Genomic DNA, 57671 nt, shown 5'->3' on the forward strand with positions numbered 1-57671 from the left:
AAAATCGTTTCTACCTGCTTGAATCCTGCATCTTTGCACATCTGTATATTCTCTTTGATCGTAAAAGGAACGAGGACATTTTCCAGGGCTTCCCGTTTCTGTGCTATCTCATATTCGCTGTACCCCTGCTCTTTTTTATAGGCATAATAGATATCGATCATCTCTTTATCAAGCTTCTTGTCTGCAAAGACCACTTTCTCGGAAAAGATGAAGAGTCCATCCTCTTTTAGACCCTCATAAAGCTTTTTCAGCAGTTCTATACGCTGCAGGGGACGAATGAACTGCAGGGTATAGTTTGCCACAATGATATCTTCTTCTCTGTACGTATAGGTCAGCATATCAGCCAGTTCAAGCTCTATATCTGCACCGAAAGCCTGACATTTCTGGGCGGCCCTGTCCAGCATGGCCTGCGAATTGTCCAGACCCTTGAGCTGCATTTTCACATCCATTTTGCTGTGCAGGTCCAACAGGAACTTTGCGGTAGAAGATCCAAGGTCAAGGACCTTTTTCCCCTCTTCCTGCTCTGCAAGTATCAAAGAGATGATCAGCTTTCGTACCTCATCATAAAAAGGTACCGAACGGCTCAGCATGTCATCAAAGACAGAAGCAACGGCTTCATCAAATTCAAACTTCTTCTCTATGGGTTTATTGAACACTTTATCTTTCATTATCGCTTCTTTACATTTGATATTGTCATTATATTCAAAGAGTATTCTAAATCAGTTGAAGCGTCAAATGTGGAAATCTCATCTTTTTTCATCAAAGTCAAAGCTTTTTCTATTAGAATTATAAATAAGGGATTAGAATTAGGAATATGGAAAAATTAACTATACTTATCGTAGATGATGACAAGACGACCACCTCTATACTGAACCATATGCTGTATGCCTATACGGATAATATACTTACGGCGTCTGATGGGCTAGAGGGGCTCAGGCTTTTTAAAGAACACCGACCGGATATCATTCTCTCAGATATCAACATGCCGCATATGAACGGTCTGGAGATGGCTGAAGCGATAAGAAAGATAGACGAGCATGTCAAAATAGCCATTTTTACGGACTTTGAAAAGCGCGATATTCTTCTGAAAGCGATCGAGCTGGGTGTCAACCAGTTCCTTTCAAAGCCATTTGCCTCCAAGAGTTTTTCCAAGACCATACAGCAGCTCCATAGCGAGGTCATCGAGAAAAGACGGGTCAATCGCGAGGTCCGAAGACAGCAGAACATACTCCATGCCATCAATGAAATGTCCCATAACTTTCTGCAGCAGTCTGACTGGATGAAGGCTCTCTACCAGGAGATGCAGAACCTCAAAGAGGCTTCCCAGATGTCCTGTATCTTCATCTATCAAAATGAACAGGAGAACAATAACCTCTCTGCAGAAAAGCTTTTATATATCAATGACAACAGAGAAGCAAAAAGTAAAAAACGCATCCATTACCGTAAACACCATTTCATGCGATGGAAGAACAAACTGGAGAAAAACCTCTCCATCAATGGGAACAAAGATGATTACGATAAGTCAAAAACGAAACTGCTGGAGCTGTTCAAGATCAATTCGCTTCTTATACTGCCCATCTTTGTAAAAGACCAGTGGTGGGGATTTCTGGGTATCGGAGATGAGCATAAAGAGACACTGGAAGCGACCAATGTTGAAATGCTCGGCACCGCGGCATCGATCATCGGTGCGGCTATCGACAATAGAAACAACCTGAAATCCCTGCAGATGTCCTCTGCCGTCTATGAACATACGATGGACGGTGTCCTGATCACAGACGGTCATAACAAGATCGTACATGTAAACGATGCTTTTGTTGAGATCACCGGTTATACGCTGGACGATGTACAGGGGAAGAACCCCAAGATACTGAAATCAGGGAAGCACGACAGACACTTTTATCAAAAGATCTGGAACCAGCTCTCCCTCAATGGTTACTGGCAGGGAGAGATCACCAACCGTAAGAAGAACGGCGAGATCTATATCGAATGGCTGAGCATCAACGCCATTCAAAATGATCAAGGCCAGATAGAAAACTTTATCGGCATCTTTTCGGATGTCACACACCATCGCAAAGATGCGGACAACCAGGCCTATCTGGCCACACATGATCCTCTTACGGGGCTTTCCAACAGACTCCTGTTCAACGACAGGCTGGAACATGCCATCAACCATGCAGAAAGATTCAACAAATGCATCAGTATCATCTTTTGTGACCTGGACAACTTTAAACCGGTCAACGACACCTATGGCCATACCATGGGGGACGAGATCCTGAAACATATAGGCACTTCTCTCCAGGATATCTTACGAAAAGATGACACCGTCTGCCGTTTCGGTGGCGATGAGTTTGTCATACTGCTTGAAGATCTGGAGAGTTTTGAATATCTTGACGAGATCTTGCAAAGGATCAATCAGCTCACCCATACCCCCTGCGTAATAGAGGGCAATGCGATCTCCATAGGTATGAGTATCGGCGCTTCCATCTACCCCGATGACGGTGAAACACCTGAAGCCTTGATCAAAGCTGCGGATGAAGCTATGTACAGGGCAAAGAACAGCGGGAAGAACCGTATGGAGTACTCGAGGCTGGACAGCACTACTTATTGCCTGAAAAAGATGGAAAGCAGTGCATAGTCGAACAGGTAGCATCCTGATCTTTCTTCAAAAAAGACCTATGCCTCTAACATACTTTTGGCCCTGCCTATATCATCCTGAATCTGTTTCTTCAAGGCATCGAGGCTGTCAAATTTTCTATTGGGACGTATGAAGCCTATGAACTGTAAGGAGAGGGCCTCTTTCACGCTGCCTACCTCTTTTTCTAAAATATGTGTTTCTACCGCGTAAGCGTCATCCGTTGTGACACGTCGACCCAGGAAACTGACAGAGTTCATCCATTTCCCTTGTATACGTGTACGTGTGGCATAGACACCTTCCATCGGGAGCTGATACTCCTGTACGGCCAAATTCAGTGTAGGTACCAACTCTTTTTTACCCAGACCCTGCCCGGATACCACTTCACCCTCGATGTGGTAGGTTCTGCCTAAGAACCGGTTGGCCATCTCTATTTTGCCTTCGCGCAGAAACGTTTTGATCGTACGTGAGTGGATAGCTATGCCATCGCATCTCACTTCATCGACGATCACGACTTCTTTGCTGCTCAATGCCTGCAGCATCTCCGCATTCCCAGCTTTATTTTTGCCAAAATGGAAATCATATCCCACCACGATCATTTCAAGGGCAGGGAAATCCGCAAGAAGTCTTTGTACAAATGCCTCAGGAGTGAGCGATCTGATGACATCAAAGTGGTAGAAACAGCATATTTTCGACGTATAGTGCGACCGTTTAAATCCAGGGGTCAGATAGCCGCCGTTTCGTTCTATGATCACCAGTGCATCGACTTGCGCTGCAAGGACCTGGTGTGCGACATGCATGCCGTCGAACGACCCTATGGCAATACGCTTGATCCCATTGCTATACTGCAAAGCTACTTCTCCCTTTTCACAAAATGATACAGATACTCCTGGTTGCCCTCTTTCCCCTGCACGCGTGAGTGCGCCTGGTATTCGAGGTGCCATCCCAGCTTTTTGGCTTCTGCTTCGAAGGCTTCTTTTCGTCTGGCTATCGCATCCAGGTCCTGCACGACCCCTTTACTGTCGCGCTTGACATCTCTGCCTACTTCAAACTGCGGTTTGTACAGTATCACGATGTCTGTGCCTGCCTGGGCCAGCCTGTCGATATCGTCCATGATCTGCAAAATAGAGATAAAAGAGACATCGCAGGTGATCAGTTCAAAAGGAGCATCACTGTGAAATTCCCTGATATCCGTCTCTTCACACAAGGATACTTTTTCATTGGTACGCAGGGAAACATGCAGCTGTGCCTTGCCCACATCCACACACGTCACGCTATCCGCCCCGTTCTCAAGCACGATCTGCGCGAACCCGCCGGTACTCGAACCGATATCCAGCGCACTTTTACCCTCTATCGCTACAGGGTGTTCTGCCAGAAAGTTCTCCAGCTTTCGTGCCGCACGGCTGACATAGAACTTCTCGTCTTCCACCTCCACCGATGTGTTCTCATCGATCTTGGCCGAAGCCTTTGCCACTTTGCCGTCCACTTTGACCTTGCCTGCCTTGATCGCATCATTGGCACGGTTTCGGCTCTCAAAATAGCCTTCTTCCACCAGATATTTATCCAGCCTCATAGCAGCTCCCTCATTTCCTCTTCGCTCAGGGTCTTCACGCCCAAACTCTCTGCCTTGTCCAGTTTGGACCCTGCATCTTCGCCATAGACCACATAGTCCGTCTTTTTGCTCACAGAACCGCTCACTTTTGCACCCAGTTTTTCAAGCATCTCTTTGATGATGCCCCGGCTGACGGACATAGACCCGGTCAGCACCACCGTTTTGCCTTTGAACGGATTTTCTGCAGCTTCTACTTTCTCTTCCACTGTGGGCTGGATCGTCTCAAAAAGTTTCAGGACGAAATCATGGTTGACACGCATGAACTCTAACACCGAGTTGGCCATCTCTTCACCGATACCGTCTATCGCAACCATCTCTTCAAAGGTTGCATCTACCACACCCAGACCAAATTCCAGGGCCAGTGCCTTGCTTGCCACTTCACCGATATGCTCGATACCCATCGCATTGATCAGGCGGTACAGCGGTACCCCTTTTGTCGCCTGTATCGCATCCAAAAGATTGTTGATACGTTTCTCTTTAAACCCTTCAAGGTGCTCCAGGTCCTCATACCTGATAAAATAGAGATCAAGAATATCTTTGATGATCCCCTCTTTTACCAGCAGTTCAACGATCTTGCTTCCCAGCCCGTCGATATTCATACACCCTTTGCGAGCAAAGTGGATGATAGAGTTGATCACACGGTCGGGGCAGTGAAGATTCTGACATTTGATCAATGCCCCTTCATCAAGCAGTTCGCTTCCGCAGGTCGGGCACTCCGTCGGACGCTTTACCGCTGCTTCTGAACCGTCCCTGCGGTCTTCCAGTACCTTGATGATCTTCGGGATCACATCACCGCTTCGGATGATGATGACACTGTCACCGATATGGATATCTTTACGCTCGATCTCATCAAAGTTATGCAGCGTAGCACGGCTGACCATGGCTCCTTCGATATTGACCGGTTCGATCTCCGCCACCGGGGTAACCACACCCGTACGGCCTACCTGCAGGGTAATGGCATTGATCCTTGTCACCTTCTCGATCGCCGGGAACTTGTAGGCACACATCCATTTGGGGAACTTCACGGTATAGCCGAGCTCCTCCTGCTTATCCACATCATCGACCTTCAGTACCATCCCATCCATCATCATCGGTATCTGATCACGTTTGGCGATCAGCATCTGGTAAAAGGCCTCTATCTCTTCGATACCCTCGCAATCCTGTGCAAAAGGCGGTGCTAAGAATCCTAAAGCGTAGACATACTCCATTTTCTGAGACAGCTTGCGGTGTGTCAGAGAATTCTCTCCCAGCCCCCAGGGATAAAAGACCAATCTGCGCTTCGCCGTGATGGAGCTGTCAAGCTGTCTCAAACTTCCTGCTGCCGCATTGCGCGGATTGGCGAAGAGACTCTCTCCCTGTTCCAAACGCTCTGCATTGATCTTCTCAAAGTCATCTTTTCGGATCACCACTTCACCGCGTATCTCTATCAGACCGTCATAATCGATCGTCAGCGGCACGGAGCGGATCGTCCGGACATTATCTGTCACCTCTTCGCCGATGAAACCATCTCCTCGTGTAATGGCACGGACCAGCTTGCCTCCTTCATAGAGCAGGTTCAGACTTGCCCCGTCGAACTTAGGTTCACAGAAGTACTCACATGCCCCTATGTTCTTCTCGACACGATCCAGCCACGCTTGCATCTCTTCGCTGTCAAAGACATCCTCCATGCTCCACATGCGCCTGATATGCTTCGCCTTGCTGAACTCATCCCGTATTATGCCGCCGACACGTTTGGTCGGTGAATCCTCAGCTGACTGATCGGGATGTGCTGTCTCATAGTCCAGCACTTCATGATACAGCCTGTCATACTCTTCATCGCTGGCAACAGGGTTGTCCTCCACATAGTAGGCATGTGCCCATTTTTTAAGGATCTCTATCTTTTTTTGGTATTGTTCATTTGTCATTTTTTATAGTGTACTTTCTCTTTTTTTCCATCGAACTTTGGAGCCGTATGCAAGATATATAGATCTAAAAAAGCTTTTGCCCTGGCTACATATTCCCTGGCTTTCATCCTGTATGCTGCCGCCGTTCCCGGTATATCTTTTGCCATGAAACCTATGGCCTTCTGCCCTTTTGCTTTGGCCAGGAACAACGCTCTTTCCAGGTGAAATTTTTGAGAAACGATTATATAGTCTTTTAGGTCAAAGATCGCTTCAGCCCTCACCACGGAATCAAGCGTTCTCACTCCCAGAGGATCGATGGAAATATACTTCCCCGGAACCCCTGCTTTGATCAGGTCCTGCTTCATCTTGGTGGTCTCATTATAATACTTGGTGCTGTTATCCCCCGAAACCACGATAGCTTTGACTTTCCCTGCCTTGAACAGTGCTGCTGCTGCGCGTATTCGGTAGATATAGAAGTAGTTTTTCCCGCCGCCCATCATGTATTTTGCGGTACCCAGGACCAAAGCGGCTTTTTTTGCAGGTACGGTTTCAACGCTCCCATAGAGGTCCGGCGCTGCCTGTTCCGCGATGTAACCGTCCAGGATGAACACTCCTGCCATCGCACTCAGCACGATCACGAATGTCCATCTGAAAAAACGGCCCACGGTTTAGAGCATCGCTTTCAACACAGCTAACGCCTGTTTGTGTTCTTTCACATCATGGCAGCGTACGATCGAAGCCCCGTGTTCGACCGCTTTCAAATGTATCGCCAGGGTGCCCGGCAGACGCTCATCGACACCAGAAGGGACGATCTTGTCTATCATCGACTTTCTGCTCGCACCCACCAGCACTTCGCAGCCGAATACCTTGAAATGTGCCATATTTTTAATCAGCGTGAGGTTGTGTTCCAGTGTTTTGCCAAACCCAATGCCCACATCCAAAATGATGTTTTCTCTTCCAAGCCCCCGTGCCTCGCACTTATGGATACGTGCTTCGAAAAAGTCGCTGATCTCGACCATCACATCGTCATACTCGGGGGTTTTTTGCATCGTCTGCGGAGTACCTTTCATATGCATGATGCAAAGCTTTGCGTCATATGTCACCGCCAGGTCGATCAGCCTTTCATCGCTTGCTCCCGTAATGTCATTGATCAGACCGAATCCGCTCTTCAGTGCATACTCCACTACCTCCGGTGCATAACTGTCCACGGAAAAAAGCGCTTTTTCATACAGTGCTTCGGATCTGATGATGTCACAGATCGGCTGGATACGTGCCAGTTCCTCTTCTGCACTCACCGCTTTTGAACCCGGACGCGAGGATACGGCCCCCACATCGATGATATCTGCTCCCTCATCGATCATTTTTTCTATCTGCCTGACGGCATCCTCCGCCTTGAACCTGCTGCCTGCAAAGAAGCTGTCATCGTTGGCGTTGACCACGCCCATGATCCGCGTAGGATAGCTTTTTTCGGAAAGAAACCTTTTCAATTCCGTAGCCACCGTTTTGAGCCCGAACGGCTGTGCCAGCTCTTTTCTGGAGAGCAGCTCCATATGTTTTCTGGTGCCTATGAGTATACAGTCGTAGGTAGGTTTTTCGCAGAGGATCACCCCGCCGGGTACAGCCAGTTCCGCACCTATGCTCAGTGCATCCTGTTTCAGTATGTTGGCCGCAGGTGTCTTGAGATCCTTGATGAAGAAATACAGCAGTTCCATCTTCTTTGCCATGATGCTGACACCGCCGCTCTCCACATCCAGTGCCTTCAGCACTGCTCTTGCATCTGTGATAGGTCCGAGTTTATAGATATGCATAGGTCACTCCTGGGCAAGCAAGTATCAACCACGGCTTGACCGGGTTGACGAGAGTTATTCTTATTTTATCTTTTTTTGCGTGCTAAAAGCTTTAACAACAAAGTGTTCAGCACAAACTGCGGCGGCGAGCCTACATCCAAAGCGATAAAAGCATTGGAGAAGAGGCTGAGTGTTTTTGCATCCAGGTCAAAATTTTGTGAAGCTATCGCTTCCTTGCTGATAGATTCAACCAAATGTTTCATGGCTTTGGCATCGGTACGTTTGTGCGTCTGTACGAATGCATAGACCCCTGCCAGGGAGAGTTGCCCCAGGTTCAACTCCAGGACCTCTTTATTTTTCTGTTCTGAGAGTACCGTGACAGGCAGACGCGAACGGATCGTGTCGAGTATCGTGGCCTTATTCGGAGTGATCAGGATAAACTCTTTTTTCGACGGCGGTTCTTCGATCACTTTTAAAAGCTTGTTCTGGACCACCGGGGAGAATGCATTGGCTGCAAGTATGATCACGGTCGTTTCTTCACTGGCCATATAGGCTTTTTCAATAGCCAGTTTTGCATCGACTACGCTGAAGGTCTCTTTTTCTGTTGCCGTCCTGTGAAGATACGGTGCAGCAGGCTGATTTTCCCCCTCAACTTCCATGTTCTGTGCGATGCTGGGAGAAATGATCTCTACGATAGACTCATCTTGACGGCATTTTTCAAGCGCCAAGAGCGTATTTTCGATCTCACTACTGATAATGACTTGACTAAGGAGCCTCATGATTCTAGGTCTAGATCCCCGAAGAGTGCCGCTGAAAGGGTATTGTCAAACAGTTGAAAAAGCTGTAAAAGCTTGATATCCAGCAATTTGTCCGAACTGCGCAGTGCAAAACTGTTTTGCACCTCTTCATCCATCACCCACAAAAAACTCTCATCATTACGGTAGGCGATCTTGGTATAGGGGTGATCGCCTTTGCCTATATACCAGATATAGTATCCATTGGGGTACGAGATATCCAGCATATCTTCGAGCAGTTGCAGCTCCTGCGTGGACTTCATGAGCCCCAAATTCGGAAAACAGCTATGCAGGGAGAAAAAAGGCAGGAGCGGCCTGTTCTTTTTCAGGTCATTGATGGCGTTCAGGATATAGGTGGCGAACCACTCGTGCGATTCATCGGTAATGATCAGTGCTGTTTTTCCCTCAATGGTCTTTGAGACTGCACTTTTTGCTAAAGGGGCCCACTCGTAGCGATACTCTTCCATCCAGGAAAAAGAAGAGTCTTCTTCCCGTATGTTCTCAAGTGTCCACTTTAGAAATTCTTTCATAGGTCTATTTGTCTAACCCGTAGGCTTCATGAAGTGTGCGTATCGCAAGCTCCCCGTATTTTTCATCGATCACCATGGAGACCTTTATCTCGGAAGTGGAGATCATCTGTATATTGATGCCATTTTGCGCCAATGTCGTAAAGGCAGTGGCCGCTACACCCGAGTGGGACTTCATCCCTACGCCTACGACCGATACCTTGCATACATGCTTGTCAAAGTCCATCCCCTGGATATCATGGTCAAAATCTTCCATCAGTCTTTTGGCATTTTCCAGTTCACTTTCGGGTACAGTAAATCCAAGGTTGGTGGTACCGTCCACTCCCATGTTCTGGATGATCATATCCACATTGATGTTCTCGTTTGCCAGCATCGTGAATATCTCTGCTGCTATGCCCGGTCTGTCTGAAACCCCTCTTAATGTCACACGTGCCTGATTCTTGTCCAGTACGACACCCGATACCAATACTTCTTCCATATGTTTACTCTCCTCTGTTATCAACGTACCTTCGTTGTCTGTAAAACTACTTTTTGCATAGAGCTTTATTTTTAACTTTTTTGCCAATTCCACTGAACGGTTCTGCAGCACCTTTGCCCCCAGCGAAGAGAGCTCGAGCATCTCATCGTATGAGATAGTGTCAAGTTTCTTTGCATTGGGCTCGATACGGGGATCCGTCGTATAGATACCATCCACATCGGAATAGATCTCACACTGGTCCGCGTTAAGGGCACCGGCCAGGGCAACCGCCGAAAGGTCCGAACCTCCGCGTCCGAGTGTCGTCACGGAACCGTCTCTGTTGATCCCCTGAAACCCTGCAACAATGACGATCTTTCCTTCTTTGATCGCCGTATCCATCGCGGTCGGATCGATCGACTCGATACGCGCATAGGTATGTGCGTTGTCCGTGACGATACCCGCCTGGCGTCCTGTCATTGCGACCGCGTCATACCCTTTTGCCTGCAGTGCTATGGAAAGCAGTGCCGCAGTCACTCTTTCTCCGGAGCTCAAAAGCATATCCATCTCTTTTTTTGCAGGGTTTGGTGTAAAGTGCTCCGCATAACTTATCAGTTTATTCGTCTCACCGCTCATCGCAGAGACAACGACCACAATGTCATTCCCTGCTTCTCTTGCTTTTGCGACACGGTTGGCCACATTTTCGATACGGTCCAGATCTCCGACACTGGTACCGCCATACTTCTGTACAATTAACATCTATATCAAACCCTCTTCTATGAAATAATCGATCACTCTACGATAGACTTTACGTTTAAAGTAGGTCACCTTTTTAAACAGCTCTTCATACTCTACGAACTCATATTCCTCAAATTCCGGAATATCATACGCTTTGAGATCGATCCTCGCACTCTCTTTCAAACGTACCAAAAAATATTTTTGGGTCTGTCCGTCATAAGGGTAGGTCTTCCCTCTTGAGTTCTTGGGAAAATCGTAAGAGATCCATTCAGGGAACTCTCCCAGCACTTCTACATGATTGCAGCCGATCTCTTCTAGCAATTCTCTCTTTAAGGCTTCCCGAGGGGTCTCTCCTTCATCGATACCCCCTTGAGGGAATTGCCACGCATTTTTGATATCACTTCGGTGTGCTACAAAAAATTCACACTTGTCCGGATATTTGGAAGAGAGTATTACAGCTGCAACATTGGGCCTATAGCTCTTTTTATTTTGCATACTTTTAACTCGTTTCACTTAGTATTAAAAAGGACGCAGCGAAGCTGAACTTCTGCCTATTGCGTTACTACCTGCACTTGCCAGGAACAAGGGTTCATGAAACCTGTCTCTTGAAGTGCCGGTACTAAATGCTATTTCAACTCTAAAATCATTTAAAGTTTATCTATACATTCCTAAATTTCTGATATGATTCTATCTAAAATGCGGTTACAAACATTTGAAAAAACCTCAAAAAGTGAGAAAACTATTTGCTAATTTACCTTCATATCCCTTACTGCGATTCCAAGTGTCATTACTGCAGTTTTAACACCTATGTGGATAAGTTTGAAACCCAGTCCCGATATATGAAGGCGCTTTATACCCAGTTGGCTTATGAACTTGAGCGTTTTGATGCACGACCCAAAAGTGTAGAAACACTTTTTATAGGCGGCGGGACACCCTCCACCGTTTCCCCTGAACTCTACAGGCCGATCTTTGAACTGCTGCGCCCCTATCTGAAAGAGGATGCCGAGATCACCACCGAAGCCAATCCCAATTCTGCAACCCCGTCCTGGCTGGAAGGGATGAAGGCACTTGGTGTCAACCGTGTCAGTTTCGGGGTCCAGAGCTTCAATGCACAAAAGCTCAAAGCACTCAACCGTGCCCATAATCCGCAACAGGCCAAAGATGCCATACACCATGCCAAAGCGCTCGGGTTCGCACATCTCTCGCTGGATCTGATCTATAATTATCAAGGAGATACCAGGTCGCTCCTTTCAAACGACATCCAGGAGGCCTTTTCCCTGCCCATTGACCATATCTCTGCGTATGAACTGACGATCGAGGACGGTACAAAATTTTCACAGACGCCGGAAGTACGTCAAGAAAATGAAGATCTCGCTTTTTTTGTAGCCGAAGAGATAGAAAAACGCGGATTCAAGGCCTATGAGATCTCCAACTACGGTACCTATCAGAGCAGACACAACAAAGGATACTGGGAACTGAAGGACTACATAGGTGCCGGAGCCGGTGCGGTAGGTTTTTTGAAAGATAAACGTTTTTATCCCCAAACAGATATCGAAGCGTATGTCTCGAACCCGCTGAAGATTACCGAAGAGCCGCTTACAGCGGATGAACTGCTGACAGAAAAGATCTTTTTAGGCTTACGCAGCACTGTCGGTGTAGAGAGATCGCTTCTGACTGAAAAGATGGGTCAAAAAGCCGACCACCTGGTGAAAGAGAAGAAGCTTCACTCAGATGCCACCCGCTACTATAATACAAATTTCTTTCTGAGTGATGAACTTGCACTCTACATTTTAGGATAATTTGATAAAATACAACAATTAATCATCTAAGGTTGCACATGTTTGGCATCGGATTTACCGAATTACTTCTCATTTCTATTGTGGCTATACTCTTTTTGGGCCCGGATAAACTGCCTCAAACAATGATAGAGATCGCCAGATTCATCAAAAGTGTCAAAAAGACCATCAGCGAGGCAAAAAGTTCTCTGGATGAAGAGATGAAGATCGCCGACCTGAAAGAAGAAGCACTCAATTATAAAAAACAACTGGATGAAGCGACCAACGAACTTAAAAATTTTAAAAATGTGGACTTTGATGCTTTTGCAGACCTCACGTATGATGATGACGTTTCAAAAGCATCACCCGAAGCACTTCCGAAAACTTCCAAGCCTGATGAGACAGGCAAAGAAAAAGAAAGTGATGAGAAAGATGTCATTGCCACACAGGTCGAAGCAAAAAACGATACCGTGACCTTTAAAAAACCAAAAAAGAAAACGAAAAAAGAAGCCGCTGATGATGAAACCACAGAAAAACCGAAAGATGATGCCTAATGTTTAGTGAACTCAGACCCCATCTCGTTGAATTAAGAAAAAGACTCGGACTCTCCGTTCTTTCCGTATTTATTGCTTTCATCATTGCATTTTTCTTTCATGAGATCATACTGGAGTGGATCACGGCACCGCTCAATCACGCATTAACAGAGGTTGCAAACCTTTCGGAGAAAGCCGCTGACGGTATGGTTACCACACACCAGGTGGGTGGTGCGTTCTTCGTGGCGCTCAAGGTTTCGTTTTTTGCCGCTCTGCTGGGTGCATTGCCGTTCATTCTCTACCAGCTCTGGCTTTTTGTAGCGCCCGGTTTGTACAGCAATGAAAAAAAGATGGTGCTTCCTTTTGTGATAGGCGGCTCGATCATGTTCCTTGTAGGAGTACTGTTTGCCTACTATATCGTTACGCCGTTTGGATTCCAGTTCCTCATTACGTTCGGTTCTTTTCTCTATACGCCGCTGATCAACATCGAAGATTATGTCGGCTTTTTCACCAAGATCATGATGGGCTTTGGTATCGCATTTGAACTTCCGGTCTTTGCCTACTTCCTCGCGCTCCTTGGACTGGTCACCGACCAGACGCTCAAAGACTTCTTTAAGTACGCTGTCATTATCATCTTTGTCCTTGCGGCGCTGCTGACACCACCGGATGTACTCACCCAGCTTCTGATGGCTATTCCGCTTATTCTGTTGTATGGTCTCTCCATACTCATCGTGCGTGTGGTCAACCCTCACGTACCGGATGAGGAAGAGCTGGACGACAGTGAAGAGACTACGGCTTCTCAAAGTGATAAATAACCCCCTTATATGAAAGAGGAACTGCTTACCAGAAGTTATGACTATGCGCTTCCCGAAGAGCTCATAGCCACCACTCCCGTGTACCCGCGAGACCATGCAAAACTTTTGGTTTATGACAGGAAGACCGATACCGTGACCCACACCACCTTTCAGCACTTATTGGAGTTCGTGCCTCAGGAGTGTGACGTATTTCTCAATGATACGCGTGTGATCAAAGCACGTATCTTTGGATCTAAAAAAGCGATAGATAACCAGGAAGGCGGAAAGGTAGAGCTTCTTTTCAATAAACCGCTGGATGCGCAGCACTATCTCGTACTGATCCGCGGGAAAGTGAAACTGGGCACAGAACTGCTGTTTGACGACGGGCTTACAGCGAAAGTGACAGGATTGAACGATGACGGTTCCCGTGTCGTCACATTTTCGCACCATGGCAAAGTGATACGTTTTGAAGCGCTGATACTTGTACTGGATAAGATAGGGCATATTCCTTTACCGCCGTATATGCAAAGAGAGGACAAGGAAGAGGATGAAACAGATTATCAAACCCTCTTTGCCCAAAAGGCGGGTGCCGTGGCAGCGCCTACCGCTTCACTCCATTTTACACCGGAACTCTTTGCTGCCTTGAAGCAAAAACACAAGACCCATACGCTCACACTCCATGTGGGCGCGGGTACGTTCAAACCGGTAGAAGCGGAAGAGATCCTCGATCACCCTATGCACTCCGAATACTTTGATATCCCGGAAGCCTCGGCAAAAGTACTGGAGAGCGACACACCTCTTTTGGCCATAGGTACCACTGTGACAAGAACCATTGAGTACTATGCACGGACCAAAAAGAGACACGGAGAGTGCGATCTCTTCCTGAACCCCATGAACCCGCCTCAAAGGGTGACGCACCTGCTCACGAACTTTCATTTGCCCAAAAGTACACTGATCATGCTGGTCAGCGCTTTTATTGGAAGAGAAAAAACGTTATACTTATACAAAGAAGCTATAGAGAAAAAATATAGGTTTTTTTCTTATGGCGATGCTATGTTAATACTCTAGAAAGATATGGCCATGACAGTGATTTGGAAATACAGTTTACTACTATCAACGCTATTGTTGTTCAATGGATGCACAAAGCCAGCGCCGAAGCCCTACAGCTATCCGAATTATGAGATCATCAAACCTGAAAAGAGCTGCAAGCCCAACAGAAAGAACATTCAGGACCTGCTATACACCTATCTGGGCAAACCTTATGTATGGGCAGAAGAAGGGCCCCATGCATTCGACTGTTCCGGGCTTGTCTATAACATCTATGGATCGATGGGCATAGAGGTCCCCCGCGTGGCACGTGAGCAGGCCAAAATGGGTAAACACGTGCCTTTCAAGAACCTGCATTACGGAGACCTCATCTTCTTTGGTGCACCCAATCAAAGAAGCAAAACCATCAACCATGTAGGGATCTATCTCGGAGAAGGCTGGTTTGCGCATGCAAGCAGCAAAGACAGAAAGGTCACCATCAGCCATTTTGACAAAGAACCTATCTATGTCAAACGCATGAAAGTGTGCAAACGCTATCTCAGTGAAGATGAACGTGCCAAATACATGCAATGCGATGCACCGCTTGTAAAAATGGAAGCGACCACTTCCCGCTATACGACACCATGGCAGCCAGGAATGCAGCTGCCCAAGAAAGCCGTGCCTGGTTGAGACCATGAAACAGCACCTCTCTCACTTTGTTGTCGTACTGCTTTTGCTCTTGCTGGCGGGATGCAAACCGGACCCCCATCCTGCAAATCCTGACTATACCGTTAAAAAACCTACCGTGAAGTATCAGCCAAGCAAGGAGAATCTTGACAAAATGGTCAAAGAACTTCAGGGACGTCCCTATGTCTGGGCGGAAGAGGGACCTGACCACTTTGACTGCTCGGGCTTTACCTACTATTTGTACGGGAGCATGGGGATAGAGATCCCCCGAGTAGCAAGAGAACAGGCAAAAAATGGCAACGAGATCAAACTGCACGAGCTGGCGTATGGTGACCTGATCTTCTTCGACACAGAAGAAACGCCCAAGGGGAAGATCACCCATGTAGGTCTGTATCTGGGGAACGGCTGGTTTACGCATGCCAGTACCACCAAATATGAGATCGTCTATTCCAATCTGAACACTTCCCCCTATTACAAAAAAAGAGTACGTATCTGTAAAAGATATCTGCCTGAACCTCAAGAGAGGATCGCTAGGAACGATGTTAAACCCTGGAAGGCAAAAAAGGTCAGAAAAGAAGATACGCCTCGTATCATGCCGCGAGCGAAAGAGGCATCTGTTGTAGGAAACTACTATGTGCAGGTGGGATCATTCGAGGGAAAGCCGAAAGCGTCTTTGCTCGCCAAGATCACAAGGGCCGGCTATCATTACAAGGTCATTCAGTTTCCTCACAAGGAAAAACAGATTTCAAAACTGCTTATAGGGCCATACCGTCAAAGAGCGGATGCCGTGGCACTTTTAGAAACGGTCAGGACACATATACAAAAAGATGCTTTTATCGCAGAGATCCGTTAACGGCATAGTCTACAAATGACTCTCTTCACGGATCCTTGAACAGCAGCGCCTGTCAGGCGGCTTCGCTATACCTGTCAATGGAACGACTCAGCCTCTGTATCTCAAACATATATTTCTCTTTATAGTTTGCAAGCTTTTCGTAATTTTTATAAACGAGCTGATGCAGTATCTCTGACACCAGATCATGCATCTCTTCGGCAGCGATCGTTCCTGTCAGTCCTCTCATGTCTATACATAGCATCCTGGCCTGTTCATAACGGTGTTCCTGTATCAATTTCGCAAAGATCTCCCCGCTGTGACCATAGGCCGTATTGAACTCCTTCAAAACTTCAAGGTAGAGCGCCTCGCTGTTGCTGGCACGTTTGATGCCTTTTTCGATATTGATTCCTTCATAGCTGCGTACTTCTTTAGGTTCGACTGCTTTTTCTGCAGGTGCCTCCTCCGGGGATTCATCGGAGAGATACATGGAAAATGCCGTATAGAGCTTGCCTATGTTGAGCGGTTTGGATAAGAAAGCATTGATCCCGCAATTGAACATTTTTTGTATTTCGCTGTCCAGTACCAGAGCGGTAAATGCAACGATGGGCAAACCGTCGAACTTCTTGTCCAGACGTATCATTTGCGTAGCTGCATAGCCATCCATGATAGGCATGTTGATATCCATCAGCACCAGGTCAAATTCGGTCTCTCCTTCCTTTACCTTATCGACCGCTTCCTGTCCATTTCCGGCGACGCTGATGTCCATACCCGAAGGTTGCAAAAGGTTCACCAGCACTTTCTGGTTAATGAGGTTATCGTCTACGATCAATAGGTTTTTCCCGGAAAAGTCTTTAAAACTTTCTTTTGTCACATCTTTTGTCTCGTTGATGTGCGTTCTATGTGTTTTTACGCGTTTGATCTCTTTCTTTTTTTCCTCTTTCTTATCGTCAGGTGTGTTGATATTATATTTCTCTTCCATATCGACAGGTGTTTTGATATTGTAGAGATCTATGATCATTTCAAAGACACGTTCCTGATTGACCGGTTTGAAAAGATGGGTATCTATGACCGGATCCTCAAAACTTTTTTTATCAGACTGAAGGAGTGAATTGAGGGCTATCACCTTAAGATCTTTTTCCATTTTGATCGTATTGAGATATTCGATCAGTCTGACAGAAAAGAGGCTCTCATGCAGCACAACGATATCATAAGAGTTTAAATTAGGCATGTTTTTCATAAACTCCTCTTGGGAAAGCACTTTCACCTCGTGTCTGAAATAGGCGAACTTTTTCTTGATCGCCAAGGCCGAATGATAACTCTTGTCCACAATGAACACTTTCTTCTCTATCAGTACCTTGTCCGGCAGCCTGTACTTTCTCTTATCGGCTCTTTCCGCGATTTCAAAAGGCAAAAAGAGTGTAAAGGTGCTGCCTTTCCCTTCTATGCTCTGTACGGAAAGTTTTCCGCCCATCATATTTACCAGCTCATTGGCTACATAGAGTCCAAGTCTCACATAGGTCTCTGTCTCTTCATCATAATAAGGGACAAACAGGTTTTCCAGTGCTTCGGCATCAAGCCCTCTTCCTATATCGGTGAACTGAAACTGCAGTTCCGCCTGTTCTTCAGAGGTATCGGACATAGAGATCTCCAATCTGACCTCCTCCAGGCCATCCTGGTTCAGCATATGTTCCAGTATACTTTTGAGCGCCTGCCCCAAATGCAGTGAATCCCCGACCAAACGCCGCGGTATATCTTTATCTATATCGAAGATCAGTTCAACAGGACTTCCCGAAAATTCAGAACAGATGGACCCGGACAGTTCATTCAACATATTATTGATATTGAACTCTTCATTGACGATCTCGATCTTTTTTGATTTCAGTCTGAGAAAATCTATCAGGTCATTGGTCACATCCAGAAGTTTATGCTCCATCTGTATTAAACTGTTTTCTTCATTTTGTACTGCGTTGGAGGTTTGACCGATCAGTTGTGTATGCTGTTCAAGTGCCTGCTTTGCGATGGTATGGATATTTTCACTCATTGTGGTCAAAAGGAGATTCTGGTTCTTTTCCATTTCCAATTGTTTGTCAAACATGGCCTGGTGCAACTTCTGCATCTTTTTTGTTTTATAGGAGGAAAAAAACAAAACAGCTATCGTTAATATTCCCAAAGTGAAAAGAGCGATCCATAACCAAAAGGTCTCTGCTGGTGTAGTACTTTGACTTGCATGTGCATACTGCGTCATGCTGAAGCCTATCAAGGCCATACGTATTTTGTTCCAATGCATGCGATATTACCTTATTGTCTATAATTGAATATTCTTCGATACTGACATTTCCCTCTTACAATTCTAGCAAAGGATTTTATTTTTTTACTTATTTATAAATATTAAATTTTATTTCCTATGCTTTTAATATACCGATGGTTGAGTACATAAGTTGGCAAAAGTTTGGGTACAATTCCAGTATGAGATTAGCCAGTATAGATGTAGGACTGAAACGTATAGGTATCGCGATCTGCCTTGACGGGAATATCGTGATGCCGCAGAACGCCATCCTGCGCAAGAACCGTAACCAGGCTGCCAGAGAGGTCAAGGCGTTTTTAGAGGAATGGGAGATCGAAAAACTGATCGTAGGCCTTCCCAGGGATGCAGAGAGTTCCGAAGAGATGGAACGGCGCATCAGACATTTTGTTTCACTGCTTGACCTGGACATAGAAGTCGCCTATCAGGATGAGCAGAGTTCAAGCATCGAGGCCAAAGAACTTACCAGGGGTGTATTCAAACATCAGAAAGACGGGAAGATCGACTCTATTGCGGCAAAGATCATTTTGGAACGCTGGCTGCAGCACTGAGATCAGAGTTTTTTCTTTAACGCCTGAATTCTTTTGTACGCTTTATCGATATGCTCCTCTTTCACTTCTCCGCTTTCGACAAGCGCCGCTATGGTCTCGACCAGTTTTTGGGTACTGACTGTTTTTTGGGGATCCAGCTGATTTCCTATGAGCAACAGGTCATTTCCTGCATGAATGGCCAGTTTCAATGTATCTTTCAATCCATACTTTTGGCTGATCGCACCCATTTGAAGGTCGTCTGTGATGACCACACCGTGATATCCCAGTTTCCATCGCAGCAGTTTGGTAATGGTCTTATAGGAAAGGCTAGCCGGATAGTTCTCGTCTATTCTTTTGTTGAAAACATGGGCGACCATGACACTATCTGCTTTATCCTTTAAAAGCCTGTAGGGTTCCAACTCCGCTTCTTTCCAGAGGTTCGTGACATCCACAAACCCTTTATGGGTATCTCCGACAGAAGAGCCGTGTCCCGGGAAATGCTTCAATGACGTCAACACACCGTTGCCGTGCATCGCATCGATAAAGGTTGCAGCATACTGTGCCACCATCCTGGGCTCTTTTCCGAAAGAGCGCCCTAACCCGTGGATCACATGGTTTTGGCTGTTGATATCGAGGTCGACCACCGGTGCAAGGTCATAATTGATCCCTACGCTTCTGAGTTCCCTGCCCATCTTGGTGTACACTTCTGTGATCTCGCGCTGATCCATATTCCTCACATCAGAAGCTTTGGGGAACTGACCGTAAAAGCCGTATCTGCTTTTCAGCCGCTGCACATTTCCCCCCTCCTGATCTACGGCGATGAGCAGTTTCCCGTCTGCACTGCACGCCTGCAGTGACTGGGTCAGTTTTGCCAACTGCGCTTTGCTGGCAATGTTCTTTGGCTTCTGCTTATCTACAGGGTTGTAGTCAAAGAGGATCACTGCCCCTACATGGTACTGCTGTATATCCCTGCAGATCTGACTTTCCTCAGGTGCCTGCGTACCATGAAACCCCACCATCAGCATTTGGCCTATTTTTTTTTCAAGTGTCAGCTCCTGTGCCGATGCATACGCCAGTCCAAGACATATCCCCAATAAAACTTTTTTTATCATCATCACTATCCTTTTTCGTTCCTGTCATTATAGTGTAACTACTCTTTATTTGCCTACGGTTAACCTTGGTATATTACACTACGGCCATAAGAGCATTGAGGGACATCTAAAATACTTATCCCCTCCCCTTTTACAAAGCATTTTAGAACTCCTTGTTAAATATTTTTCTCCTTTACCCCTCGATGCTCTTTGTAAAGATCTCCCTTTTACTTTTTTTCCACAGAATGGTTCTATTAGTCTTCAGTTAACCTTGGCTTATTATAATTATTTCATAAGAGCATCAGTAAGTAGAACAAGACCTTTTGTCTCCCCCCCCTTTTGTAATGAGGTCTGTATACATCATCATTTTTCCTTCCCTTTATGACATTACCTGATGCTCTTTGAAAAAATCTTTTAGCCAAATCCGGACAATTACACGATTTTTACATCTACATAGTGTATAATGCATGAAACTATCTAATAAAGGTCTAATTTATGAAAACATTACTTTCAGCCACCCTTCTACTTTTTTCTTTTTTAACCTATACACAGGCAGCAGAGAATGAAAAAATATTCGCAAAAATGAGCATGACTGACATTACAGGGAAAACCTATGAGGTAAGAGGTACCGAGCAAGGGCTTAATATAGAAGGCCTTCAGGGAAAAGTGGTCTTTATAGAATTTTTCGGACACAAATGTCCTCCATGCCTGGCATCCATACCACACATGATCAACCTTCAAGAGAAACATAAAGACAAACTGGCTATCGTAGCGATCGAAGTACAAGGGTACACCGATAGTGACGTCAAAAGATTTGCAAAAGAGAAAGGGATCAACTATATCGCAGTTGCTGAAGAAAAAGCATCTGAATTGGTAGGCTATATTCAGCAGAGAGCGCAATGGAGAGGGAGTATTCCTTTTCTCGTAGCCTTGGACACGAAAGGTGATGTACAGTTCGTTCAGGCAGGTGCGCTTCCTGAAGAATCCATGGAAGAACTCTTCTCGCAACTTTCAGAAATGGGCAAATAGTCTCTTATTCCCCATAAAAGCTACGCAATACAATCTGATCTAGTTCAGTCTCACGATACCGTTCTGTATCGTGATGATCCCTTCAAGTTCCGCTTCATATACCCTGTCTCCGAACCGTTTCAGACTTTCGTCAAAGGTCGGCAAGGTCTGACAAAAATAAAAGAATTCATCCTTTTGTATACCATCATCTGCACTCTGGCCAAACGTTGAGGCAAAGGTTTCAATATTGTGTATGGGGGTAGCCTGCATTTCATTCAGCAGCTTATTGGTACCCAAACTTTCATCGAGCCTCTGCGGAAGCACAAAGACCTTCTTGCCCATTTTCAAAGCATACTCGACGGAACGCATCGAACCACTCTCCAGGTCTGCCTCGGTCACGATCAAACTGTCACCCAGTGCGACGACCAGTTCATTCCGCACCACAAAACTCCATCCCGTTGCCCTGAAACCGTCATTGAACTGGCTAAGCAAAAGCCCTTTCTCCTCTATGCCCGCAATGAGCTCTTTGTTGACGGCAGGGTAGCGTATATCCAAACCATTGGCCACTACCGCGATCGTGTTCTCTGCTCCCGCACCGGCATGGGCCACGGCATCGACTCCCATGGCAGCACCGCTCACCACACATACACCCCGTTTGGCCAGGGCATTTGCAAGAGCGTAGGTACACTGGCGCGTATAATTCGAAGGTCGCCTTGTACCAACGATGCTTACTTTGGGACGCTGCAGTAATTCCAGGTTCCCCTTGTAAAACAGTTTGGAGGGATATTTTTTCATACTTTCTAAAGCAGGTAGATGCTGCGTAAGTATTGGACTCATACTATGCCTTTTTAGGCCTATGGTATCATACGCTTTTCTTCTCAATTAAAAATATTTCAAATTGTCATATTTATAAAGAGGCCGCAAGACCATGCAGAGGGGTCATCTATAAAGCGCATCGATGTATACGATCTCTACATCCTGGAAGATCTCTTCCGCACTTGAAAGTGCCCTCATAGTCGTTCTATGCGGATGTCCGATGGCAATGGCATAGCCTTTTTTCTTGGCTATCTCCACTGCTTTTTGAAGCTGTTGATGGATATAGGGGATCGTATGCTCATTGTCTATGAACACATCCCTTGCCATATAGTGATCACCGAATGCTTCTGCTATCTGAGGTACCTTGGTGGAGGCTATCGTTCGGCTGTCTATAAAGACAAAACCCTCTTTGCGAAGCGCCCTATAGAGTGTCTGCATCGCATCATGATCATCGGTGAATACGGAACCCGTATGGTTATTGATATACCTTGCGCGGGGGAAAAGTGCTCTCAGTTCCTTGACTCTCTCCTCTATCTCTTCCTTGCTGAACGTGGTCAGCAGGGTTTTGGACCGTGCATTGAACGCTGCGCTGCTCGACTCCATAGGCAAATGGATCATATAGTGCCGGAGTCCTTCCGCCAGCCTGTGGGAAGTTCTGGAAAGCTTGGAGGGAGGGAAGATGGATGGGGTCAGTTTTAACCCCGTCGCCTGTATCGCCTTGAGCTGGCTTCTGTTTGACACATCGTCAATGATAATGGCCAGTTTAGGTCTCTCCCTCCTCTCCACCGCTTCCACTTTTTTCTCCAGAGTGACGACAGCCGGCTCTTCTTTTTTCTCCCTGATGATGACAACAGGCTCTTCTTTTTCTACCACCTTCTCCTCTTCTATTTTTATCTGAGGGACCGGCTTTTTAACAGTTACTGGTGCTTCTGCTGTTTGCGGTTTTTGTACTTCTCTCTTGGCCGGAGCTTCCAAAATTTTCTTGCTGCTCTCTCTTTCCTGCGTCTTCTGGGTCTGCACTTCGGGCTTCGCTACGGAGGTTTTTCCGTTCGCGTTGGCATGCTGTCCCAAAAAATATCCGAAGACAACCATCAGGATCATCAAAAAAACACCTAGGACAATATAGATGCTTTGTTTGAAACCGGATCTTTTGACCGTTTTTCGAGGTTTTCGTCTGCTGGGACCGTTCTGGGAAGAGGATTTTTTTGTTTTTTTTGTCTGGGGTGCCATATAATTCACTAGTTTTTAATTTCAGATATTGTAACAAAGAAGCATTAAGAAGGGGATATAAAACTATAAAAAGGATAAGTGGAAATAAACCTAACTGAAGATTTTTGGTTAGTTGTGCTCAGATTTTGTTGTTTGAGTAAAGGAGGCTACGTGTAAGTAGCTGACTGCACTCATCAACAAAAGATGAGTGTCTGGCACTAAATGCCGATACCCCCGTCGCTAAAGCGAAAGAGGGGTACAAATAAGCAAAAAGACGGGGTACCCCTTGAGGGTATTAGTTGGTCTCTTGGTCTACGATCTTGTTCGCTGATATCCACGGCATCATTGCACGAAGTTTGTTACCTGTTTGCGTAATAAGCTTTTCTTTGTCATTGTTACGCTCAGCATTCATTCTTGGGTATCCTGCCTGACCTTCAAGGATAAAGTCTTTGGCAAATCTACCGTCCTGGATCTCTTTCAAGATATCTTTCATCGCTTGTTTTGACTGCTCGTTGATGACTCTTTTACCTGAAACATAGTCACCGTACTCCGCTGTGTTTGAGATAGAGTATCTCATATCTGCGATCCCGCCTTCGAACATAAGGTCAACGATAAGCTTAAGCTCATGAAGACATTCGAAGTATGCAAGTTCCGGAGCATAACCCGCTTCTGTCAGTGTTTCAAAACCAGCCTGTACCAGTGCTGCTGTACCACCGCAAAGTACTGCCTGCTCTCCGAAAAGGTCTGTTTCTGTTTCATCTTTGAACGTTGTTTCGATGATCGCTGTTCTACCGCCGCCGATCGCTGAAGCATAAGAAAGCGCAAGCTCTTTCGTTGTACCGCTCGGGTTTTGACCTACAGCGATAAGGTCCGGGATACCGCCGCCTCTTACGAACTCAGAACGAACTGTGTGGCCCGGTGCTTTTGGCGCGATCATGGTAACGTTGATGTCTGCTCTTGGAGTGATTCTTCCGTAGTGGATATTGAACCCGTGTCCGAATGCGATCGTCGCACCTTCTTTCAGGTTTGGCTCGATCTCATTTTTGTAGATCTCTGCCTGGTTCTCGTCCGGAAGAAGGATCATGACCACATCCGCTTTTGCTGTAGCATCAGCAACAGAAAGTACTTCAAAGTTTTTAGCCGCAGCTTTTCTCCACGAAGAGCCGCCTTCTCTTGCACCGATAACAACATTTACACCGGAGTCTCTAAGGTTTTCAGCATGTGCATGCCCTTGTGAACCGAAACCGATCATTGCTACTGTTTTTGACTTGATGATATTGATATCACAATCTTTATCATAATATACATTTAAAGTTGACATTTATTATCCTTGCTGTACGAAGTACGAAAATTTTGGCGATTATATCCAAATAATACTTATTATCGTGAATTTTATCTGCAATTGTTTTTTATGATATAATAAATCTTTGCATAAAAAAGGAGCGGAATTTGATTGAATTTCTCAATGAGACTATTTTATGGTGGCACTGGATCGTCTTTGGCATAGCCCTGCTTATCTGGGACATGAGCATGGGTACATTTTTCATTCTGGGGCTTGGTGTGGCTGCGATCATCGTAGGTGCGATCGATGCATGGCTAGACATCTCTTTTACCGCAGAACTGAGTATCTGGATCGTACTATCCATACTTGCCATCGCTGCCTGGTTCAAATGGTTCAGAGAAAAACCCGTGACGGAAAGCGGACAGTCGAACTACAGGCTCGATACGCTTGGTGTAGTGATGGAAGATATCCAGCCGCACAGCAGAGGAAAGGTGACCTTTGATACTCCGGTACTCGGCAACACCTCCTGGCATGCCATCTCAAAAGTGGAGATCACCAAAGGAAGCCGTGTCAAGATCGTACAGATCAATGGTCAGCTGATAGAAGTTGAACCGATAGCAAACTCTTAAAGGATCGTTTTATGGAAGTATTAAATATCGTCATCATTTTGGTCATTGCACTCATCGTCACCCTCTACAAAGGGATCAATATCGTTCCTCAAGGTGAAGAGTGGATCGTCGAAAGGCTGGGCAAGTTCAGCCGTACACTCAAGCCGGGACTCAATATCATCGTTCCCTACATCGAATCGATACGTGAGCGTGTCTCTACCCGTGACCTCATCCTTGATATCCCCGAACAGGAGGTCATTACCAGGGACAATGCCGTGATACATACCAATGCGGTCACCTTTGCCCGTGTCACCAACCCTCGCGATGCGATCTACGGGATCGAAGATTTTCGAACCGCGATACAGCAGCTGGTCATGACGACACTTCGTTCGATCCTCGGTGAAATGGACCTGGATGAAGCGCTCTCCAACCGTGAACATATCAAAACGAAGCTCAAAGACTCTATCATTGACGATGTAGCGGACTGGGGTGTGACAGTGAAGTCTGTCGAGATACAGGATATCAATCCAAGTCCATCGATGCAGGACTCCATGGAGAGACAGGCGGCTGCAGAGCGTGAAAGACGTGCGATCGAAACGACTGCAGAGGGTAACAAAAATGCGGCGATCCTTGAAGCGGACGGTAAGCTTGAAGCAGCCAAAAGAGAGGCACAGGCACAGATCGCACTGGCGAATGCTTCCGGAGAAGCGATCAACATCATTACCCAGAACATCAAAGACAATGAGCTCCCTGCCATGTTCCTTCTCGGTGACCGTTACATCAATACGCTGGAAGAGATAAGCAAGAGCCCGAATGCCAAGTTCGTGGTCTACCCTGCGGATCTTCAGGAAGCCATCAAGGGTATGCTGGGGAATGTATTTAAGAAGTAGATGCTAGCTGAGCCTGTTTCAGGAAGCGTAACATGACACTATATTAAGCTATAAGGGCACTGACGATGGAACATTTTGAACAATTTTTGGATGAACTGCATTTAAGCGACTTGCAAAATGAGATGCACCCATCGATATTTGACGAGAATGAGGCCTACGATATGCTCATCCTTCGTCTTCCTGTCATAGATGAAAAGCTTGAAGGGAGATCCTTCGGGTTTATCATTCAGGGCCAGAACAGTTTTTTGTACGATAAGGAGCGGGAGCAGTTTAAAAAACTCGAGGATCGTTTTTTGGGCCCGTACAAGATCATTGATCCGATCACAGATGCGCTTCTGAAATCCTTTGAAAAATACCGCGACATGATCATAGATATGGAAGAGTTCCTCTATCAAGACAAACATACCGACGAATTTATGACGAACTGGATAGCCCTGAAGAGGGATATACTGCACATTGAAAGGATACTGACCAGAACTTCCGAAATGCTGCTGATTATGATCCATCACTACAGGAAAGCTGCGGATTTTCCCAAGAACAGCTATATCGACCTGCATGAACACATGGAGCGGGTCTTGCATTCGGCGACGCATCAACTCTCCAAGCTTGACTACCTTTATCACTTCTATAATGCCCGAGCCAATGACAAGATGAATAAAATGATCTATATTCTTACGATCATTTCCGCGGTGTTCCTTCCTCTGAATCTTGTGGTCGGTTTTTTTGGGATGAACACCAGCGGCTTGCCTTTCACTGCTTCCGAAACCAACGGTACGCTCAATGTGGCCTATCTGATGTCCTCTCTGACTCTGCTTACCTTTGTTTCTGCCCTGCTGTGGTACAAAAAAATGCAAAAGCTGTGACGCTACCGCAAAGCTTTGAAGGTCATCGTTATTTAGGCTTTCACCTTCAGTACATCTGCATTGATCTGCATTTGTGGATAAGGAATAGAGATGCCTTTTGCATCAAACGTCAGTTTCACTTTTTCGATCGTATCGAAATAGACTCCCCAGTAATCTGATGCTTTGACCCAAACACGCACAGTAAAGTTCACCGAACTGTCTGCAAGTTCGCCTACCCCTACAAAACTTTCCGGATCCTTCAAGATACGGGTGTCGGCATCCAGGATCTCCTGCAGCGTTGCCTTCGCCAACTTCAGGTCATCATCATAGCCTATACCGAATACGAAATCGACACGGCGTGTCTCTTTTTTGGAAAAGTTCGTAATATTGCCTGAAGCCACAGCACTGTTTGGGATCAGGATCACCTTGTTATCCGGTGTCAGAAGTGTGGTGTTGAAGAGTGTGATCGCCTCGACCGTACCGCTTTCCCCTGCCACAGTGACAAAATCCCCTACTTCAAAAGGACGGAAAAGTATGAGTATCACACCGGAACCGATGTTCCCAAAAGTACCCTGCAGCGCCAAACCTACAGCCAGACCGGCAGCACCCAGTATCGCAATAAAAGAGGTGGTATCGATACCCAGATTGTGGATCGCTGCCAGCACCACGACCACCATGAGAAGTATATCGACCAAACTGGCAATAAATGCGCTCAGTGTAGAGTCTATCTTTCCACGGTCCATCATCTTTTTAATGAGCCCGGAAAGTTTTTTGGCTACCCATTTCCCGATGACGAAAATGGCAATAGCGCCGATCACCTTCAGACCATATTCTGTGCCATACTGCACTGCCATATCCGTATATTTATTGACCTCTGTTGTAACTTCCATTGTATCCCTTTGTTTTTTCTGATTTCTGTTTCTCTTTCCATCGAAGCTGCACTATTATAAAAAGTTTTGTACTAAAAACAACTTACTTCGAAAAATGCTGATAATCTTTCACTCCCGACCAGTCACCGCCCCACTTCCACCCATGTTTTTTGAACAGCTGCACCGCTGCATCGTTCTTGAGCAAGAGTGCCTTATCCGCATAGGTCGATTTCTGGTGTGCCCTTTTTCTGTATCTTTCCGATGCTTTGTGTGAAATGGTTCCCTTCCTGGAAATGTAAGGGTTTTCTATCGGATTAATATCTATGGCTTTCCCGTAAGAGTGCTTGGACCATTTTTGACTGCCCGTTGCTTTACGGCAGTTAAAAGCTGAAGTGTTATCTGATTCTATGGAGTGCCAGTCACTGCCGCTATACTCGCTTACCAGCTTCATTTTTCTGATGGGGTATCCCATAGCATACAGAGCTTCAAAGATCGCTATCACCTCGGCCGAGACCTCTTTATGGACGATCATCTCCCCCCTCTCCTCTTCACCGTTGAAGTTGATATGCGTCATACGCAAATAACGCAGATCATTCAATGGTACAGGACAGCCTTTTCGCCACGAATTCCCTTCAACCATACGTTGCTTGATCTGAGGCGTGATCTCCGAGCTCTCTGATTCAAAGGCAGCAAAAGCCATACCCGCTGACAAAAGTATCATATACACTATTTTTACCATGCTTTCATTATAGCATATTGTATGATCGGCCTCCGATCCTCTTTGTCCCGTCCTAACCTGCTATCTATGTTATAATTTCAAAAAAAGTAGTCACTCATGAAATCCATCGTCTTATTCTTTCTTTTCTCCCTGCTTTTAGGGGCTGCCGATATAGATACCAAACTCTATGAGGGGAACAATACCAAAGCCTATTATGAAGAGGTCAGCCTGCGCATCGACCAGGAAGTGCCCCAGGACCAGGCTGATATAGAGCGTATTGCTACGGAACGCATGATCCTGGAGAAATTGCAAAGTATGCTCTCTTTTACTTCCAAAGTGGACCCTATGCCCAATGCTCTTTTAGGGGATGAGGGAAATATCACAACGGAAAACTATCTCTCTTACCTGAACGCGCTTGCGGATGTCTATACAGCCATTGATATCCTAAAAGAAGAACAGTCCATGATGCAATCCAAACGCAAGTTCTTACGCAAGAGTATCCAGGAGATCACCACCGAAGATAAAGAGAATCTGCTGCTTTACCAACTGCAGTATGCATTTTACAAAATGAAAGGCAACCACCACACACAATCCATTGAGATGTATGAAAGCGTACTGAAAGAGGGCAAAGAGCGTTTTGGTCAGGCACTCAAGCGGGTCAGCTTCAATATCCCGGCATTAGAGAAAGCACTTACAGCGACCGATAGCAGATTCCCTGTGATAGAACAGGAGGCGGTTGCGCTGAACTTGGCAAAAGAACGTGAAGAGATACATCATGAGAATGTCTCAGAGGTATTGAACAAAAAGATCACTGCCAATACGGTGGATATGATGGATGCCAGGACAACAAAGATAGACCAGAAGATATTGCTCTCCCTTGCGTATCTCCAACAGGGGAAGATTGCAAAAACGCTCGATTTCATCAATTCCACTACAGAGATCATTGATACGCTCGCAGATGATCTTACCAAGCACTATACCTATAAACAATCTATTATCAAAGATCTGTTCAAAGAAAAAGAGGGAAATGTCGCACTGGCACTCTCCGATGTCGAACAGAGTGCAGAAAGCCTTTATGACTATACGTATAAAAAGTTCACGGAACCTCTGTTTGTCTTCAATGAACACAGTATCTCGGTCCTGGATATCCTGAAAGTACTTCTGATCCTGGTCCTTGGATTTATGTTGGCTGCATTTTATAAACGAAAGATCATGAATCTGGCGCAGAAAAACAAGCTCTCATATGCTTCAGCCAAGATGATCTCCGGTTTTGGCTACTATTTTATCGCATTGATCACGTTACTGGTCGCACTCAAAAGTATAGGGCTTGATTTCTCCAATCTGGGCCTGATCGCCGGAGCGCTCTCGATCGGTATCGGTTTTGGGCTGCAGACACTTGTCTCCAACCTTGCTGCCGGGATCATTCTGATGTTTGAGAGAACGATACGTCTGGGTGACTATATAGAGATCTCCGATACGATCCGGGGTACGGTCAATGACATGAAAATGCGTTCGACCACCGTCACGACGAATGACAATATCGATGTCATCATCCCCAACTCCTCCTTCATACAGAACAATGTGATCAATTGGACGCTGGAAAACGACATAAGACGGATACATATCCCTTTTTCGGTTGCTTACGGAACACCCAATGAAAAAGTAGAAGAGGTCATTTTGGAAGAGCTCAAGCACTCCGGTATCAATTATGTCTCGATACCTCCAAACTACACAACAGCTATCTGGATGACCGCTATGGGTTCCAGTTCCGTGGACTATGAACTGATTGTCTGGGTGAGGGGAAATTCAACACTCAGACCAGCAGGGACCAAATCCGATTTTCTGAAGTTTATCTACAGTACGCTCAATAAACACCATATCGAAATACCGTTTCCTCAGTTGGACCTGCATGTCAAAGAAGCGGGGCCCAAAAAAGAAGAGAGTGATCCGGAAAGCACCACCGTTCAGAACGAAAAACCATTATAGCGTTGCGCGGCCGTTTATATGGTATAATCATACGATATTTTTAGGATGGAGAAGAATGATGACCTTTTACACAGGATGGAAATACAGGATAGTTTTTTTACTGTTGCTTTGTACGACATCTTTTATCGGAGCCCAAGAGACTGAAGCTGTACAGAACACTGCGTTTGAGAACCTGAATACAGAAAAGTCAGACACGAAATACACTATAGGTGCAGTGGAAAATGTCCGACTCGTCCCGCCCAATGTGATCCTTAAAGCACGTATCGATACCGGCGCAAAAACCACCTCCATTGATGCGCGGAACATTACACCTTTCGAACGTGATGGCGCACAGTGGGTGAGATTCGTCTGTATGGCGGGGGAAAAAGAGCATACCATAGAGAGAAAAGTAGTTAAGACCGTGCTGATCAAACGTCATGGAGAAGAGTCTCAGGACCGTTATGTCGTCAATATGCGCATCATACTGGGTGACGTTTCTCTACTTATTCCCGTAAACTTGAATAATAGGGAGGCGTACAAGTATCCGGTGTTGATCGGACGTAATTTCCTGCGCGATTATTTTATCGTTGATGTGGCCAAACATCATCAACTCAAACCTATGGCCTTGCCTAAATAAAAAGGGGCTTTCATGTCTAGAAAATTTCAAGTATTGCTCATTGCCCTCAGTCTGGCATTCACAGGATTGTTTATAGTATGGTACAAGGTCGGTGTACTTGGAATACCCTTTCTGCCACATGAAAAGCGTTCCGTCTATAAAGTAGGCGCAGAGATCTCTTTTGAAGGAAGAAACAAGCCCGTGCTGGTATCCATGGCTTTGCCTGAACCGCAGGAGGGGATCCAGATACTCTCTGAAGATATGGCATCGTCAGGGTTCGGGTATGCGGAAGCGCAGACAGAAACAGGCAAAAGGGCAGAATGGAGCAAGCGCAATGTCGTAGGGCCTCAAAAACTCTACTACTCTATTGAAGTCTTCATAGAACCAGGCGACTATATACCTAAATTGCCTGAAGTCCCGTATGAACAGAAAACTGAAACGCTCAGTGATCTCCCGGACACCTTAAGGAACACAGCAAAGATCCTTCTGGATGATGTACGATCCAGGTCGGCAGATACACATTCGTTCGCAGCGCAGCTGATCAATGATTTCAATGCGAAAGAGCCTTCCCAGGCAGTCAAAATACTCCTTGCAGAGAGCGGGGAGTCCAAACTTGAAATTATTTCACGTCTTTTGCGTTACAGAAAGATATTGGTACGCAATATTCACGGACTCTATTTGGAGAGTGAACGGCGCAATATCGCATTGACACCCATGCTTGAAGTATACGATGGGGAGAAATGGCAGCTTTATGACCTGGAAAAAGGAAAGATCACGCGGGATAGGAACTTCTTTATCTGGCAGCATGGCGGCGGTTCGCTGATCGATGTCACAGGAGCCACAAATTCCAATATCCGCTTTTCGCTCAATGAGCGTCTGGTACCGGTGGAATACCTTCTGGAAAAAAAGGAACTGGTAAAAAAAGCTGCGATATTGGATTTCTCCCTTTTCACCCTGCCTGTTTCTGAGCAGAATGCCTACAGACATATACTGCTAGTGCCTTTTGGCGCATTGGTGGTGGTACTGCTCAGGATCATAGGAGGGTTGAGAACCTCAGGGACCTTCATGCCTGTTCTGATCGCTTTGGCCTTTATGGAAACCACACTGTTCGCCGGACTGATCATGTTTATCCTGATCGTAGGGATGGGACTGATCATCCGCTCGTACCTAAGCAGCCTTAACCTCTTACTGGTGGCAAGGATCTCAGCGGTGATGATCGTAGTGATTCTTATTATGTCATTCATGAGTATCCTGAGTTTCAAACTGGGGATCAAAGAGGTACTCACCGTGACATTTTTCCCTATGATCATCCTGGCCTGGACGATAGAAAGGATGTCTATCCTATGGGAAGAAGAAGGTCCCAGAGAAGTGTTGATCCAGGGCAGCGGATCTTTGATCGTTGCCGTTTGTGCCTATTTTGTCATGAGTGATGCTTTGGTTTCCCATATGGCCTTTAACTTTCCGGAGCTGCTCCTGGTGGTACTGGCATTCATCATTATGCTGGGACGCTACAGTGGTTACCGCATCAGCGAGCTCATCCGTTTTAGATCCATGGTGAACTGAGAGATGTTTGCAAATCCTTTTAAGCTTAAAAAACTTGGCATACTGGGGATGAACAAGCGTAACATCCACTATATCGGTGCACAGAATGACCGTAAGTACTACCCCTTGGTGGACAACAAGCTCAAGACGAAAGTAGTTGCCCAGAATGCGGGTATCGCTGTACCTAAGTTACTTTTCACTATCGAACACCAGTCACAACTGCGCAACCTGGAGAAGTTGCTGGAAGGTATTGATAAGTTCGCTCTCAAGCCTTCCCAGGGAAGCGGGGGGAAAGGCATTTTGGTCATCATAAAACGTGAAGGGAATGAATTCATCAAGCCCAATGGACAGAGGCTGCAGCTGAGAGACATTCAGCGAGATATATCCAACATACTCAGCGGACTCTACTCGCTTGGGGGGAAGCCTGATGTGGCGATGATAGAGACACTGGTGGAGTTCGATCCTATCTTTGAACGCTACAGCTACGAAGGGGTTCCCGATATCAGAGTGATCGTCTATAAAGGATACCCGGCTATGGCGATGCTGCGGTGCTCCACCAGTGAAAGTGACGGCAAAGCCAACCTGCATCAGGGGGCAGTAGGTGTAGGGATCGATATGGCAACAGGAAAGTCACTCTTTTCTGTACAGCATGGTATGCCGGTAACACACCACCCTGATACCGGATATGATTTTTCAGAACTTGAAATTCCCTACTGGGAGAAAATACTTACCCTGGCGGCCTCTTGCTATGAAGTCACCCATTTAGGATATTTGGGGGTTGATATCGTGCTGGACAAAAACCTGGGACCTTTGATCCTGGAGCTCAATGCACGTCCCGGTCTGGCAATACAGATCGCCAACAGGATCGGGGCGGTCAAACGCTATGATGTGATCGATACACAGCCCCATGGTCTCGGTGTCTCAGAGAGGGTCAAATTCTCTATGAGCCATTTCGGCGCAGCAGTAAGCAGCTGACCGATCTATTTTGGAAAGAAGCGTGCATCATTTTTTCCGATGCTGCACGCGTTTGTCTGTCAAACAAAAGATCGCTGTCTATGGAAGAGAAAGATTTTTACTCATCCCATACATGTCTATGCTGAATTTTTTCAGTTGAGATATACTCATCATCAAAATCAGCATCATCTGGATCATCCCAGCCAAAAAATTCATCTGTAAAAATTTTTACGTACCCCATCTCTACTAACATTGCATCGAGTTTTTCAAAATCTTTGCCCGTTTCCCTGCAGTACGCCAAAAGCTTTTCACTATCCTCTTTTTCGACACCGTTCACTTCCAGTGCAAACCTAATTTCCTCAAAGGTCATCTTTTCCTCTTGTATAATAAAATCGTAAACAAAAGAAATTATATTCAATAATTTGATTTTTTGAGCTAAAAAAAAACTTAAATTAAATCAAATTTTATCAACGAAAAAGTTCCTCTTCAACCGATACCAAAACATCATCATCCGCTTGAAGATCCAGCCCACTTTCCTCCTCATCGGCATAGAGCTCTCTTAATATAAGCTTCATCGCTTCGATACGTGCTTTGTGTTTGTCATCCGATCGGATAATGTGCCATGGAGATTCAGGAGTATGGGTCGCCTCCAGCATCCGTCTTTTCTTTTGGGTGAAATCACCCCACATTGCCTGTGCCTGCATATCGATCTCGCTAAGTTTCCATTGGCGCAAGGGATCGGTCCGGCGTCTTTCAAAACGCTCATTTTGTACCTCTTTGGAGACACTCAGATAGATCTTTATAAGATGCGTACCGTGTTTGATAAAAGAATCCTCAAAAGGGATGACCGTATCCAAAAAAAGTTCATACTCCTCTTGTGTACAAAACCCGAACACCGGTTCGACCATCGCACGGTTATACCAGCTTCGATCGAACAGTACCATTTCTCCCCCTTTGGGAAAGTGTTTGATATATTTTTGAAAATACCACTGGGACCTCTCTTCATCCGTTGGCTTTCCCAGTGCAACCGTACGATAGTGCTTGGGGTTAAGGTATTGCGCGATACTGCCTATCAGGCTTCCTTTTCCCGCTGCATCCCTTCCTTCAAAAAGTATCACCACTTTTTGTGATCTCTCTTCTATCTGTGTAAGCAGTTTGACCAGTTTTGCCTGATAGACCTCCAGCTCTTTCATTTTCGCATAATAGACATCTGCCTCATTCTGGCGATTGCGCAGTATCGCATTCTCTTCACGAAGCTGCAGGATTATCTCTTCATTTGTATTTGCCATTCTCTCTTCTCATCATTTATAGGTTTGTTTCATCTTCCATGGGTATCTCCATCAGGCTTTCATGGTGGAACGGTTCCAGTCGTTTTTCTGCTATCTCAATGTCATCAAAAGAGGCTATATGAAAAACAGCATCCCCTTCATGAATAAGCGGTATCTGTGTCTTTCCGATAATAATGCCCGCAAAAGGAGCGGTCACTTCAATCCTCTGATCTATGAACATTTGCTCGATCCTTGCGATCACCTCGCCTGTTTCGACGACATCACCGAGTTTTTTGAGCGTCTGTATCATACCGCTCTCCTGTGCCCGGATCCATCGACTGTCCCTCGACAAGGAGGGTTTTTTTACGCGGTGGCCTTTTCTGCTGATCGCAGGAAGCATTCCGTTCGCCCTTAGTACATTAATGATCCCTTTGACCCCGATCTTGATGGACTTTTCATCCAGCCTCAATGCTTCTCCCGCTTCATAAAGTAAAATAGGTATCCCCTGATCCTGTGCCACAGCACGCAGTGATCCGTCCCGAACTGTAGAGTGAAGCACTACCGGCGCTTCAAAAGCAAGTGCAAGTTTCAAGGTATATTCATTTTCTATATTGGTTCGTACCTGCGGAAGATTGTCTTTATGTATACTCGCTGTATGAAGGTCGATACCCAGGTCACATTTAGCAACGATCTCATCAAAAAACGTTTTTGCCACACGCGAAGCAAGCGATCCTTTGGATGACCCCGGAAAATTCCGGTTAAGATCACGTCTGTCAGGCAGATAGCGCGTAAGGTTCATCGTCCCATAGATGTTGACCACCGGGACTAGAATAAGCGTTCCTCTCAGCTTGTCCAGCAGATGGATCTGTCTTAATCGACGGATGATCTCGATACCGTTCAGTTCATCCCCGTGAATGGCCGCAGAAATGAAGACCACAGGACCTGGCCTTTTACCGCGGATCACATGGACAGTCAACGTAGTAGGTGTACCATAGAAGCCTGGCAGATCTATTTCAATCTGCTTCTTTCTCCCTCTTGGTATCTCTACGCCCCCGAGAACAAAAGAGTGTTCATCCACTTTATGCTCCAATATTGTCTTTTTTAGGTCGGCGTCGCCTAGTGCCGGGGGACGGTGCAATGCTCGCCTCGATGTAGTCCATGATCTTGCCCGCTATATCGATACCTGTAGCCTTTTCTATCCCTTCAAGTCCAGGAGAGGAGTTCACTTCCATGACCAATGGTCCGCGGTCAGAGGGGATCATATCCACGCCGCATACACCCAGTCCCATCGCTTTGGCTGCCGCTAATGCCACCGCCTTTTCTTTGCGATTGAGTTTATAGGCAGTTGCACTCCCTCCCTGATGGAGATTGGAACGGAAATCCCCTTCTGCTCCCTGGCGTTTCATCGCACCGACCACTTCCCCATTGACGACCAAGGCACGTATATCTGCTCCCCCCGCCTCTTTGATGAATTCCTGTACCAAAAGGTTCACATCCATACCATAAAAAGCATCCAGAACAGACTGTGCTGCTTTTTGTGTCTCTGCCAGGACCACACCCACACCCTGGGTTCCTTCAAGGATCTTCAGGACCAATGGAGTACCCCCGATCAACTTGATCACATCTTTGGCATTGGCCTTGTTGGATGCAAAAACGGTCTTGGGAAGATCGACCCCCTGCTTCGAAAGTACCTGAAGGCTTCTCAGTTTGTCTCTGGATCTTGCGATCGCAAGATTGCCTGCGACACTGAAAGCCCCCATGATCTCAAAATGCCGTACCATAGCCGTCCCGAAAAAAGTACGGCTCGCACCGATACGGGGGATGATGGCATCCGGAAGCGGTAAAAGCTCACCATTGTAAACTACTGACAACTCGCCTTTCAAGATCTCGATGCTGCACATCAGATAATCGATCACACGGACCTTCCATCCTTTGGCTTCACCCGCTTCCACGAGTCTCTGTGTTGAATATAGGTGGGGATTTCTAGAAAGTATATACACAGTCATCTATTTTTCCTTTGTGGTTATATATTTGTGAGAAACATCGATCAGATAATGATGTGAAAGAAAACGTCTTCCTATCAACATAGGATACTTCATATTCTCACGGTTTGTCAACGATATCTCTGCCTGGTAGGCGCTACAGCCCAACTTTATCGAAGATTTTATAAAGATCCTCTCTTCACTTTTTCCGTTCGAGCTTTTAACACTTTTTATTTTAAAGATAGGAAGTGTCAGCTTTTTCCCGTGATAGGCTTCATGTACTTCATCATGCAGCAAAAAGGTCACAGTGTCACCCTCCACCTGAATATCGTCGCAATGCAGCGAACAGGAGTCTGCACCGGTATCGATCTTGGCATCCAGTCCAAAGAGTTCCATCTCGGCCAGATCCACGGATTCAATATATCCTACAACTTCCATCTTCTCCTCCTTTTATGTCTCTCTGTCTTCTTCGATGTAAAGCGTCTCAAGTATCTTTATCGCATCGATGACCGCAGCCATAGAAACGGTTTCTCTTGTCGTATGGTACCCAGTTGTAGGCAACTGAAAGGTGGTACCCTGTATATTTCCTTCACTTGCGTTCACCAGTCGTCCCATCTCAGTACTCCCCAGAGAGTAGGGAAAAAGGTCTTGCGCTATACGCTCTTCGTTCAATGCCTCGATGAAGTGGTCTTTATACCCGTAGCTGATCGAAAAGGCATCGCAGATATCTGTGATCTTGTGACGCAGCGGCGAGGTAAAAGTCGCATTTGCATCCCGGTTACGTAGTACGATATGCTGTGCATCCGCCGTTTTCCTATCGGGGTAAGGGCTTGTATCGAGCACTAAGAGTTCATCCGTGCCGATATCCCGTCCCCTGAACCACTCCAGTAAAAAACGCCAGCTTTTTCCTGCTTCCTCTTCCGCTGTAAAAAAGGCCCTCCCCTGATATCCTTTCTCATAGAGAAAAAGGATCATCGCCGCACTGAGCACATTGTCCAGCTGTGCAGAGAGATATCCATCCTGATAACGCAGCGTATCCATGAATGCCACCGGTGTGCCTGCGTACAAATGCTCCAGCCCCTGCACATTGAAAACGACATTGCCTCTGCGTTCACAGAAGTAGGCATGATTGATCTCGCCCAAACCGAGATAAGCGCCTGACCAGGGATCATAGGCCTGGACACGCTGGTTTATAAAACGCTCCTTGATATCCTGATAGGTCTTTTCCGACACGGAATCTCCCGTCAGGTCTCCTCTGTTCTGCGCAGTGAACGCAGCATACTGAAACTCATTCGGCCCGGTGCATATCAGACCGTGACGGTCAATATGTGCACTGATCATACCACTGTCCGGGTTCTTTCCCTCAGCGACCAACACCCCTTCATACAGGGTCGTCTGGATCCCTATCTCTTCAAGTTCCCGCTTGAGAAAAAGAAAAAAGGAGTGCTCTGTCCCGACGACGGAAGGGGTACGTACAAGCTGTTTGAGAATATCCAAAAAACGGCTCATTTCCGTCGGGGCCTCACCACGCTCTCTCATATGTTTTAAAAAAAGTGTTTTAAACATGATCCTACTACTTTCATCACCTTAATGTACAATATTATTATATCGTCTCTTAGCTATAGTTCAATCCATAACCGTGAAACCTTTTTTCATAAATTGGACAAGATCACAAGTATCCGGAAATGGACCGCCCTCATATGGTGCGATTTACCTTTTATTTGTACTTCTAGGGTATACTTTAAATAAAAAATTAGGACACACACTTATGGAACAATTTAAAACCTATGCCCTGATGATAGGGCTTACCCTGCTCTTTATTTGGGTGGGTGGGATGCTTGGCGGACGTGCCGGCATGATCATCGCCTTTGTCATCGCTGCAGGTATGAACTTCTATGCCTACTATTACAGTGACACACAGGTGCTCAAACACTATCATGCCATTCCTGTGGACCGAAGAAATGCCTCCGGGCTCTATGAGATCGTGGAGAGGCTGACAAGACGGGCCGGACTGCCTATGCCAGCACTCTACATCATTCCCGACCAGCAGCCCAATGCCTTTGCCACGGGGAGGGACTATGAGCACGCCGCAGTCGCTGTGACCGAAGGGCTGTTGAACCTGCTGACAGAAGAAGAGGTGGAAGCGGTGATCGCCCATGAACTCAGCCACATCAAACACTACGATATGCTCATCGGTACGGTAGCTGCCACGATGGCTGGAGCAATCGCCATGCTGGCAAATTTCGGTATGTTCTTCGGAGGAGACCGTGACAGACCGAATCCGATCGTCATGATAGTACTGATGATCCTGGCACCGCTTGCCGCAACGGTGATCCAGATGACGATCAGCCGTAACCGTGAATTTATGGCGGATGAAGGAGCGGCCAGAATGACAGGTCATCCGGAGTGGCTCCAGAGCGGTCTGGCAAAACTGGATAATTATGCCAGAGGTATTTCGATGCACGATGCCGACCCCCAGACAGCGCATATGTTCATCATCAATCCTTTCACGGGAAAGGATGTTTCTCTGAAACAGCTCTTCAGTACCCACCCGAGTACCGAACAGCGCATAGAGAGACTTGAAGCGTTAAAGTAATATAATTACCTTTGATCACAATGATGTCATGGATCGCATTGACCATATCATTTAAGAGAAGGTAACTATGTCCCCATTTGCCATACAACTTATCAACGGATGTCTCGTTTCAGACATCGAAGAGGAAGACCGGAACAGTTTTCAGGCACTGCAGCAGCTGGGTGCCCTTGAAGAGACAGATGGGCTTTGGAAACTAAGGTCCATCTATCGTGTGGGAAGACTCTATATCGGTAAAGACGGCAAAGGGTATGTGGAAGCGGAGTTCAAAGAACAAAAAGACCTGCTGGTAGAGCCTGATGACCTTCGGGGTGCAAAACATGGGGATGTGGTCGTTGCCAAACGTATCATCGCCAGACGCGGACGTGCCAGCGGCAAAGTACAGCTGGTCATAGAAAAAGCCCACCTCTTCACCATCGCCTATACGCACAGGGATGAATCAGATCATTTTCATATACTCGACCTGCGTACAGGCATGCCTACCCATGCTGTCATGGAAGGGATGGACCTCAAGGCATTCAAACTGGGCACGGTGCTGAAAGTGGATGTCGATACGGACAAGGTCCTGGAGGTCATGGGAACGCTTGATGACCCCAAGGTCGATGAAAAGATCTCCCTCGCCCTCTATGAACGCGAGGATGAATTTCCTCCGGAGTGCGTGAACGATGCATTGAAGGTGGAGACAGAGGTCACCAAAGCAGAGCATCCCTACCGTATAGACCTTACCCATCTTGACTTCTGCACCATTGACCCTGTGACCGCAAAAGATTTTGATGATGCCATCTACTTTGACAGGGAAGCCTATACGCTCTATGTTGCCATTGCAGATGTCAGCCACTATGTCCCTTTTTTCACCCCTATAGACAAAGAGGCAAAAAAAAGAGGGTTTACGACCTATCTGCCGCACAAGTCTTTCCCTATGCTCCCGAGAGAGCTCAGCGAAAATATCTGTTCGCTCAAACCCAAAGTGGACAGGCTTGCCTTTGTGGCAAAGATAGCTTTGGACAGGACCACGCTCAAACCTCTACATGAGGAATTCTTCGAGGCGATCATCCATTCCAAACACCGTTTCAACTATGACAACATAGATGCGATACTGGAAAATGGATCTGAAGGTATCACCGGTACGGTCGCAGAGATCCTGACCTGGCTGCTTCCCCTTCAGAAGATCACCGTCAGACTGCATAAGGAACGCCTCAAAGAGGGGTTCGATTTCAGGAGCGAAGAGACCAAGCTCACGATCGATGCCCAGCACCTGCTGGTAAGCACAGAGATAGAGACAGGCACACCCTCACACTCGCTGATCGAGGAGTGTATGCTTCTGGCCAATCAGGCAGCGGCCAAACGTTTTACCGGTGAAGGAGACAGTATCTTCCGTATACATGAACCGCCGCAGCTTCTCAAAATGGAAGACCTGCTGAGCGAACTGGCTTCCATCGGTCTCTATGTGGAAGAGTATGAGGACTCGCCTTCTCTGATCCGTGCCATTCAAAAAGAAGCGGCAAGCATGGGGCTTGCATCCGAAGTGGATGCCATGATCATCAAATCCCTGAGACGTGCAAGCTACTCACCCCACAATATCGGGCACTTTGGACTGGGCTTTACCCACTACAGCCATTTTACCTCTCCCATACGTCGATACTCGGACCTTATACTGCACCGTCTCATCAAGACACAGTTGCGTGAAGAGGAAGAAGAAGCCAGTTACCTGTTGCGAAACATCGAACCGCTCTGCGCAAGGGTGAGCGAACTGGAACGGGAAGCCACTAAAGCCGAATGGGATTTCAGGGACCGCAAGTTCGCGCGATGGGCCGCAGAACACATGGATGAGACCTTTGAAGCCGAGATCATCGAAGTGGAAGAGAGTGCGAAAGCGGTGCTGCTTGGTGATATCAAGGGGGTGACCGTGCACCTCAGAGGTGATAATGTGATGCTGTTTGACAGGGTGAGAGTGAAAATAAGCGAAGTGAACATTGCACAGGCTGTCATTATGGTCGAATTCATTGAAAAGATCAGTAAAGACGAGATGGAGCTCGCCTGATGTACCAAAGAGAATTTGACCAAAAACTCAAACAAACCTTGCCTAAAGCAGTGTTGCTCTATGGTGAAAATGACTATCTGACAGACCACTATATCGATCTTTATATTCAAAGGACGGATGCGAAAGAGAGCATGCTCACGCTCTATCATGATGAGTGGAACTTTGAGCAGGCAAAGGGTTTTCTTTCTCAAACCTCTCTGTTCGGCGGTATCAATCTTGTCGTGGTCAAACATGATAAAAAGATACCGAAAAAAGAACTGGACATCCTCATCGAACTTGCCAATAAAAATGAAGACAACTACTTTCTCTACGCTTATGCAGGTGCCTCTAAAGATGCCAAAAGTATGCAGTCCGCTTTCAGTGAGAAGAAAGGAGGCGTCTGGGTACGGTTTTTTGAACCCAATATCCGTGACGGTATCGCTATGCTGCAGCAAAAAGCACAGCAGATACAGCTTGATATCGACCACTATGCCCTCCAGCATCTGATGCTTCTGCTCAATAACAACCTGGCGCTCTGTGCCAATGAGCTGAATAAACTTGCCATTTTAGGGATGAAGGTCACCAGTAAAGACATCGACAGACTTGTCTACTCTACCGCACCGCTTGCGACCGAACAGCTGCTGATAGACCTGTTCAGTAAAAAACCTATTACCCCCACCATCACCAAACTGCTTGATCTTGGGGAAGATGAAGCCTCTCTGCTTCGCTCAACACAGTATTTCGTCAACCAGATCTTTCTCTTCCATGCCTATATCAAACTTCACGGCCATGTAGATTCCGCAGAGATACTCGGATATAAACTTCCCAAACAGATAGAAGAACAAAAAGCACAGTTGGCCCTTCGTGTCAAATCGGCTGCACTGCTGAAAATATTCGAGCACCTGTTAGAGAGTGAGATACATATCAAAAATGCACCCGCCACCCAAAAAGAAGTACTGCTCTACAGTACACTGATCAAACTGCAGGGCTATCTATGAGTGATGAGTGATGAGTGATGAGTGATGAGTGATGAGATTTTTGACAGAATGAAGCTTAAGATCAAATAATAGTTGTCTGAGATTTTTGATAGTTTGTACTTAGATTTGAAAGTTTGGGTAAAGAAGCATACGTCAGTATGTGCACCCACCTTTCAAAGATGAGTGCAAAATATCGAAAAGATCGACAACTATGAGAAGAGTTCTCTCATGACACCGCCAAACCACTCTCTGGTGGCTTTTGCCGTACCTTTGGACCGGAACTTGCCGCCGCCATCTTTTGGCTTAGGTACATTACCGTTACCTACCAGTTTACCACTCTCGTGTGCTACGAACTCATGGGTAACCATAATCGCTTCCTCCGGTTTTCCACCTACCATCGAGTAGCAGACATTGGCAGCTTTAGCCGGGAGGCCTTCTTTAGGATCATTGACTTTAGCGTTCAGTTGGTCCGAAATCTGCCCTGCTGCTCTGTGTGCTGTCCAGATGGCCGTTTGTCCGCTTGGCGGGATCCCGTGATTGACCGCATCACCGATCACATAGATACTTGAATCCGTTTTTGATCTGAAGCTATACCCCTCCATCACTGCAAATCCTGCAGCATCCACTTCGACACCTGCCATAGCAACGACCGGTGAGCATTTGTTGATAGGTATCAGGTTACATACTTCAAACTTCTCTGTCTTTAATGTCCCTTGATCATCCATTTCATCTGCAAACACTTTATAGGCAATGGTTTTTTTCTCAGTATCGATATCCACGATCTCCGTCAAGCCGTTATATTCAATGATATCAGGGAAGAGGTCATTCCAGGATTCTTGGAAGGCAGCACCTTTGGCAAATTTACCGTTTCGCGTATCCAGTACGATCACTTTTCCTTTGATACCTTCATTCTTTACATAGTTTGCCACCATCGATACTCTCTCATAAGGTGCCGGAGGACATCTGTACTTTCCGGTTGCCGGCGGCACGATGATCACGTTACCGTCATCCATATCCTCGAGTTGCCGTTTAAGTGCGATATGTTCAGTACCCGGCATCAATGCAGCTGGACAAGCTTTTGATACTTCTGCGATCTTTTCTGCTGACCACGTTGGGAACTGCTTTTCATAGTCATAAGCAATACCCGGTGAAAGCACAAGAATATCATAAGCGAAATCACCCGTAGTGGTCGTCACTACCTTGGATTTTCTGTCGATAGCCGTCACTGTCGCATGTACAAAATCATACCCATACTTAGAAGCCGGCTGATAATAGTCGCCTACCAACGTATCTAAACTTACGTCATCCAGACCGCCGAGCAACGTATTGGAAAAAGGACATGACAGAAATAAATTGTTTTTCTCGATCACTGTCACTTCAATGTTCTGATCTTTTTTTCTCAAGGCTTTGGCCATGGTCAGGCCGCCGAAACCTCCCCCTATGATCACGATCGATTTGCCGCTTGTCTTCTTTGGAGCTGCTTTCTTCTCACTTGCTACCGCCATACCCGGCATGGCTGCAGCCGCTGCGGCCACACCTGCAAGCTTAAATGTGTCTCTTCTGTTCATTGCCATAATCTCTCCTATTAGAATGTATATTGTTAATAACTTTAAATAATATAAAGTAATTCTATTATGACAAAAATTACATATAAATACAATGATTTTGAGGGAATTTACGACCTATTTTGAAGATTTTTCGGCCTTCTTGAGGGGGAGAATAATCACAAGGTATGATAGTATTTATCACACCTTATATCTCGTTTTTACGGGTAAATTAAACCGTCAGAGTCTTGTGCAGGGATTTACACTTTTCGCTCTGCTCCGGTTCATTTTTTTCCGGCTCTGTTCCTGTATTAAAATATCTCTGCAGAGAACTCTTTCAGTGTTTGTACTTTTGCCTCCACTTTGGCAAGTTTTTTCGCTTTTCTTTTGTTGCCGTAGAATTTCTTGAACTCATCTTTAAAGGCATCAAAATATTCCTGGAACTTCACCGGACCCAAAACAGCAACGGCCCAGATCGTATCTTCCTCATCGACTTCCAGAACAATAGAAGCCAAACCTTGTGCAGCCGGTCCTCCTACAACCTTGCCGCCCTGTTTGGGATCAAAGGCCGAAAGGTGTGACGTACATACAACGACACCGCCGTTTTTGTACGCCTGTGTCGTACCTTTCTCTTCCACATAATGGAACAGACTGATTTCAGGCTGAGGATGTGTCAACTGATGCGGACAGATCGCGGAATAGGCAACGATGGTACCCTTGGCGCCTGCTCCTCCGGTATAGATATATTCCGTACCATCCTCCGCTTTGAGTTTGATGTCTTTTTCTGCCGGTGATTGAAGATTGATCATGATGGCAGGTGTGCCGACATGCGGGTAATTGAATATGTAATTTTCCTCTACCGTCAATGCAGAAGCTTTGAGCGGATTACCCTCACTGTCTTTCAGCTGTACTTTTTCAAACGGCTGGAACAGACTTCCGTCCTCGGCATAAAGCTTTTGTGTGATCAATGAGGGGGCGATGGCTACTGCCAGGGCTGACGTAGCTGATAACTGCAAAAAGTTTCTTCTTTCCATCTTTTAAATCCTTTGTTTTTAAATCAAGTGAACCTTATCATACAAAAAAACCGATTAAACTCATCAGTAATTTCAATACAGACAGGCTTTTTCATCTCTTCGACTCTGTCTCTATGCCAAACCTCACTATAAGGAATATTTTGGTACCATAATGCTTCCAAAATTCTTGCTCATTTTTGGACAGTATATCAAGGTATACTGCAGATATGGGCTACTAAACCAAAAGGAAACAATATGACTTGTTATGAAACACTGTTTGTAGTGAAACCTACATTGACAGAAGAAGAGATCAATGCACAGATCACGAAAGTAAAAGATGTGCTTGCTAAAGAAGGTGCTGAACTTGTCGGTACGAATGACATGGGTATGAGAAAACTTGCGTATCCTGTAGATAAACATGCGAGAGGATACTATACGGTTCTTTTCTATAAAGCGGAAGGTCCTACGATTGCAGAGCTTGAAAGAAACATCAAGAACAACGAAGATATCATTAAGTTCTTAACTGTAAAATACAGTAAAAACAAAGAGATTACACAATTTGACAAACTTGTAGCACAAGCAAGCAAAAAAACAGCTCCTGCAGCAGAAGCAAAAGCGCCTGAAGCAGAAACAGAAGCGACAGAAGCATAATCAACCATAGATCAGGAGCGACCTTATGTACAATAAAGTAATTTTAGCAGGAAACCTTACCAGAGATATTGAGATTAAATATACACAAGGTGGAAGTGCCATCGGCAATACTGCCATCGCAACGTCACGTAAATTTAAATCTGCAACGGGTGAGCAAAAAGAAGAAGTGCTTTTTATAGACCTTACTTTTTTTGGCAGAACTGCTGAGATCGCTAATCAGTACTTACGCAAAGGTAGCAAAGTTTTAGTAGACGGAAGATTGAAGCTGGATCAGTGGACAGCACAGGACGGCAGCAAAAGAAGCAGACACTCTGTCACAGTGGAGAACCTTCAAATGCTCGGAGGCAAAGACGAAGCAGCACCGATGGGTGATAACGGATATGGTCAGGGCGGATCATCAGACTATGATGCTCCATCCCATGACAGCTACAGCCAACCTGCACCGTCAGCACCGAAAGCTGCACCACAACCTGCATCAAACATTCCAGAAATTGACATCAATGAAGATGAAATACCGTTTTAGGAGAACACCATGGCAGAAAGAAGAAAATTTAAAAAAAGATATTGTAAATATTGTGAAATGAAAGTAGACTTTGTAGACTACAAAGATCTAGGGCAACTTAAATTCTCATTGAGTGAGAGATTTAAAATTATGCCAAGAAGACTTACAGGTAACTGTAAAAGACACCAGGAGCTTGTAACGATAGCGATCAAAAGAGCTAGACAAACAGCACTGATCCCATATATCGTAGATAGAAAGAATGTGGTTGAAAACCCATTCGAAAACCTAAAATAGGTTTCGGCCTATCTTACTTCAAGTCCATCTGCATAGATGGACTTTAGACCGCACTCCCCTCTTTATACTTTCCTGAATACGAGAAACAGCTTGTCCGCTTCCTCAAGATCATAAAGCATCACCTCATCACGTTGCACCAGTTCCAAACCGCTTAGTTCTACTATCTCTTCTACCGTATGATAGTACTGTGTAATGGTCTCTTGAGATTTCTGAAACCTGCTGCCCTCTTTTTCAAACAGTGTGAATTCCGAACGATACTCCCCCTGCTCAAAATCACTGTCTATCGTCAAGAACCGTGTATCATCATCTACGATGTAGGCGCCTACGGCAACATTTTCGAAACCGTACAGCGTATTGATATCACACAGGAAGTGACCCCCTTCGGTCAAATGCGCTTTGACACACCCAAAAAACCGTTCTAAGGCCTTTTTATCCAGATAGTTCAGCATATCAAAGACCGCAGTGATGACATCATACTGACCCTTCACAGCACATAGATCGATGCACTCGGCATCAAACCCCTGCTCGGCTGTTCTGGAGGCCATAAGGGGGCTGAGATCGATGCCTTTGACCTCGGGGATCTCCAGGGCAGCCTGCATTTGACGCAGGAAGTCACCCGAGCCGCAGCCCACATCCAGCAGGCTTTCAAACTCTATACTGTTTAGAAAGAGAAGATAGTGTGCATAGAGAGCAGGTCCAGCCTCTTTGACACCAAGAAGGTCCTCTACTTTTGCATAGAGGTCAAGAGAAGATGCCGTCGTATCAGCCACGGCTCTCTACGACCGCTTTGATCTTTTCATAGAGAGAGAGGATCTCTCCTTTCTTTGCATAGAAACTGTTCTTATTGGAGATCAGATGCGCGGAAGAATCCATGATCTCTTCCGCTACTTTCAATCCATTTTCTCTCATCGTCGAACCGGTTTCCACAATGTCCACAATGGCATCCGCCAAACCGACAAGCGGCGCGAGCTCAATTGAACCGTACAGCTTCACCACTTCCACCCCTACCGCCTTTTGGGCAAAGTAGTTTTTGGTAATGTTCACCATCTTGGTAGCGACTTTGATATTCGGACGGTTCCAGTCCAGTTCATCTTCGTTCATAATACCGATAGCCACTTTGCATTTACCCAGCTGCATGTCAAGAAGCTGAATGATATCCAGCTCTTTTTCCGTGATCACATCCAGTCCCACGACGCCGATATCTGCTGCACCGTGCTCTACATAGGTCGGGACATCCTGGTTTCGTACATTTAAAAAACGAAATTCACCCATATCCAAAATGAGTCCTCTGCCTTCAAATTTGAATTCCCCGCCAAAAATCTCAGCAAATATTTCAAGTGTCTGTTCTGCTATTCTTCCTTTTGGAAGTGCTACTGTTAACATATCTCTGATCCCTTAATCACTTTTCGCATCCCATCAAAGACCAGCATTTCATCATAGATGGAGTCTCTGAAAAAACCTGAAAGAAATTTTCCGTCCCCACCCGTAAAATACAGCTTTTTGCCTTCACTATGCTTCTCTATGAGTGCTTTTATAGACGCGATTATACCATAGCTTATCCCATCTTTAGTTGTGGCAGGCAGTCTCGCCAGGGATATCTCTTCATTCAGTTCCGTCACAAGCGCAGGCGAGATCGCTTTATAGGCTTGAAGCATCGCTTTCAGCCCCGGCAATATGAATCCTCCCCTGTACCGTCCCTCCTGCATCACATCCACCGTGATCGCAGAACCCGCATCCACAAATACGCCATCTTCATGGCTTAAACATAAAGCTTTTCTGTCTACTCCCATCGTCTCATAGGCCCCATCCAGCTGTATCTCAGCAGAAATATTTTTCCATAAAGCGATCTCTGCTATGGTACTGTCCAGCTGCTGCTTGACGGAAATATAACAGAGTCTCTCTCTGCTGTACTTTCGAATGGCCTCTTCATACGATAGATGTTCCACTTCTGATCCGTTAGAGATATGGAAATGGGTATTACCGATATCGGCAAGTAACATGATATTTCCTTCGTTTCAATGTCTTTCCTCCGTGGCTGCGCTTTGCTTCTTCCACTCTGGTTACGTCACTGCAATCGTGAAACCCTCTTCACGACTGCTTAACGCTCCTCATGCCACACCTTCCAGCCCTCTTCTTCCAGCATCGTTTTTGCCTGCGAACATAAGGGGGCCCGGATGATGATATATTTCTTCGTGATCCTGCTCCCGATATGCTGTTCGAGCTTTTCATGCAAAAGCATCAGTTCTGACGCCTCTTTTCGAAGAACCCTGCTCTTCTTCGCCACTTCCATCACCACGGCATAATAGTTCTCTTTGAGTTCAACCCCCAGATGGATGGAGACCTTTTTACGGGAGCCGAGCGCTTTTGGCATGATCTCTTTGAGCGATCTGAAAATAATGTTTTTATGGTTCAGGTACTCAACCAACGCTTTCATGATACTCCTTTTTCATGATATATCTTTTCATGACACATCTTTTTCATGATACACCTTTTCATGACACGTCTTTCAGCGGATGATAACTGAACATCGTTTCTGCCAGGTTCTGTTTTTGTATATGCGTATAGATCTGTGTGGTCTCGAGAGAACTGTGTCCCAGCAGCTCCTGCACCACGCGCAGATCCGCTCCGCCTATAATGAGGGATGAGGCGAAAGAGTGTCTCAGCACATGGGGAGAAACCCCCAGATACTTCTTGACGATCTTATAGGCAGAGATGCGGCTCAATACCTCCCCTTTGTAATTAAGCCAGATATGGCTGCTGGAGATATCCTGTACTTGCATATAGGCTTCCAAAGCCCCGATCGCAACAGGGGCAAGCGGTACGATACGTTCCTTTTCCCCTTTGGCAAAACGTATCTTCAGCCACCCCTCCACAATGTCACTTCGCTGTACAGACAGTGCTTCAGAGATACGGCACCCGCTCGCATACAAAAAGAGTATCAACGCATAGTCACGTAATCCTGTGACACTGCTTCTGTCAATAGACCTCAAGCCCTGCATGATCTCTTCACTGCTCATATATTTGGGTAGGTTCTTAGGTACTTTCGCCATAGGGATCTGTATCTTTTCCTGTGTGAAGTCCTGCTTGTGGCAAAAATGGAAAAAAGCATTGATGGAAGAGAGTTTTCTGTTCAAGGTCCTTTTGTTTTCAAAGGTAGACAGGAACTTTACGATATCTGTTGTATCCAGAGCTGTCAGTCTTTTTTGACTGAAGGCTTCAAGCTGTGAAAGGTCGCCCAGATAGGATGACACAGTAAGCGCATCGAGTGCCTTTGTGACACTGAGATACTCTTCAAAGGCTATAAGCAGATCACTCATAACCCAATTTGGACAATTCGATCATGTCACCGTCTTTATAGAGCTTTGTCCCCGCGATAAATGCCGGCTCGTCGACCTCCCCTACGTCATAGATCCTGTGTTTGCTCAGACTGCTGTCCATGACGATCAGCGAACCTCCCTGATCCAAAGCATACACCTTTCCGTTGGATGCAGTTCCTACAGCATAATGTGCGAATTTAAACTTTGCCTCACCGACCACTTCTAGCGCACTGTTCAGTGCAAGCACTTCCCCCTCTTTGGTGAAGAGATAGATCTTGCCGTTGTCGTAGGCCACTTCGGAAATGTTCGCACTATACTCTCTCTGTCCGTCGCTGCCCAGTGTCAACAGTTTTTTTGGCGTTGCCGCGATCATGGTGTTCCCCTCTCGTGACAGATAAATGATATTATTAAAGGCTTTTTCGCTACTGAGGTAGACGACTTTTGCATTTTCCGTATCTTCTACACTGACGATGATGAGCTTTCCATCCAGCATAGGCATGACGACCAGATTATCGATAAAGATCGGGCTTGCTGCTCTTGTATCGATCGCAAAGGTTGTTTCAGAACGACTTTCGACCAATTTTCTGTTATCTGCCATTTGATACAAGCCAAACGTGTTGCTGTTAAGGATATAGGCTATCAAACCATTCTCGATCGTTGCAGCCACGACAGGTACCTTCAGAGAGATGGCACGTACCGCTTCATTCGTTTGTTTATCAATGACCTTCAAAATACCTTCGGCATTTCCAGCCAGCACATAGGTCTCACTCTCATTTAGGAACCTGTATCCTTCACCAAGGTCGACCGTACCCATACCGGTTTTACCGACATATTTCCCGCTTTTCAATGTCCCTCCGTCACGGCTGAGATCAGTGATGCTTCCGCCATAAGCACTGGATGCACTGGATGCGGAGAATGTATTCTCCGGTTCGAAGTATTTTTTACTGCTGCATCCTGAAAAAAGCAAAGCAGCCGCGATCAAGGTATAGAGTGACAACCTCTTCATCAGTCAGCCTTTAGCGTAGAGTGTTTGAGAAGTTCCGCGATCACCGAAAGGGAGGATCTCTCATCGATCAGTTCCAGTTTGTTCTTGCCGGTCTCCATATCTCCCGACACGATCGCCAGGTATGCTTCTTCAAACAGTACCATCTCTTTATAGAGTTTAGAATCTACAGGCTTTTTGCTGAGTACCCCTGCCGTATAGGCACTGGTGTCCGCAATGACGGTGTTACTGCTTTTCGCCAATGCCTCCAAGGCTTTGATATCTTGTTCTTTGGTTGCTTTCGCATAGGTGTAAAGCTCTAAAAGTGCCGGATTGTTCTCTTCAAGTACTTTCAGTGCATCGGCATCCTCACTGTCGGCCTGCAGTGTCAAAAAGGCTTCATTCGCTTTGGTGAGCTTGGCTTCCTCTACTGCACCCATCACTGCCTGCGTCACAAAGAAGACAATGAGTAGAGTGGCTGCACCCCACAGATGAAACTTGTATCTTTTGTACAGTGATTCCAGCTTAAAGGCACTCTCAAGCACCTTTTCATCTCCACTTAACTCTCTCTTGACATAATTCACATCATCTTTAATGCTCACGTACTTCTCCTGCAACATTTTAATGCTACTATTATACCCTTTGGAGTTAAAAGAGGGGTTATAGTTCTACCACTGTGATCCCTAGATTCCCGGGCATTCTGTAAAATTTTTGTATTTTGGGATGTCTTTTGAGATAGTCCGTCACCAATTTGGACAATACACCCCCGCCTGTACCATGAATGATCTGCACCTCATGCAGCCCGTTCACCAGTGCATCAGAGAGGAACTTGTCGACGGTATCGATCGCTTCATCTGCATACATTCCGAGCAATTTGACAGAGACTGCTGCGCCGGTCTTTTCTACATGTACTTTGGCTTCTTTTGCCTTGGGTTTTACTTTGACCTGAGGCGTCTCCCCTCTTCTTTTGAGCTGTCCCAGAGGCACACGCATTTTCAGCCCGTCTACAAGGATCGTGGCATCTTTCCCCCTGATACCGACGATCTCGCCTTTATGCGACCGGTACTTCACCTTATCGCCCTCTTTCAGCGGGGTCTCTTCTTCCAGCTTGACCTCTTTGGGTGTAAACTCTTTGCGCTGGTGCGCGACATTGAGCAGGCGTCTTCCTTCCCTTGACTCCTGTGCCTTCAGGGCTTCCCTTGCTTTTTTCGTGGCTGCATTATAACGGTTTTCAAGGGTCGCGATCGCCTTTCTGTGACTCTCCTGCAGTTTTGCTTCTTCATCCAGCAGTTTCTGTTTTTGTCTCTCTATCGACTTCAGCTCTTCGTCTATCTGACTGATCTTGCTGCGCATTTCACGTTCGAGCGAGGTAGACCTTTCTATCAGTTCATTCAGGTTCTCTTTGTCTTCTCCATAGACCTTTTTTGCCTTATCGACAATAGAGACAGGTACGCCGTAGCGCTGCGCCGTCTCAAAGGCATAGCTCTTCCCGATGCTTCCCTGCAGGAACGTATAGGTAGGTACCCTTCTCTCTTCGTCATACAGTGCTGCAATGAGTTCGACCTGATCATCAGACGCCATCAATGAAGCCAAACGCTTATGGTGCGTCGTGACAATGAACGTGATCCCTCTTTTGCGAAGCTCGTCCAGCATGACGCGGAAAAGGCTTGCTGCCTCATCACTGTCTGTCCCGAGTTCTATCTCATCCACACCGACGATGGCATCTTCCTTGGTGAATAGCTTGGCAAACTCCTGCATACGTCCCGCAAAGGTGGAAATGTCGTTCTTGACGGATTGGGGATCATCTATGACCGCTTCTATGCTCTTGTAGTGTCCGACCTCGGTATGTGCGGCATTACACTTGAACGGTAAGAGATATTTGCTCATATAGACTGCCGAAAGCATCGACTTGAGCAGCATCGTTTTACCACCCGCGTTCACCCCTGTCACCAGCATGATCTGCTTGGAAAGGTCTATCGTAACGGGTACCGGGTTCTCTATCGCCGGGTGCGCGAAATCCTGCAGTTTGATACGTTTATGCTTGCTGGGCAGTATGAATTCATACTCGTTGGCCCTTGCAAAGCTGACCCGAGCCTGATAGTGGTCGAACCGGTCATACTCTTTGTTGATGAACGACAGAAAACGTTCCCACTTGAAAAAGATCGCCGAGATATTTTTACAGTAGGTGTAGATCAACTCCTCTTTTTTACTGAGCAGCGCGGACTCTTTCTCTTTCAGCTGGGAGATGCTCTGCGGGAGGATATAGAAAAAGCCTCCCGGACTGCGTGCAACGACGGTAGCCTTGATGGCATTGTTAAAGCCTCCCCGTACAAGCAGTGTCTCTTCACCGCCGTTGAAATGCACCTGTGTATCGACCATATAATCCCTCAGCCTTCCGGAGTGTGCCAGTTTGTAGAGGGTATCCCTGATCTCTATCTTGTTCTGTTTGATCGCACGTTCGAGCTTGAAGAGTTCCGGATCGCGTTCAGGATTGATATCCCCTTCTGCAGTAAAATATCCTATGATCTCGGCGATCTCTTCGGGTATCTCTATGCCCTGTATCCAGGAGAGGAGCGGTTCTGTGAACCCTACTGTCTTTAACGTATTGAAGTACGTCAGCATGCTGACAAATGCATGGATCTCATCCAGAGAGAGCACCCCCTGTTTCTTTATCAGGTTCAACTCTCTGTCCAGGTCCGGTACCGGTCTGGGCTGAGGGAACTGCACCCTGGAGAGCGCCTGGATATAGCGATAATGCTGATTGATGTCCCCCATCATCGCTACGGGCTTCTCTCTGGCCAAAAACTTCTGGAACTGCTGAATATACCCGTCCAGATCCAGTTTCTGTATAATGGTCTTTTCGCTGCTCTCCTGCGAATACATCCCCTTATGCCTCTCCGCGTATCTGATAGGTGATATCTCCGGCACCGAAGGCTGTCACAAGCCCGTCACTGAATTCACGTATAATATGGCCGTCTTTGAATACTTTGACAACGCCGTCCTCTTTGGTCACAGAATCGGCCATGAGCGGTGTATATCGGCTGAATGCGCCCTTGAGGTCAATATCTACTTTCAGTTCACCTGCAGCCCAGATCGGAAGGATCACAAGTTCGTCCACCCCTTCGAAGCACTCTACGAATCCCTGCAGATTATCCATCGTACGACTGTATTTATGCGGCTGCCAGATCACATAAAGTTTAGAGAATTGACGCAGATTTTTATAGGTCTGAAGCGACGCCATCGTCACCTTGATCTCTGTAGGGTGGTGGCCATAGTCATCGATCACCACGCACGCTTCCTGGTTCTCTATGATATCAAAACGCTTTTTGATCCCTTTGTAGCGTAAAAGATTGGCCCGTATTGCTTCTACTTTTTCACCCAGTTGCAAAGCACCCAGTATCGCCAGGGCAGCATCCAGAGCGATGTGGTTTCCAAAACCGAACACTTCGAAGGTTCCCAGGTCCAGAAGTTCGAATTTGGTATGCGGTTTACCGTCCACCAGAACGAACTCTATATTTCTGATGTCTTTGGAAGGATAGAGTTTCACGCTCTCCATCTCCAAAGAAGCGAGGAATGGATCTTCCGCATTGATCACACGTATCTCAGCCAGGGATAAGAAGTTTCTGTAGGCATTGTAGAAACGCGCTTCGTCATACCCGTAGTACTCCATATGTTCCGGTTCCACATTGGTCACGATCGCAAGATAGGGGTTAGAGTTCAAAAAGCTCTCATCACTCTCATCTGCCTCAAACACGACTTTATTGTTAGGATAGTTGCGTACGTTCGAGCCGAACTCTTTGCTGATAGCACCGATCAGCGCATTGGATTCCGGCAGAATGGAAGCAAGCATGGCAGAAGTGGTACTTTTACCGTGCGCCCCGCCCACTGCATAGACCTCTTTTTCACCCAGAATACTCTTTAAAGCCTCTTTGCGTGAAAGCAGCTCTATCCCCAACTCCTTTGCCCTTTGGTACTCGGGATTGTTCGGACGTACCGCTGCAGAGTAGATCACTCTATCCACACCCTCGACCGCATCAGCATGGTGCGGGATGGTGATCTTCGCATTAAAGTTCGTGGCCAGGTCATTGGTGATCTCTGTCTGTTTGATGTCCGAACCGGAGATCTTGTGTCCGTCATTGAAGAGAAATTTGGCCAACGCGGAGAGTCCGATACCCCCGATACCTATAAAATGGATCTTTTTCATACTGCACTTCCTAGATCAGCTCTCTTAACCATCTATTGTTCCTTGCTTTCATCAAGTACTCTCAGTTCCTCTTTGGCCTGTTTCACCTGTTTTTCGAACGTCGTAAGCAGTTTGTCTACAGGCTGCGTGAATGTCTGGATGAAAAAAGCCAGCGGGTCATGTTCATCGACCCCTTCCACATCAACAAGCTTTTCTATGAAATCTTCAAAACTTTTTCCCGCCATCGCTGCAGCGGCATGGACCATCATCGCATCTTTCAGACCTGCATGGTCGATCGTATAATGCAGTACCAGAAAGATCTCTTTGGCACCCTTTTTGTCATTTTCACTGTAACGCTGGATACCATGTTCATAGATGGCTCTTGCCGTAGCCAGGTCCTCCGGTTCATTCATATCGAAAGAGTGCGAGGTAGTGAGCTTTTCAGCCAGCCTGTCAAAGGCTGTATTGACGATAAAGGTAAAGACCTCGTTGATCTCATCCTCCGGGGCTTCGATGATGAGCTGCGCATCTAAAAGCTGGTAGCCTTTGGCGATGCTCTCTTCTTCTTTGCACTCTTTTTCAAGTCTCTGAATATTGGCCAAGAACTCAGGGTCTTTTTTTAACTCTTCTACATGTATTTCCGGTGTCATTTGATTCCTTTCTTCTTGAGTGCAAGCAAGCGCACCCTCCATTCATCTCACAAAAGCTTCGCCTCTAGGTTCAGAAGCTAAACGCTTTCACTGTCTAAACAGTGCTGTATTCTTTCCAATGCTTCTCTTGTCTTCTCTTCTTCATAGACAAGGGCCAGCCTCACGTACCCTTTGCCTTCCCCTTCACGTCCCAAAAAGGAGCCGGGGATGACCTTAAGGTTGTATTCCTGATAGAGTTTTGTCGTAAAGGCGATCTCGTCTCCCACTTTCAGCCAAATGTAAAATGTCGCTTCAGGTGCCTCTACCCCCAAAACCTCTTTGGCCACTTCGAAGTTCTTTCTGTATTTTTCCCTGAAACCCGCTACATGCTCCTGGTCAGCCCATGCGACGGCTGCGGCATGCTGCAGCGGCAGCGGCGAGGCGCACCCTACATAGGTTCTGTAGACCATATAGTCTTTCAGTATCTCCGCATCACCAGCGATGAAACCGGAGCGAAGCCCCGGGGCAGAGGAGCGTTTGGAGACAGAGTTGATCACCAGCACGTTTTTGAAGTTTTCATTGCCTGCCTCGATGCTTGCATTAAGGAGTGACGGCAGTGGTTCACCCAGGTAGAGGTCCGCATAGCATTCATCATTCAAAAGGACGAAATCATGCTTCAGTGCGAGCTCTACCCAGCGTTTTAGCGCCTCCAGTGGCATCACCGATGCGGTAGGGTTGTTCGGTGAGTTGAGTATCACAAGATCGGCTTTTGCCAATGCCTCTTCATCCACTGCAGGCTGAAAATCATTGCTTTCATTGAGATCGAGGTAGAGCACTTCTGCGTTGGATGCTTTGGCCGCCCCCTCATAGATCTGGTAGAAAGGGTTGGGGAAGACCATCACCGGGTCTTTGATATCATGCAGCAGAAACTGCGGGAAGTTAAAAAGTACTTCTCTTGTCCCGAATGTGGGGATGATCTGTGCATCCGTGAGCGTGAGCCCGAAACGCTCTTTATTGTAGGTGAGCATCCCCTCTCTAAGCTCAGCTTCTCCTGCCGTTTTAGGATACTTGTTAAGCAGGTCGGAAGCGTCTTTCAATGCGTTCTGTATGAATGCCGGAGTCTCAAACTGGGGTTCACCGATCGTCAGGCTCAGCGCACTGTAATCACTGTTGGGTGTCACAGGCTCAAGTAGCTGATTCAGTTTCTCAAAAGGGTAAGTTTCGAAGTTCATTGTTGCCCTGTATTTTTAAAGGATTATAGCGTATTTGGGGTAAACTACAACTTTACGATAAACGCACCCTGACTGATCTCTGCACGTACTTTTATCAACGCCTCTCTGGCACCTTTTTCATCCCCATACGCACCGATAAGTACTTTATAGCTGCCAGCATGGTGCACCCTGTAACGGAATCCCAAAGCGTTTATTTTGCCCAAATAGCCACCGTCTGGCATTTTGGAAAATGCGCCTGCCTGTATATAATACTTTTGTACAGAGGTTTCTTTCACTTTTTGCGTGGGTGCAGGTACGTTGGTCTGTATATCGCCAAAGAGGTTCTGTGAGGTGCCCTTTGTCTGCTGTACTGTTCTGGAAGGGGCTTTCACCGTAGGTTTGGCTTTGCTTTTTGCCAGCCATTCGAGTATTTCATTTTGCAGTTTTGTCCCACGGTATTTTGCCTTCGAACTGTTGATCAGGATCACCACGGTGTAAAGCTTGCCCGCTCTGTTCTTCACATAGCCTCCGATGTTCTTTACACGTTTGATCGTCCCTGTCTTCATCCATGCCTTTTTACTGACCACGGTATGCCTGAAACGCCGTTTCATCGTGCCGTCGATACCTGCTATCGAAAGGGTCTCCATCCACTTCTGTCCGAAATGAACATAAGCATCATCATACAGTTGGCCCAACTGCCTTGCATTCATCTTGGAGATACGTGAGAGCCCGCTCCCGTTGTCTATCTTCAGTGTTCCTCTGCCCAATGCCCCTTTTGCCCTTAAGATCGATACAATGGCATCTCTCCCCTTCTCCAGCGTCGCAGGTGCACCGTATACCTGTGCACCCAGATGCAGCATCAGATGTCTTGCATAAAGGTTGTTGCTCTCTTTGGATGTTGTAGAGATGATCTTTTCCAAGGGTTCCGAATGATGGGTAAAAAGCATGGTTGCATTCCCGGGTACCTTCTTCAGTTTCAGGGTCCCTCTGACAGCGATGCCCGCTTCATTCATTTTCTCTTTGAGCGCATAGTAGAATGATTTATAGGGTTTGGTGATGACTTTACAGATGTTTCTTTCCCCGCACTGTTTGGAGATCTTGCCTTTGAGCAGCACGGTAGGGATGACTTCGCTCTTGTCGATGCTTACGCCCGGCCAAGAGTATTTGCCTCTGCAGGGTTTGTTCACAT

General features: G+C 46.3%; 59 protein-coding genes (1 of these 59 running past the window's edge). 22 read left to right on the forward strand and 37 right to left on the reverse strand.

Annotation, left to right across the window (positions count from 1 at the left end):
• Positions 1-668 (reverse strand): carboxy-S-adenosyl-L-methionine synthase CmoA (gene cmoA / locus VIM88_RS01250; RefSeq protein WP_331861062.1); only part of this gene is annotated, 668 nt, incomplete at its 3' end.
• A 146-nt stretch (positions 669-814) separates the two neighbouring features.
• On the opposite strand from cmoA, the gene VIM88_RS01255 reads away from it, so the two are divergent.
• The gene (locus VIM88_RS01255; RefSeq protein WP_331861063.1) at positions 815-2635 is read left to right on the forward strand and encodes a diguanylate cyclase domain-containing protein; all 1821 of its coding nucleotides are present in this window, start codon (positions 815-817) and stop codon (positions 2633-2635) included.
• 38 nt (positions 2636-2673) lie between these two features.
• Here VIM88_RS01255 and VIM88_RS01260 read toward each other — a convergent pair whose 3' ends face one another.
• From VIM88_RS01260 to VIM88_RS01300, 9 genes are all read right to left on the reverse strand, one after another.
• The gene (locus tag VIM88_RS01260) at positions 2674-3483 is read right to left on the reverse strand and encodes a bifunctional riboflavin kinase/FAD synthetase (RefSeq protein WP_331861064.1); all 810 of its coding nucleotides are present in this window, start codon (positions 3481-3483) and stop codon (positions 2674-2676) included.
• Positions 3484-3485: 2 nt separating this feature from the next.
• On the reverse strand, positions 3486-4205 hold the full coding sequence (tlyA, locus tag VIM88_RS01265) for a 23S rRNA (cytidine-2'-O)-methyltransferase TlyA (RefSeq protein ID WP_331861065.1): 720 nt from the start codon (positions 4203-4205) through the stop codon (positions 3486-3488).
• On the reverse strand, positions 4202-6148 hold the full coding sequence (gene ligA, locus VIM88_RS01270; RefSeq protein WP_331861066.1) for an NAD-dependent DNA ligase LigA: 1947 nt from the start codon (positions 6146-6148) through the stop codon (positions 4202-4204). The genes tlyA and ligA overlap by 4 nt, the downstream gene beginning before the upstream one ends.
• Positions 6145-6792 carry a SanA/YdcF family protein gene (locus VIM88_RS01275; RefSeq protein ID WP_331861067.1) on the reverse strand — a complete coding sequence of 216 codons (648 nt, stop codon included), beginning with the start codon at positions 6790-6792 and terminating at the stop codon, positions 6145-6147. Before VIM88_RS01275 ends, ligA begins: the two co-directional genes overlap by 4 nt.
• Positions 6793-6795: 3 nt before the next feature.
• A complete protein-coding gene (gene folP / locus VIM88_RS01280; RefSeq protein WP_331861068.1) occupies positions 6796-7935 on the reverse strand; it encodes a dihydropteroate synthase in 1140 nt (379 codons plus the stop codon).
• Positions 7936-8000: 65 nt separating this feature from the next.
• Positions 8001-8693 (reverse strand): DNA polymerase III subunit delta', encoded by a 693-nt coding sequence (locus VIM88_RS01285; RefSeq protein WP_331861069.1) that lies wholly within the window; start codon positions 8691-8693, stop codon positions 8001-8003.
• Complete coding sequence (locus tag VIM88_RS01290; RefSeq protein WP_331861070.1) at positions 8690-9238, reverse strand: HobA family DNA replication regulator; 549 nt, start codon at positions 9236-9238, stop codon at positions 8690-8692. Before VIM88_RS01290 ends, VIM88_RS01285 begins: the two co-directional genes overlap by 4 nt.
• 4 nt (positions 9239-9242) lie before the next feature.
• Positions 9243-10448: an aspartate kinase gene (locus VIM88_RS01295; RefSeq protein ID WP_331861071.1), complete on the reverse strand. Its 1206-nt coding sequence runs from the start codon at positions 10446-10448 to the stop codon at positions 9243-9245.
• Entirely contained in the window at positions 10449-10922 is a 474-nt protein-coding gene (locus tag VIM88_RS01300; protein WP_331861072.1) for an RNA pyrophosphohydrolase, read from the reverse strand.
• A gap of 248 nt (positions 10923-11170) precedes the next feature.
• Between VIM88_RS01300 and hemW the strand changes: the two genes are divergently transcribed.
• The 6 genes from hemW to VIM88_RS01330 are packed head-to-tail and all read left to right on the forward strand — an operon-like array spanning position 11171 to position 16095.
• Positions 11171-12226, forward strand: a complete 1056-nt coding sequence (gene hemW, locus VIM88_RS01305) for a radical SAM family heme chaperone HemW (protein ID WP_331861073.1) — start codon at positions 11171-11173, stop codon at positions 12224-12226.
• Positions 12227-12264: 38 nt separating this feature from the next.
• Positions 12265-12756, forward strand: coding sequence for a Sec-independent protein translocase protein TatB (gene tatB / locus VIM88_RS01310; RefSeq protein ID WP_331861074.1), 492 nt, complete (start codon positions 12265-12267; stop codon positions 12754-12756).
• Positions 12756-13550 (forward strand): twin-arginine translocase subunit TatC, encoded by a 795-nt coding sequence (tatC, locus tag VIM88_RS01315; RefSeq protein WP_331861075.1) that lies wholly within the window; start codon positions 12756-12758, stop codon positions 13548-13550. Before tatB ends, tatC begins: the two co-directional genes overlap by 1 nt.
• 9 nt (positions 13551-13559) lie before the next feature.
• Positions 13560-14597 (forward strand): tRNA preQ1(34) S-adenosylmethionine ribosyltransferase-isomerase QueA, encoded by a 1038-nt coding sequence (gene queA / locus VIM88_RS01320; RefSeq protein WP_331861076.1) that lies wholly within the window; start codon positions 13560-13562, stop codon positions 14595-14597.
• Between the two features lie 12 nt (positions 14598-14609).
• Positions 14610-15245 carry a C40 family peptidase gene (locus tag VIM88_RS01325; protein ID WP_331861077.1) on the forward strand — a complete coding sequence of 212 codons (636 nt, stop codon included), beginning with the start codon at positions 14610-14612 and terminating at the stop codon, positions 15243-15245.
• A gap of 4 nt (positions 15246-15249) precedes the next feature.
• The gene (locus VIM88_RS01330; RefSeq protein WP_331861078.1) at positions 15250-16095 is read left to right on the forward strand and encodes an NlpC/P60 family protein; all 846 of its coding nucleotides are present in this window, start codon (positions 15250-15252) and stop codon (positions 16093-16095) included.
• A gap of 52 nt (positions 16096-16147) precedes the next feature.
• Here VIM88_RS01330 and VIM88_RS01335 read toward each other — a convergent pair whose 3' ends face one another.
• Positions 16148-18361, reverse strand: coding sequence for a response regulator (locus tag VIM88_RS01335; RefSeq protein WP_331861079.1), 2214 nt, complete (start codon positions 18359-18361; stop codon positions 16148-16150).
• A gap of 179 nt (positions 18362-18540) precedes the next feature.
• Here VIM88_RS01335 and ruvX point away from each other — a divergent pair, with 179 nt between their 5' ends.
• Positions 18541-18927, forward strand: a complete 387-nt coding sequence (ruvX, locus tag VIM88_RS01340; RefSeq protein ID WP_331861080.1) for a Holliday junction resolvase RuvX — start codon at positions 18541-18543, stop codon at positions 18925-18927.
• A 2-nt stretch (positions 18928-18929) separates the two neighbouring features.
• Here the strand turns inward: ruvX and VIM88_RS01345 are convergent, their stop codons facing one another.
• The gene (locus VIM88_RS01345) at positions 18930-20021 is read right to left on the reverse strand and encodes a glycoside hydrolase family 3 protein (protein ID WP_331861081.1); all 1092 of its coding nucleotides are present in this window, start codon (positions 20019-20021) and stop codon (positions 18930-18932) included.
• 471 nt (positions 20022-20492) lie between these two features.
• Here VIM88_RS01345 and VIM88_RS01350 point away from each other — a divergent pair, with 471 nt between their 5' ends.
• Positions 20493-21026 (forward strand): TlpA disulfide reductase family protein, encoded by a 534-nt coding sequence (locus tag VIM88_RS01350; RefSeq protein WP_331861082.1) that lies wholly within the window; start codon positions 20493-20495, stop codon positions 21024-21026.
• Between the two features lie 39 nt (positions 21027-21065).
• Here the strand turns inward: VIM88_RS01350 and VIM88_RS01355 are convergent, their stop codons facing one another.
• From VIM88_RS01355 to ilvC, 3 genes are all read right to left on the reverse strand, one after another.
• A complete protein-coding gene (locus VIM88_RS01355) occupies positions 21066-21842 on the reverse strand; it encodes a DNA-processing protein DprA (protein ID WP_331861083.1) in 777 nt (258 codons plus the stop codon).
• A gap of 102 nt (positions 21843-21944) precedes the next feature.
• Positions 21945-23051: a divergent polysaccharide deacetylase family protein gene (locus tag VIM88_RS01360; RefSeq protein WP_331861084.1), complete on the reverse strand. Its 1107-nt coding sequence runs from the start codon at positions 23049-23051 to the stop codon at positions 21945-21947.
• 274 nt (positions 23052-23325) lie between these two features.
• Positions 23326-24351: a ketol-acid reductoisomerase gene (gene ilvC, locus VIM88_RS01365; RefSeq protein ID WP_331861085.1), complete on the reverse strand. Its 1026-nt coding sequence runs from the start codon at positions 24349-24351 to the stop codon at positions 23326-23328.
• Positions 24352-24479: 128 nt separating this feature from the next.
• Between ilvC and VIM88_RS01370 the strand changes: the two genes are divergently transcribed.
• From VIM88_RS01370 to VIM88_RS01380, 3 genes are all read left to right on the forward strand, one after another.
• Positions 24480-24941 (forward strand): NfeD family protein, encoded by a 462-nt coding sequence (locus VIM88_RS01370; protein WP_331861086.1) that lies wholly within the window; start codon positions 24480-24482, stop codon positions 24939-24941.
• 11 nt (positions 24942-24952) lie between these two features.
• The gene (locus tag VIM88_RS01375; RefSeq protein ID WP_331861087.1) at positions 24953-25810 is read left to right on the forward strand and encodes an SPFH domain-containing protein; all 858 of its coding nucleotides are present in this window, start codon (positions 24953-24955) and stop codon (positions 25808-25810) included.
• A 65-nt stretch (positions 25811-25875) separates the two neighbouring features.
• On the forward strand, positions 25876-26673 hold the full coding sequence (locus VIM88_RS01380) for a CorA family divalent cation transporter (RefSeq protein ID WP_331861088.1): 798 nt from the start codon (positions 25876-25878) through the stop codon (positions 26671-26673).
• Positions 26674-26705: 32 nt separating this feature from the next.
• Here VIM88_RS01380 and VIM88_RS01385 read toward each other — a convergent pair whose 3' ends face one another.
• Positions 26706-27542, reverse strand: a complete 837-nt coding sequence (locus VIM88_RS01385; RefSeq protein WP_331861089.1) for a mechanosensitive ion channel family protein — start codon at positions 27540-27542, stop codon at positions 26706-26708.
• 82 nt (positions 27543-27624) lie between these two features.
• Positions 27625-28260 carry a M15 family metallopeptidase gene (locus tag VIM88_RS01390; RefSeq protein ID WP_331861090.1) on the reverse strand — a complete coding sequence of 212 codons (636 nt, stop codon included), beginning with the start codon at positions 28258-28260 and terminating at the stop codon, positions 27625-27627.
• Between the two features lie 96 nt (positions 28261-28356).
• Between VIM88_RS01390 and VIM88_RS01395 the strand changes: the two genes are divergently transcribed.
• Genes VIM88_RS01395 through VIM88_RS01410 form a run of 4 tightly spaced genes read left to right on the forward strand, consistent with a single transcriptional unit; the run spans position 28357 to position 33337 of the window.
• On the forward strand, positions 28357-30225 hold the full coding sequence (locus tag VIM88_RS01395; RefSeq protein WP_331861091.1) for a mechanosensitive ion channel family protein: 1869 nt from the start codon (positions 28357-28359) through the stop codon (positions 30223-30225).
• Positions 30226-30280: 55 nt separating this feature from the next.
• Positions 30281-30841, forward strand: coding sequence for an ATP-dependent zinc protease (locus VIM88_RS01400; protein ID WP_331861092.1), 561 nt, complete (start codon positions 30281-30283; stop codon positions 30839-30841).
• 12 nt (positions 30842-30853) lie between these two features.
• Positions 30854-32383, forward strand: coding sequence for an inactive transglutaminase family protein (locus tag VIM88_RS01405; RefSeq protein WP_331861093.1), 1530 nt, complete (start codon positions 30854-30856; stop codon positions 32381-32383).
• Positions 32384-32386: 3 nt separating this feature from the next.
• Positions 32387-33337: an alpha-L-glutamate ligase-like protein gene (locus VIM88_RS01410; RefSeq protein ID WP_331861094.1), complete on the forward strand. Its 951-nt coding sequence runs from the start codon at positions 32387-32389 to the stop codon at positions 33335-33337.
• Positions 33338-33434: 97 nt separating this feature from the next.
• Here VIM88_RS01410 and VIM88_RS01415 read toward each other — a convergent pair whose 3' ends face one another.
• The 6 genes from VIM88_RS01415 to VIM88_RS01440 are packed head-to-tail and all read right to left on the reverse strand — an operon-like array spanning position 33435 to position 38132.
• Complete coding sequence (locus tag VIM88_RS01415) at positions 33435-33734, reverse strand: hypothetical protein (RefSeq protein WP_331861095.1); 300 nt, start codon at positions 33732-33734, stop codon at positions 33435-33437.
• Positions 33735-33783: 49 nt separating this feature from the next.
• Complete coding sequence (gene ppk2 / locus VIM88_RS01420; protein WP_331861096.1) at positions 33784-34605, reverse strand: polyphosphate kinase 2; 822 nt, start codon at positions 34603-34605, stop codon at positions 33784-33786.
• Positions 34606-34621: 16 nt separating this feature from the next.
• Positions 34622-35674: a succinylglutamate desuccinylase/aspartoacylase family protein gene (locus VIM88_RS01425; protein ID WP_331861097.1), complete on the reverse strand. Its 1053-nt coding sequence runs from the start codon at positions 35672-35674 to the stop codon at positions 34622-34624.
• Positions 35664-36590: a 30S ribosomal protein S6--L-glutamate ligase gene (gene rimK, locus VIM88_RS01430; RefSeq protein ID WP_331861098.1), complete on the reverse strand. Its 927-nt coding sequence runs from the start codon at positions 36588-36590 to the stop codon at positions 35664-35666. Before rimK ends, VIM88_RS01425 begins: the two co-directional genes overlap by 11 nt.
• Positions 36591-37004: an ATP-dependent zinc protease gene (locus VIM88_RS01435; protein ID WP_331861099.1), complete on the reverse strand. Its 414-nt coding sequence runs from the start codon at positions 37002-37004 to the stop codon at positions 36591-36593. It abuts the gene before it with no gap.
• Between the two features lie 12 nt (positions 37005-37016).
• Entirely contained in the window at positions 37017-38132 is a 1116-nt protein-coding gene (locus VIM88_RS01440) for a peptidase M42 (RefSeq protein WP_331861100.1), read from the reverse strand.
• 202 nt (positions 38133-38334) lie between these two features.
• Here VIM88_RS01440 and htpX point away from each other — a divergent pair, with 202 nt between their 5' ends.
• From htpX to holA, 3 genes are all read left to right on the forward strand, one after another.
• Positions 38335-39162, forward strand: a complete 828-nt coding sequence (gene htpX / locus VIM88_RS01445; RefSeq protein ID WP_331861101.1) for a zinc metalloprotease HtpX — start codon at positions 38335-38337, stop codon at positions 39160-39162.
• Positions 39163-39229: 67 nt separating this feature from the next.
• On the forward strand, positions 39230-41200 hold the full coding sequence (locus VIM88_RS01450; RefSeq protein ID WP_331861102.1) for a ribonuclease R family protein: 1971 nt from the start codon (positions 39230-39232) through the stop codon (positions 41198-41200).
• On the forward strand, positions 41200-42177 hold the full coding sequence (holA, locus tag VIM88_RS01455; protein WP_331861103.1) for a DNA polymerase III subunit delta: 978 nt from the start codon (positions 41200-41202) through the stop codon (positions 42175-42177). Before VIM88_RS01450 ends, holA begins: the two co-directional genes overlap by 1 nt.
• Before the next feature lie 188 nt (positions 42178-42365).
• Here holA and VIM88_RS01460 read toward each other — a convergent pair whose 3' ends face one another.
• A complete protein-coding gene (locus tag VIM88_RS01460; protein WP_331861104.1) occupies positions 42366-43730 on the reverse strand; it encodes an FAD/NAD(P)-binding oxidoreductase in 1365 nt (454 codons plus the stop codon).
• Positions 43731-44011: 281 nt separating this feature from the next.
• Positions 44012-44734 carry a Rieske 2Fe-2S domain-containing protein gene (locus VIM88_RS01465; protein ID WP_331861105.1) on the reverse strand — a complete coding sequence of 241 codons (723 nt, stop codon included), beginning with the start codon at positions 44732-44734 and terminating at the stop codon, positions 44012-44014.
• A 234-nt stretch (positions 44735-44968) separates the two neighbouring features.
• Here VIM88_RS01465 and rpsF point away from each other — a divergent pair, with 234 nt between their 5' ends.
• From rpsF to rpsR, 3 genes are read left to right on the forward strand one after another with little or no spacing between them, the layout of a single operon-like run.
• Positions 44969-45364, forward strand: a complete 396-nt coding sequence (gene rpsF / locus VIM88_RS01470) for a 30S ribosomal protein S6 (RefSeq protein ID WP_331861106.1) — start codon at positions 44969-44971, stop codon at positions 45362-45364.
• A 25-nt stretch (positions 45365-45389) separates the two neighbouring features.
• Entirely contained in the window at positions 45390-45887 is a 498-nt protein-coding gene (locus VIM88_RS01475) for a single-stranded DNA-binding protein (RefSeq protein WP_331861107.1), read from the forward strand.
• Positions 45888-45896: 9 nt separating this feature from the next.
• The gene (rpsR, locus tag VIM88_RS01480; protein ID WP_331861108.1) at positions 45897-46160 is read left to right on the forward strand and encodes a 30S ribosomal protein S18; all 264 of its coding nucleotides are present in this window, start codon (positions 45897-45899) and stop codon (positions 46158-46160) included.
• A gap of 62 nt (positions 46161-46222) precedes the next feature.
• Here the strand turns inward: rpsR and VIM88_RS01485 are convergent, their stop codons facing one another.
• The 12 genes from VIM88_RS01485 to dacB all read right to left on the reverse strand — a co-directional run.
• On the reverse strand, positions 46223-46930 hold the full coding sequence (locus VIM88_RS01485; RefSeq protein ID WP_331861109.1) for a class I SAM-dependent DNA methyltransferase: 708 nt from the start codon (positions 46928-46930) through the stop codon (positions 46223-46225).
• Positions 46923-47543: an ATP phosphoribosyltransferase gene (gene hisG / locus VIM88_RS01490; protein WP_331861110.1), complete on the reverse strand. Its 621-nt coding sequence runs from the start codon at positions 47541-47543 to the stop codon at positions 46923-46925. The genes VIM88_RS01485 and hisG overlap by 8 nt, the downstream gene beginning before the upstream one ends.
• Positions 47537-48160 carry a type III pantothenate kinase gene (locus VIM88_RS01495; RefSeq protein WP_331861111.1) on the reverse strand — a complete coding sequence of 208 codons (624 nt, stop codon included), beginning with the start codon at positions 48158-48160 and terminating at the stop codon, positions 47537-47539. The genes hisG and VIM88_RS01495 overlap by 7 nt, the downstream gene beginning before the upstream one ends.
• Positions 48161-48258: 98 nt before the next feature.
• Entirely contained in the window at positions 48259-48594 is a 336-nt protein-coding gene (locus tag VIM88_RS01500; RefSeq protein ID WP_331861112.1) for a hypothetical protein, read from the reverse strand.
• A 58-nt stretch (positions 48595-48652) separates the two neighbouring features.
• A complete protein-coding gene (locus VIM88_RS01505; RefSeq protein ID WP_331861113.1) occupies positions 48653-49477 on the reverse strand; it encodes a tyrosine-type recombinase/integrase in 825 nt (274 codons plus the stop codon).
• The gene (locus VIM88_RS01510) at positions 49470-50483 is read right to left on the reverse strand and encodes a hypothetical protein (RefSeq protein WP_331861114.1); all 1014 of its coding nucleotides are present in this window, start codon (positions 50481-50483) and stop codon (positions 49470-49472) included. The genes VIM88_RS01505 and VIM88_RS01510 overlap by 8 nt, the downstream gene beginning before the upstream one ends.
• On the reverse strand, positions 50483-51061 hold the full coding sequence (locus tag VIM88_RS01515) for a hypothetical protein (RefSeq protein WP_331861115.1): 579 nt from the start codon (positions 51059-51061) through the stop codon (positions 50483-50485). The genes VIM88_RS01510 and VIM88_RS01515 overlap by 1 nt, the downstream gene beginning before the upstream one ends.
• Positions 51062-51119: 58 nt before the next feature.
• Positions 51120-53342 (reverse strand): endonuclease MutS2, encoded by a 2223-nt coding sequence (locus VIM88_RS01520; protein WP_414717460.1) that lies wholly within the window; start codon positions 53340-53342, stop codon positions 51120-51122.
• Between the two features lie 4 nt (positions 53343-53346).
• On the reverse strand, positions 53347-54663 hold the full coding sequence (gene murC / locus VIM88_RS01525; RefSeq protein ID WP_331861117.1) for a UDP-N-acetylmuramate--L-alanine ligase: 1317 nt from the start codon (positions 54661-54663) through the stop codon (positions 53347-53349).
• Positions 54664-54695: 32 nt separating this feature from the next.
• Positions 54696-55292: a hypothetical protein gene (locus tag VIM88_RS01530; RefSeq protein WP_331861118.1), complete on the reverse strand. Its 597-nt coding sequence runs from the start codon at positions 55290-55292 to the stop codon at positions 54696-54698.
• A gap of 77 nt (positions 55293-55369) precedes the next feature.
• A complete protein-coding gene (locus VIM88_RS01535; protein ID WP_331861119.1) occupies positions 55370-56503 on the reverse strand; it encodes a succinyldiaminopimelate transaminase in 1134 nt (377 codons plus the stop codon).
• Between the two features lie 44 nt (positions 56504-56547).
• Positions 56548-57671 carry the 3' portion of a D-alanyl-D-alanine carboxypeptidase/D-alanyl-D-alanine endopeptidase gene (dacB, locus tag VIM88_RS01540; protein WP_331861120.1) on the reverse strand. 604 nt of this gene lie beyond the right edge of the window, so the window shows 1124 of its 1728 coding nt (coding positions 605-1728); its start codon lies beyond the right edge, outside the window — the gene reads right to left on this strand; its stop codon occupies positions 56548-56550.

Source organism: Sulfurovum sp., from assembly GCF_036568385.1.
Lineage (GTDB): Bacteria > Campylobacterota > Campylobacteria > Campylobacterales > Sulfurovaceae > Sulfurovum.

Bases quoted from the DNA above. Each gene is read 5' to 3' on its own strand.
- VIM88_RS01255 (WP_331861063.1), top strand. From the start codon at position 815: ATGGAAAAATTAACTATACTTATCGTAGATGATGACAAGACGACCACC.
- tlyA (WP_331861065.1), bottom strand. From the start codon at position 4,205: ATGAGGCTGGATAAATATCTGGTGGAAGAAGGCTATTTTGAGAGCCGA.
- ligA (WP_331861066.1), bottom strand. From the start codon at position 6,148: ATGACAAATGAACAATACCAAAAAAAGATAGAGATCCTTAAAAAATGG.
- folP (WP_331861068.1), bottom strand. From the start codon at position 7,935: ATGCATATCTATAAACTCGGACCTATCACAGATGCAAGAGCAGTGCTG.
- VIM88_RS01285 (WP_331861069.1), bottom strand. From the start codon at position 8,693: ATGAGGCTCCTTAGTCAAGTCATTATCAGTAGTGAGATCGAAAATACG.
- VIM88_RS01290 (WP_331861070.1), bottom strand. From the start codon at position 9,238: ATGAAAGAATTTCTAAAGTGGACACTTGAGAACATACGGGAAGAAGAC.
- VIM88_RS01295 (WP_331861071.1), bottom strand. From the start codon at position 10,448: ATGTTAATTGTACAGAAGTATGGCGGTACCAGTGTCGGAGATCTGGAC.
- VIM88_RS01300 (WP_331861072.1), bottom strand. From the start codon at position 10,922: ATGCAAAATAAAAAGAGCTATAGGCCCAATGTTGCAGCTGTAATACTC.
- tatB (WP_331861074.1), top strand. From the start codon at position 12,265: ATGTTTGGCATCGGATTTACCGAATTACTTCTCATTTCTATTGTGGCT.
- tatC (WP_331861075.1), top strand. From the start codon at position 12,756: ATGTTTAGTGAACTCAGACCCCATCTCGTTGAATTAAGAAAAAGACTC.
- queA (WP_331861076.1), top strand. From the start codon at position 13,560: ATGAAAGAGGAACTGCTTACCAGAAGTTATGACTATGCGCTTCCCGAA.
- VIM88_RS01325 (WP_331861077.1), top strand. From the start codon at position 14,610: ATGACAGTGATTTGGAAATACAGTTTACTACTATCAACGCTATTGTTG.
- VIM88_RS01330 (WP_331861078.1), top strand. From the start codon at position 15,250: ATGAAACAGCACCTCTCTCACTTTGTTGTCGTACTGCTTTTGCTCTTG.
- VIM88_RS01335 (WP_331861079.1), bottom strand. From the start codon at position 18,361: ATGCATTGGAACAAAATACGTATGGCCTTGATAGGCTTCAGCATGACG.
- ruvX (WP_331861080.1), top strand. From the start codon at position 18,541: ATGAGATTAGCCAGTATAGATGTAGGACTGAAACGTATAGGTATCGCG.
- VIM88_RS01345 (WP_331861081.1), bottom strand. From the start codon at position 20,021: ATGATGATAAAAAAAGTTTTATTGGGGATATGTCTTGGACTGGCGTAT.
- VIM88_RS01350 (WP_331861082.1), top strand. From the start codon at position 20,493: ATGAAAACATTACTTTCAGCCACCCTTCTACTTTTTTCTTTTTTAACC.
- VIM88_RS01355 (WP_331861083.1), bottom strand. From the start codon at position 21,842: ATGAGTCCAATACTTACGCAGCATCTACCTGCTTTAGAAAGTATGAAA.
- VIM88_RS01360 (WP_331861084.1), bottom strand. From the start codon at position 23,051: ATGGCACCCCAGACAAAAAAAACAAAAAAATCCTCTTCCCAGAACGGT.
- ilvC (WP_331861085.1), bottom strand. From the start codon at position 24,351: ATGTCAACTTTAAATGTATATTATGATAAAGATTGTGATATCAATATC.
- VIM88_RS01375 (WP_331861087.1), top strand. From the start codon at position 24,953: ATGGAAGTATTAAATATCGTCATCATTTTGGTCATTGCACTCATCGTC.
- VIM88_RS01380 (WP_331861088.1), top strand. From the start codon at position 25,876: ATGGAACATTTTGAACAATTTTTGGATGAACTGCATTTAAGCGACTTG.
- VIM88_RS01385 (WP_331861089.1), bottom strand. From the start codon at position 27,542: ATGGAAGTTACAACAGAGGTCAATAAATATACGGATATGGCAGTGCAG.
- VIM88_RS01390 (WP_331861090.1), bottom strand. From the start codon at position 28,260: ATGGTAAAAATAGTGTATATGATACTTTTGTCAGCGGGTATGGCTTTT.
- VIM88_RS01395 (WP_331861091.1), top strand. From the start codon at position 28,357: ATGAAATCCATCGTCTTATTCTTTCTTTTCTCCCTGCTTTTAGGGGCT.
- VIM88_RS01400 (WP_331861092.1), top strand. From the start codon at position 30,281: ATGATGACCTTTTACACAGGATGGAAATACAGGATAGTTTTTTTACTG.
- VIM88_RS01405 (WP_331861093.1), top strand. From the start codon at position 30,854: ATGTCTAGAAAATTTCAAGTATTGCTCATTGCCCTCAGTCTGGCATTC.
- VIM88_RS01410 (WP_331861094.1), top strand. From the start codon at position 32,387: ATGTTTGCAAATCCTTTTAAGCTTAAAAAACTTGGCATACTGGGGATG.
- ppk2 (WP_331861096.1), bottom strand. From the start codon at position 34,605: ATGGCAAATACAAATGAAGAGATAATCCTGCAGCTTCGTGAAGAGAAT.
- rimK (WP_331861098.1), bottom strand. From the start codon at position 36,590: ATGACTGTGTATATACTTTCTAGAAATCCCCACCTATATTCAACACAG.
- VIM88_RS01435 (WP_331861099.1), bottom strand. From the start codon at position 37,004: ATGGAAGTTGTAGGATATATTGAATCCGTGGATCTGGCCGAGATGGAA.
- VIM88_RS01440 (WP_331861100.1), bottom strand. From the start codon at position 38,132: ATGTTTAAAACACTTTTTTTAAAACATATGAGAGAGCGTGGTGAGGCC.
- htpX (WP_331861101.1), top strand. From the start codon at position 38,335: ATGGAACAATTTAAAACCTATGCCCTGATGATAGGGCTTACCCTGCTC.
- VIM88_RS01450 (WP_331861102.1), top strand. From the start codon at position 39,230: ATGTCCCCATTTGCCATACAACTTATCAACGGATGTCTCGTTTCAGAC.
- holA (WP_331861103.1), top strand. From the start codon at position 41,200: ATGTACCAAAGAGAATTTGACCAAAAACTCAAACAAACCTTGCCTAAA.
- VIM88_RS01460 (WP_331861104.1), bottom strand. From the start codon at position 43,730: ATGGCAATGAACAGAAGAGACACATTTAAGCTTGCAGGTGTGGCCGCA.
- VIM88_RS01465 (WP_331861105.1), bottom strand. From the start codon at position 44,734: ATGGAAAGAAGAAACTTTTTGCAGTTATCAGCTACGTCAGCCCTGGCA.
- rpsF (WP_331861106.1), top strand. From the start codon at position 44,969: ATGACTTGTTATGAAACACTGTTTGTAGTGAAACCTACATTGACAGAA.
- VIM88_RS01475 (WP_331861107.1), top strand. From the start codon at position 45,390: ATGTACAATAAAGTAATTTTAGCAGGAAACCTTACCAGAGATATTGAG.
- rpsR (WP_331861108.1), top strand. From the start codon at position 45,897: ATGGCAGAAAGAAGAAAATTTAAAAAAAGATATTGTAAATATTGTGAA.
- hisG (WP_331861110.1), bottom strand. From the start codon at position 47,543: ATGTTAACAGTAGCACTTCCAAAAGGAAGAATAGCAGAACAGACACTT.
- VIM88_RS01495 (WP_331861111.1), bottom strand. From the start codon at position 48,160: ATGTTACTTGCCGATATCGGTAATACCCATTTCCATATCTCTAACGGA.
- VIM88_RS01500 (WP_331861112.1), bottom strand. From the start codon at position 48,594: ATGAAAGCGTTGGTTGAGTACCTGAACCATAAAAACATTATTTTCAGA.
- VIM88_RS01505 (WP_331861113.1), bottom strand. From the start codon at position 49,477: ATGAGTGATCTGCTTATAGCCTTTGAAGAGTATCTCAGTGTCACAAAG.
- VIM88_RS01510 (WP_331861114.1), bottom strand. From the start codon at position 50,483: ATGAAGAGGTTGTCACTCTATACCTTGATCGCGGCTGCTTTGCTTTTT.
- VIM88_RS01520 (WP_414717460.1), bottom strand. From the start codon at position 53,342: ATGTATTCGCAGGAGAGCAGCGAAAAGACCATTATACAGAAACTGGAT.
- murC (WP_331861117.1), bottom strand. From the start codon at position 54,663: ATGAAAAAGATCCATTTTATAGGTATCGGGGGTATCGGACTCTCCGCG.
- VIM88_RS01530 (WP_331861118.1), bottom strand. From the start codon at position 55,292: ATGACACCGGAAATACATGTAGAAGAGTTAAAAAAAGACCCTGAGTTC.
- VIM88_RS01535 (WP_331861119.1), bottom strand. From the start codon at position 56,503: ATGAACTTCGAAACTTACCCTTTTGAGAAACTGAATCAGCTACTTGAG.